The organism is Brevibacillus sp. SIMBA_040 (genome assembly GCF_046535075.1).
Classification (GTDB): domain Bacteria; phylum Bacillota; class Bacilli; order Brevibacillales; family Brevibacillaceae; genus Brevibacillus.
This window is the reverse complement of sequence record NZ_JAWRXI010000022.1, coordinates 1-57,671: the sequence shown is the minus strand read 5'-3', so window position 1 is coordinate 57,671 and position 57,671 is coordinate 1. Positions and strand designations below refer to the sequence as shown.

49 protein-coding genes (1 of these 49 running past the window's edge) are annotated in these 57,671 nt (G+C 49.6%); 6 read left to right on the top strand and 43 right to left on the bottom strand.

Annotation, left to right across the window (positions count from 1 at the left end):
• From SB752_RS27245 to tpx, 17 genes are all read right to left on the bottom strand, one after another.
• Nucleotides 1–254: the beginning of a sodium:solute symporter family protein gene (locus tag SB752_RS27245; RefSeq protein ID WP_410718603.1), read on the bottom strand. It extends 1,222 nt beyond the left edge of the window; 254 of the gene's 1,476 nt are visible here — the first part of the coding sequence; its start codon is at nt 252–254; its stop codon lies beyond the left edge, outside the window.
• Nucleotides 251–451: a DUF3311 domain-containing protein gene (locus SB752_RS27240; protein ID WP_410718602.1), complete on the bottom strand. Its 201-nt coding sequence runs from the start codon at nt 449–451 to the stop codon at nt 251–253. The genes SB752_RS27245 and SB752_RS27240 overlap by 4 nt, the downstream gene beginning before the upstream one ends.
• Nucleotides 452–469: 18 nt before the next feature.
• Nucleotides 470–1,657, bottom strand: coding sequence for a M20 family metallopeptidase (locus tag SB752_RS27235; protein ID WP_410718601.1), 1,188 nt, complete (start codon nt 1,655–1,657; stop codon nt 470–472).
• 113 nt (nt 1,658–1,770) lie between these two features.
• A complete protein-coding gene (gene uraD, locus SB752_RS27230; RefSeq protein WP_410718600.1) occupies nt 1,771–2,385 on the bottom strand; it encodes a 2-oxo-4-hydroxy-4-carboxy-5-ureidoimidazoline decarboxylase in 615 nt (204 codons plus the stop codon).
• 130 nt (nt 2,386–2,515) lie between these two features.
• Complete coding sequence (locus SB752_RS27225) at nt 2,516–3,910, bottom strand: NCS1 family transporter (protein WP_410718599.1); 1,395 nt, start codon at nt 3,908–3,910, stop codon at nt 2,516–2,518.
• Nucleotides 3,911–4,138: 228 nt separating this feature from the next.
• Nucleotides 4,139–5,536, bottom strand: coding sequence for an allantoinase AllB (gene allB / locus SB752_RS27220; RefSeq protein ID WP_410718598.1), 1,398 nt, complete (start codon nt 5,534–5,536; stop codon nt 4,139–4,141).
• A 146-nt stretch (nt 5,537–5,682) separates the two neighbouring features.
• The gene (locus SB752_RS27215; protein ID WP_410718597.1) at nt 5,683–6,948 is read right to left on the bottom strand and encodes an ArgE/DapE family deacylase; all 1,266 of its coding nucleotides are present in this window, start codon (nt 6,946–6,948) and stop codon (nt 5,683–5,685) included.
• 36 nt (nt 6,949–6,984) lie between these two features.
• Nucleotides 6,985–8,223 (bottom strand): allantoate amidohydrolase, encoded by a 1,239-nt coding sequence (locus SB752_RS27210; protein ID WP_410718596.1) that lies wholly within the window; start codon nt 8,221–8,223, stop codon nt 6,985–6,987.
• Between the two features lie 164 nt (nt 8,224–8,387).
• Nucleotides 8,388–9,251, bottom strand: coding sequence for a class II fructose-1,6-bisphosphate aldolase (gene fba, locus SB752_RS27205; protein WP_410718595.1), 864 nt, complete (start codon nt 9,249–9,251; stop codon nt 8,388–8,390).
• Nucleotides 9,252–9,277: 26 nt separating this feature from the next.
• Nucleotides 9,278–10,072, bottom strand: coding sequence for an IclR family transcriptional regulator (locus SB752_RS27200; RefSeq protein ID WP_410718594.1), 795 nt, complete (start codon nt 10,070–10,072; stop codon nt 9,278–9,280).
• 69 nt (nt 10,073–10,141) lie between these two features.
• Nucleotides 10,142–11,053, bottom strand: coding sequence for a sugar phosphate isomerase/epimerase family protein (locus SB752_RS27195; RefSeq protein ID WP_410718593.1), 912 nt, complete (start codon nt 11,051–11,053; stop codon nt 10,142–10,144).
• 85 nt (nt 11,054–11,138) lie between these two features.
• Nucleotides 11,139–12,866: a thiamine pyrophosphate-binding protein gene (locus tag SB752_RS27190; RefSeq protein ID WP_410718592.1), complete on the bottom strand. Its 1,728-nt coding sequence runs from the start codon at nt 12,864–12,866 to the stop codon at nt 11,139–11,141.
• A gap of 28 nt (nt 12,867–12,894) precedes the next feature.
• Nucleotides 12,895–14,331: a four-carbon acid sugar kinase family protein gene (locus tag SB752_RS27185; RefSeq protein WP_410718591.1), complete on the bottom strand. Its 1,437-nt coding sequence runs from the start codon at nt 14,329–14,331 to the stop codon at nt 12,895–12,897.
• 14 nt (nt 14,332–14,345) lie between these two features.
• Complete coding sequence (locus SB752_RS27180; protein ID WP_410718590.1) at nt 14,346–15,290, bottom strand: transketolase family protein; 945 nt, start codon at nt 15,288–15,290, stop codon at nt 14,346–14,348.
• Entirely contained in the window at nt 15,291–16,115 is an 825-nt protein-coding gene (locus SB752_RS27175; protein ID WP_410718589.1) for a transketolase, read from the bottom strand. It abuts the gene before it with no gap.
• 148 nt (nt 16,116–16,263) lie between these two features.
• Nucleotides 16,264–16,641, bottom strand: coding sequence for a RidA family protein (locus SB752_RS27170; protein WP_410718588.1), 378 nt, complete (start codon nt 16,639–16,641; stop codon nt 16,264–16,266).
• Between the two features lie 112 nt (nt 16,642–16,753).
• The gene (gene tpx, locus SB752_RS27165) at nt 16,754–17,251 is read right to left on the bottom strand and encodes a thiol peroxidase (RefSeq protein WP_410718587.1); all 498 of its coding nucleotides are present in this window, start codon (nt 17,249–17,251) and stop codon (nt 16,754–16,756) included.
• A 251-nt stretch (nt 17,252–17,502) separates the two neighbouring features.
• Here tpx and aceB point away from each other — a divergent pair, with 251 nt between their 5' ends.
• Entirely contained in the window at nt 17,503–19,113 is a 1,611-nt protein-coding gene (aceB, locus tag SB752_RS27160) for a malate synthase A (RefSeq protein WP_410718586.1), read from the top strand.
• 52 nt (nt 19,114–19,165) lie between these two features.
• Here the strand turns inward: aceB and SB752_RS27155 are convergent, their stop codons facing one another.
• The 7 genes from SB752_RS27155 to SB752_RS27125 all read right to left on the bottom strand — a co-directional run bounded on the left by SB752_RS27155 (nt 19,166) and on the right by SB752_RS27125 (nt 25,533).
• Nucleotides 19,166–19,897, bottom strand: coding sequence for an IclR family transcriptional regulator (locus SB752_RS27155; protein ID WP_410718585.1), 732 nt, complete (start codon nt 19,895–19,897; stop codon nt 19,166–19,168).
• 25 nt (nt 19,898–19,922) lie between these two features.
• Nucleotides 19,923–20,609: an amino acid ABC transporter permease gene (locus SB752_RS27150; protein ID WP_410718584.1), complete on the bottom strand. Its 687-nt coding sequence runs from the start codon at nt 20,607–20,609 to the stop codon at nt 19,923–19,925.
• 122 nt (nt 20,610–20,731) lie between these two features.
• Nucleotides 20,732–21,544: an ABC transporter substrate-binding protein gene (locus SB752_RS27145; protein WP_410718583.1), complete on the bottom strand. Its 813-nt coding sequence runs from the start codon at nt 21,542–21,544 to the stop codon at nt 20,732–20,734.
• Between the two features lie 35 nt (nt 21,545–21,579).
• A complete protein-coding gene (locus tag SB752_RS27140; protein ID WP_410718582.1) occupies nt 21,580–22,302 on the bottom strand; it encodes an amino acid ABC transporter ATP-binding protein in 723 nt (240 codons plus the stop codon).
• Nucleotides 22,303–22,828: 526 nt separating this feature from the next.
• Complete coding sequence (locus SB752_RS27135) at nt 22,829–23,881, bottom strand: aromatic acid exporter family protein (RefSeq protein WP_410718581.1); 1,053 nt, start codon at nt 23,879–23,881, stop codon at nt 22,829–22,831.
• The gene (locus SB752_RS27130; RefSeq protein ID WP_410718580.1) at nt 23,865–24,278 is read right to left on the bottom strand and encodes a zinc ribbon domain-containing protein; all 414 of its coding nucleotides are present in this window, start codon (nt 24,276–24,278) and stop codon (nt 23,865–23,867) included. Before SB752_RS27130 ends, SB752_RS27135 begins: the two co-directional genes overlap by 17 nt.
• A gap of 94 nt (nt 24,279–24,372) precedes the next feature.
• Complete coding sequence (locus SB752_RS27125; protein ID WP_410718579.1) at nt 24,373–25,533, bottom strand: MFS transporter; 1,161 nt, start codon at nt 25,531–25,533, stop codon at nt 24,373–24,375.
• Nucleotides 25,534–25,544: 11 nt separating this feature from the next.
• On the opposite strand from SB752_RS27125, the gene SB752_RS27120 reads away from it, so the two are divergent.
• On the top strand, nt 25,545–26,309 hold the full coding sequence (locus SB752_RS27120; protein WP_410718578.1) for a LysR family transcriptional regulator substrate-binding protein: 765 nt from the start codon (nt 25,545–25,547) through the stop codon (nt 26,307–26,309).
• 68 nt (nt 26,310–26,377) lie between these two features.
• On the opposite strand, the gene SB752_RS27115 is transcribed toward SB752_RS27120, so the two are convergent.
• From SB752_RS27115 to SB752_RS27065, 11 genes are all read right to left on the bottom strand, one after another.
• Complete coding sequence (locus tag SB752_RS27115) at nt 26,378–28,627, bottom strand: YcdB/YcdC domain-containing protein (RefSeq protein WP_410718577.1); 2,250 nt, start codon at nt 28,625–28,627, stop codon at nt 26,378–26,380.
• A 129-nt stretch (nt 28,628–28,756) separates the two neighbouring features.
• Complete coding sequence (gene hemQ / locus SB752_RS27110; protein ID WP_410718576.1) at nt 28,757–29,509, bottom strand: hydrogen peroxide-dependent heme synthase; 753 nt, start codon at nt 29,507–29,509, stop codon at nt 28,757–28,759.
• Between the two features lie 125 nt (nt 29,510–29,634).
• Nucleotides 29,635–30,393: a glucosamine-6-phosphate deaminase gene (gene nagB, locus SB752_RS27105; RefSeq protein WP_410718575.1), complete on the bottom strand. Its 759-nt coding sequence runs from the start codon at nt 30,391–30,393 to the stop codon at nt 29,635–29,637.
• A 15-nt stretch (nt 30,394–30,408) separates the two neighbouring features.
• Entirely contained in the window at nt 30,409–31,302 is an 894-nt protein-coding gene (locus SB752_RS27100; protein ID WP_410718574.1) for a MurR/RpiR family transcriptional regulator, read from the bottom strand.
• 141 nt (nt 31,303–31,443) lie between these two features.
• Nucleotides 31,444–37,998 carry a carboxypeptidase regulatory-like domain-containing protein gene (locus tag SB752_RS27095; protein ID WP_410718573.1) on the bottom strand — a complete coding sequence of 2,185 codons (6,555 nt, stop codon included), beginning with the start codon at nt 37,996–37,998 and terminating at the stop codon, nt 31,444–31,446.
• A gap of 159 nt (nt 37,999–38,157) precedes the next feature.
• A complete protein-coding gene (locus tag SB752_RS27090; protein ID WP_410718572.1) occupies nt 38,158–38,514 on the bottom strand; it encodes a YisL family protein in 357 nt (118 codons plus the stop codon).
• 419 nt (nt 38,515–38,933) lie between these two features.
• Nucleotides 38,934–39,938: a proline racemase family protein gene (locus SB752_RS27085; protein ID WP_410718571.1), complete on the bottom strand. Its 1,005-nt coding sequence runs from the start codon at nt 39,936–39,938 to the stop codon at nt 38,934–38,936.
• Between the two features lie 32 nt (nt 39,939–39,970).
• Nucleotides 39,971–41,410, bottom strand: a complete 1,440-nt coding sequence (locus SB752_RS27080) for an aldehyde dehydrogenase family protein (protein ID WP_410718570.1) — start codon at nt 41,408–41,410, stop codon at nt 39,971–39,973.
• Nucleotides 41,411–41,425: 15 nt separating this feature from the next.
• Nucleotides 41,426–42,310 (bottom strand): dihydrodipicolinate synthase family protein, encoded by an 885-nt coding sequence (locus SB752_RS27075; protein WP_410718569.1) that lies wholly within the window; start codon nt 42,308–42,310, stop codon nt 41,426–41,428.
• Between the two features lie 42 nt (nt 42,311–42,352).
• Entirely contained in the window at nt 42,353–43,378 is a 1,026-nt protein-coding gene (locus SB752_RS27070; protein WP_410718568.1) for a 4-hydroxyproline epimerase, read from the bottom strand.
• A complete protein-coding gene (locus SB752_RS27065; RefSeq protein ID WP_410718567.1) occupies nt 43,375–44,574 on the bottom strand; it encodes an NAD(P)/FAD-dependent oxidoreductase in 1,200 nt (399 codons plus the stop codon). The genes SB752_RS27070 and SB752_RS27065 overlap by 4 nt, the downstream gene beginning before the upstream one ends.
• Before the next feature lie 177 nt (nt 44,575–44,751).
• On the opposite strand from SB752_RS27065, the gene SB752_RS27060 reads away from it, so the two are divergent.
• A complete protein-coding gene (locus tag SB752_RS27060; protein WP_410718566.1) occupies nt 44,752–46,461 on the top strand; it encodes a sigma-54 interaction domain-containing protein in 1,710 nt (569 codons plus the stop codon).
• Nucleotides 46,462–46,690: 229 nt separating this feature from the next.
• Here the strand turns inward: SB752_RS27060 and SB752_RS27055 are convergent, their stop codons facing one another.
• From SB752_RS27055 to SB752_RS27025, 7 genes are all read right to left on the bottom strand, one after another.
• Nucleotides 46,691–47,407 (bottom strand): ABC transporter ATP-binding protein, encoded by a 717-nt coding sequence (locus tag SB752_RS27055; RefSeq protein WP_410718565.1) that lies wholly within the window; start codon nt 47,405–47,407, stop codon nt 46,691–46,693.
• On the bottom strand, nt 47,404–48,177 hold the full coding sequence (locus SB752_RS27050) for an ABC transporter ATP-binding protein (protein WP_410718564.1): 774 nt from the start codon (nt 48,175–48,177) through the stop codon (nt 47,404–47,406). Before SB752_RS27050 ends, SB752_RS27055 begins: the two co-directional genes overlap by 4 nt.
• The gene (locus SB752_RS27045; RefSeq protein WP_410718563.1) at nt 48,143–49,147 is read right to left on the bottom strand and encodes a branched-chain amino acid ABC transporter permease; all 1,005 of its coding nucleotides are present in this window, start codon (nt 49,145–49,147) and stop codon (nt 48,143–48,145) included. Before SB752_RS27045 ends, SB752_RS27050 begins: the two co-directional genes overlap by 35 nt.
• Nucleotides 49,148–49,150: 3 nt before the next feature.
• A complete protein-coding gene (locus SB752_RS27040) occupies nt 49,151–50,053 on the bottom strand; it encodes a branched-chain amino acid ABC transporter permease (RefSeq protein ID WP_410718562.1) in 903 nt (300 codons plus the stop codon).
• A gap of 43 nt (nt 50,054–50,096) precedes the next feature.
• A complete protein-coding gene (locus SB752_RS27035; RefSeq protein WP_410718561.1) occupies nt 50,097–51,242 on the bottom strand; it encodes a branched-chain amino acid ABC transporter substrate-binding protein in 1,146 nt (381 codons plus the stop codon).
• 21 nt (nt 51,243–51,263) lie between these two features.
• Nucleotides 51,264–52,928, bottom strand: a complete 1,665-nt coding sequence (locus SB752_RS27030) for a peptide ABC transporter substrate-binding protein (RefSeq protein ID WP_410718560.1) — start codon at nt 52,926–52,928, stop codon at nt 51,264–51,266.
• A gap of 232 nt (nt 52,929–53,160) precedes the next feature.
• Nucleotides 53,161–54,234, bottom strand: coding sequence for a M24 family metallopeptidase (locus SB752_RS27025; protein ID WP_410718643.1), 1,074 nt, complete (start codon nt 54,232–54,234; stop codon nt 53,161–53,163).
• A gap of 180 nt (nt 54,235–54,414) precedes the next feature.
• On the opposite strand from SB752_RS27025, the gene SB752_RS27020 reads away from it, so the two are divergent.
• From SB752_RS27020 to SB752_RS27010, 3 genes are read left to right on the top strand one after another with little or no spacing between them, the layout of a single operon-like run.
• Nucleotides 54,415–54,687 carry a (2Fe-2S)-binding protein gene (locus SB752_RS27020; RefSeq protein WP_410718559.1) on the top strand — a complete coding sequence of 91 codons (273 nt, stop codon included), beginning with the start codon at nt 54,415–54,417 and terminating at the stop codon, nt 54,685–54,687.
• A complete protein-coding gene (locus tag SB752_RS27015) occupies nt 54,684–55,022 on the top strand; it encodes a (2Fe-2S)-binding protein (protein WP_410718558.1) in 339 nt (112 codons plus the stop codon). The genes SB752_RS27020 and SB752_RS27015 overlap by 4 nt, the downstream gene beginning before the upstream one ends.
• Nucleotides 55,015–56,220: an NAD(P)/FAD-dependent oxidoreductase gene (locus SB752_RS27010; protein ID WP_410718557.1), complete on the top strand. Its 1,206-nt coding sequence runs from the start codon at nt 55,015–55,017 to the stop codon at nt 56,218–56,220. Before SB752_RS27015 ends, SB752_RS27010 begins: the two co-directional genes overlap by 8 nt.
• A gap of 42 nt (nt 56,221–56,262) precedes the next feature.
• Here the strand turns inward: SB752_RS27010 and SB752_RS27005 are convergent, their stop codons facing one another.
• The gene (locus SB752_RS27005; RefSeq protein ID WP_410718556.1) at nt 56,263–57,027 is read right to left on the bottom strand and encodes a DUF2161 domain-containing phosphodiesterase; all 765 of its coding nucleotides are present in this window, start codon (nt 57,025–57,027) and stop codon (nt 56,263–56,265) included.
• Between the last annotated feature and the right edge of the window lie 644 nt (nt 57,028–57,671).

Sequence of the window (57,671 nt, the reverse complement as noted above, 5' to 3'; positions counted from 1 at the left end):
ATATAGGCCAGGCAACCGTACCCCAGAATATAAAACGCGGGACCGCCCTTTCCATAAGCCCAACCGCTACCGCCGAGGAAGGTGAATGTGGTGTAAATCTCGCCAGCCATGAGCAGGAAGATGAAAATGGTACCGAAACCACGCCCCCCCACTGTCCACTGCTCCAGGCTCATGTCTTTGCCTTTGCGTGCCAAGATGCCCAGAAGAAGAGAAAATACAAGAAAACCGAATATTATGAATAAAGCTGAGTTCATTTTACCTCGTCCTCCTTATTCACCGGGTCCAGCTTGTAGATAATGCCCATGATGATCGATGTCAGCACTACCCACAAGACGATCCAAAACAGAATGAACGGCAGCCCAGCAACAAATGGTGTAACCTTATTGACAAATCCAATACAGCCCAGTATGCCGATAAACGGCAAAATCGCCAACAAATGAATTAGCTTCATAGACATCGCCCCCCAATTTTACTTTCTTTCCATCACGATCTTTCTCGCTGCATTGACAAACATCTTCAGGCCCACTTCCAGTGCATCTTCGTCCACTGTAAAGCGCGGATGGTGATGCGGATACGTAATGCCTTTTTCCTTGTTTCCAGCAGACACGAAGAAGAAGCATCCCGGCGCCTTTTGCTGGAAGGCAGAAAAGTCTTCGCCACCCATGATTGGACGCATGTGCTCCACCCACTCTTTTCCAAGAGTCTCCACCACTACTTCTTCTATTAATTTCGTTACTCCGGCGTCATTAATCACCGGATGGTTGCCAAACTCGTATTTGAATTCGTAAGAAGCACCATGTGCCTCTGTAATCCCTTTAATCACGCGCTCCATCAGGCCCGGAACAGCTGCATGCAGGTCCTTGTCAAAGCTGCGAACCGTACCGCAAATCTCCACGGCATCTGGAATAACGTTGTGTGTGGTACCTCCAATAAACTGCGTAACAGAGAGAACCAGATTGTCCAGCGGATCGGCATTGCGGGATACGATGTGCTGCAGGTTGGTTACCACTTGAGCTGCAATGGCGATGCTGTCAATGGTTTCATGCGGCAATGCGGCATGTCCACCTTTTCCATTTATAGTGATCCAAAAGGTATCAGATGCCGCCATCATCGGTCCGGAGCAAATCCCGACCGTACCAAATTCCATCGTCGACCACAAATGTGTACCAATTACGATATCGACGCCATCCATCACCCCTGCTTGGACCATCTCCTCAGCACCGCCAGGGATTACCTCTTCCGCGTGCTGAAACAAAAAGCGCACTTCCCCTTTGATTTGATCTTTCTTGCCGGACAGAAGCTTCGCGGCACCAAGCAACATGGCCGTATGTCCATCGTGGCCACATGCGTGCATGACGCCAGGATTTTTCGAGACGAACTCAAACGTGTTCTCTTCCGTGATTGGAAGGGCATCCATGTCAGCTCGCATGGCTAACACTGTACCAGGCTCGGAACCGATCAGACGCGCCATAATACTGTTCTCGGTCGGTCGACTTACTGCCAAATTACCGAAAGAGACGAGCGTTTCGTATACAAACTGGGCTGTCTTTTCTTCATGGAAGGAAAGCTCTGGATTTTGGTGTAGATAGCGTCTCCACGAGATTACCTGATCCTTCAACTCTTCTGCTTCTTTATTAAGTGTTTCTGTAGCTGTCATTTCGTTCTCCCTCCTTTTACTTGCCCGGGGATATCTTCCTCACACCCGGGTCATCTCGAGAAGTCTAACCCAAGAATCTCCCACTCCAAGGTGTTAGCTGGTCTGTTCAACGTTTACTTTTTAAGGGTGTCTTCTAAACGGAAGCCGGATATTTTATAAACCTGTTCTAATGCATCGCTCAGCTCTTGTTCCTTTGTATTTGTGATGCGCTCTTTCATAACCGCTCGAATCGAATCTTTATTATGTCCTTTTACAGCGATGATGAAAGGAAACCCAAATTTCTCGGTATACTCTTTGTTCATTGCCAGAAAATCCTTATACTCCTCCTCATTTAATTGATCGAGGCCAGCCCCTTTTTGTTCGCTTACGGAAGCATCCGCCATTTTCACTCTCGCTCCGAGGTCAGGATAAGCACGAAGCAACCCGAGCTTCTCTTCTTCGGACGCACTCTCTACAGCCTGCTTCATGTGAGAGAGCAGCTCCTCCTTGGATGCAAATGGGCGTTTGTTATATACCTTTTCCGAAATCCACGGGGAATGCTCATATATCCAACCGATAGCTTCTACAAAAATGGCCTTTTCCATTTGATTGACATCATCCATGGTGATCTCGCCTTTTACCGGTGCATTCGCTGGCTGCGGCTGCGTTGACTGGGAGCTGCTTGAACAGCCTGTCACGAGCAACGAGCAAACCATGAGTAACAATAGACCAACCATTGCCTTTTTCATGAACGGATCCCCCCACTCCTGTTTCTCTCTTTCTCAAACGCTGCTTCAAATGAAAAGCCGTGCTGATACCAAGCCTTTTAGGCGACATAAGCGTCTCGGGTCTCTTCCTCTGAGAGTTGCTTGCGCTGCTTTACTCGAAGATCGTGCCTTTTTTGAACTTCGAATTCCGGAAGGCGAATTTGGTCAGAAGAATATAGGCAATCCCCGCCACAACAAAACCAACAATCCACGCCAGCTCCACTTTTACGATTGCTGCTGTGGCACCGATAAACATTGCGAGCATAGCGTTTGGATTATACCCCGCAAAGAGACCGTCTTCCTTGTACAATTCCGCGATGTTTACTTTTTGCCTCCGTAAGATGTAGTATTCAACGAGAAGTATGGAGACGATCGGGCCTAAAAAGGCAGAGTAAATCAGAATGAACAGGTTCAGACCTTCTGCAGAAGAATCCTGCACCAGCACCCACGGGAATGAGCAGAGCGCGAGCAAGCCCGTGATGATTACCGCTGGTTTGAATTTGACCTTGGTCAGCAGCGTAATGACATAGGCTGGCGGAATGATGTTGGCAACCATGTTCACTGCTACTACACCCAACACGATAAATGCGGATACAAAAATAGTAATGTATGAGTTATCAACCACGAGTGCAAAAGCCTTGACCGGATTGGAAATGCCCGTTGCAGAAGCTAGCATGCCCCCGATGGTGAGGGTAAAGCCGTACGCGATTAAGATCGGCAGGAAGTACAAGAATCCGCGCTTTGAGTCACTAATGCCCGTTTTCAGCTCTCGGGAATAGTCTGCGGCACTCAAAAAGATAGCTGCGTAATTCCCCATAAATACCATAATGAATCCAAAGAACGGCAAACCCCAAGTCCCTTCGGTATGAACCCATTTTTCTGCAATCACAGCGCTATGAGATGTGAGCAGAACACCGAATACGTATAGGAGGGCGAGCATAATCACGACGGACGTAAGCGCTTCCACCCATTTGATTGCGTGAAATCCGTACAGTGACAACCCGATTTGCACTAGCTGGAGGACGACGAAGCAAATCGCGACGCTATCAAAGGCTCCACCCGTTACAATCTTTGCGATTTCGTTTAGCGCCGTGCCCCCTATCCAGCTCTGAAAGCCGTACCAGACAATCGCTGGTATACCACGCATCAGTGAGGAGATGACGGAGCCTTTTAGCCCAAATGACATCCTGAGCTGTACAACATAAGGAATTCCCGTTCTGTATCCAAGCCGGTCATTTAAAGCGAAAATGATAGAAATGATCCCGATCGCGATGATCGCAGCTGCCATGGTTTGCACGACGTTCAGCGTAGCAATCCCCGCGACAATCAAGCTGGCTCCGAGTGTCATGTTTCCTAGATTCACGCCATCGCCAATCCACATAAAAATGTAATCGAGTGGCCGTACGGTTCGGACATCGTCTTTTTTCGGAGTTAACGATTCATCCACACCCGTATCCTGTTGGATCTGCGTTTCGGTCGTCAATAAGCTTTCCACATTGGTTGACATTGTTCGCCCAGCTCCTTTTTAATATCGTTACCTTTTGATTGAGAGATTTCAATAGATGACGTTTCGCCTGTTCCTTAATAAGAAACGATGTTTCTGATGAAATTTCGCATTTTGACAGGACGAGATGGCGTGTTTGCTCTGCTTTTTCAACGCCAGATAGTTACGAATGACTAGGTGATGGTAACCCGGGAAGAGTCCCGGGCTTTTCAATCGAAAAGGGCCTGTTACTCATTGTGCTTGGGCGAAGTTGTTTTGAGAAGTTTTGGGATGGGAGAGGAACTGTCCGATCGGTTCACTGACAATCCCTTGTGGAAGATCAAAGACTAGATGACCTCGTACAAATGTTTTTGTGACGCGGCAGTTGATGGTTCTACCTGTGTAGGGGCTTTGTTTATGACGATAATACAAGTCTTCTTCTGCTACGGTATACGACTGATTTGGATCTACGAGAATGATATCTGCATCTTTCAAGATCGCAATTTCACCCTTTGACTTCAGCTGAAACCGTTCTGCCGGCTTCGTCGCAATCATCCGAACAAATTCTGTGACGGGGACATTGCGCTTTTTCACAGCTTCATCAAACATAAGGTCAACGTTGTTCTGGCAGCCGGAAATGCCACCCCATACTTCGAAAATATTGTTTGTATCACTGTGCTTCATCGCTGGTGGGCACGGAGAATGGTCCGAGGTGAGCATATCGATCTTGCCTTGCTTCAATGCTTCCCACAGTTTTTCTTGTTCTCTCTCATCGCGCAAAGGCGGAGAACATTTTGCGAGTGGGCCGATCGCTTCAAACTGGCTGGTCGTAATCGTGAAGTAATGCGGGCATGATTCGAGGGTTACATCCTGACCTTCCTTTCGTGCCGAAATGATGACCTCCACGGCTTCTGCACTGCTAATATGGACGAAATGCAGTTTGCAACCTGTCTCTCTCCCCAATTGCAGGGCCCGCTTGACGGCCTCTACTTCGGAGATGATCGGGCGTGATTCTACGTAATCGGTGGCTGTCAGCTTTCCCTGCTTGATCTTTTCTTCCGCGAGGCGATCCGTGATTTGGGGATTCTCTGCATGGATCGATAACACATGACCGAGCTGGGCTATTTTTTTCATTCCGGCATACAGCGTGTAGTCATCCACGTTTTTGAAGTCATCCGGCAAGTCTGTGCCGCAGGATGCCATGAAGCATTTGTAGGCGACGACCCCTTCGTCGGACAGCTCCTGCAGGTTATCCAAATTTCCTGGAACCAATCCGCCGTAAAAGTAATAGTCAACGTAGTTTTTTCCTTCTGCCACCCTCTTTTTTGCTTCCAATGCTTGCTTGGTGGTCGTGGCGGGCAGTGCATTGAGCGGCATATCCACATACGAGGTGGTCCCGCCTGCTGCGAGTGCTTTGGTCCCGGTAACAAAGCCTTCCCACTCGGTTCGTCCCGGCTCACAAATGTGCACATGTGTGTCAATCATTCCAGGCATCACGTATTGTCCTGTGGCATCCACTACCTCGATCGCAGCCGCCTCCAAGCTTTCACCAATGGCAGAAATTTTGCCATCTCGCACGGCGATGTCCACCTTTTTGACTTCATCGCGAAAAACGACATTGCCACCTTTTATAATGAGATCATAAACCATTCGACCTTACCTCCCCTAGTTTTCTGTATTTTCTTTGCAAGCGCTGCCAATTAACCCTTGCACTATAGAAAATGAGACCGCTTGACCTTTGCCATATCGATGTATGCGCGATTCGGTCAAGCGGTACAAAATACTCGTGGATGAATTTACTTGTTGTTCAGCAAATCGTAGAGCGTGAGAGCGACAATTTTCGTTGCTTTGACCAGATCGTCAATCCTCACATGCTCATCTGCGCGATGTCCGTTTGCCTCTAGCAAGGTGCGTGGACCTGCTCCAAACATGACGGTCGGAATCCCGGCTTCTGCGAAAAGTCTGGCATCTGCATAGAGTGGCACACCGTGAACGGTAAGCTCTCCGTCCATGATTTCCTTCCAGTTTGCTCCGAGTGTTTGAATGAGTGCCGTATCCTCTGGAACCGGACCAAAGCTCTTTGCCAAAAGGATACGCTCAACCGCCGTTTCGATGCCGATATATTCGCTCGCTGTTTGTTCTACCAGGCGGCGCAGCTCTGCTTCGACTTGCTCCCCATCTTCTTCCGGGATGAGTCTGCGGTCGATCCGAATCGTGCATTCATCTGGTACTACGTTTGTATTGATTCCACCCGAAATCAGACCGACAACCATATTTGGCGTGCCGATTCCCGGAACCTTGGAATAGACTCCGCGCAAGGTTCTGCGATACTCGTACAAGGCAGCAAGAACGCCCGTCATCGCTTCGATGGCATCATAGCCTGTCTCCGGTGCTGCTGCGTGCGCCGATTTTCCTTTGAGCTTGATTTCCAGATGGAGGCAGCCATTATGTGCATTGACAATCGAGTGTGTGAAGCCCGCTGCAATCGCCATGTCCGGTGTGATATGGCCTTTTTCCAGCAGCCACTTCGGTCCGATGATGCCGCCTACCTCCTCGTCGAAGGTAAATGCGAGCGAAACTTTACCGGACAACTGTTCAGCCACCTGCCGAAGCGCCATCACCGCAAATGTATAGGTGGCAATATCGGACTTGGATACCGCTGCTCCGCGTCCATAAATTTTGCCGTCGACAATCTGCCCGCCATAAGGATCATACGTCCAGCCAAGCCCCGGAGCGACGACGTCCCCGTGTGAATTGAGGGCGATCGTAGGTCCTGCTCCATTCCCAAAGCTCGTGGTGGAGACAACATTGGCCACTCGTATCATGCCATTGGCTTTTACGGCTTCTGGCTCTACCTCCAACAGCGAAACATCTTCAAAGCGGAAGTCCGAAAGACGTTTTTCGATGTGGGTCGCGATGTTGTAGCAGTCTCCAGGTGGATTATCCGATGGAATCGCTACCAATTCCTGCAGGAATGAAATCAGATGGTCCGTATGTGCTTCTATCCATTGGAGTACTTCCTGTTTCGATGAATTCAGCGTACCTTGATTTGTAGTGCTCATGTTACGGCCACTCCTTCGTCTTCATATTTCAAGCCTTCACGTCGTCAGCTTGAGTACTACATTCAGTAAAACCGATGCTCCTGCTCCCATGTCCTCTACTGTCACAAATTCGTCTGGATGATGACTCACACCGTCCTTGCAACGAACAAAGATCATCCCGATATCGGTGATCGAAGCCACTGCCATCGCATCATGCCCGGCACCGCTGACGATTTGGATCGGCTTCATCCCGTTCTCCTCTAGCACCGATTCAATGACAGTGATAAACCGTTTTGAACAAGCGACAGCCGGTGAATCCATGATGGCGGAGAACTCTCCAACCAACCCGCGACGCTCTAAAATTCGTTTGCATTCCGCTAAGATGTCAGCAAGTGCCGTCTTTTTGGTTTGATCGTCTATATGGCGAATGTCCAGCGTCCCCTCGACTATCCCTGGAATGACGTTGCTCGCTCCAGGTGCAACCGACAGCTTCCCAATCGTTACCACAAGATTCTGATATTTACCGGCGATTCTCTCCATAGCAAGAATCATTTCACTTGTGCCTACCAGAGCGTCTTTTCGCATCGGGATCGGTACGGTACCTGCATGACCGGCTTTGCCTTCTACACGGAAGTGATATCGCGACGCCCCTGCAATCCCGGACACAGCCCCGCAGGCTTGCATCTCCTGTTCCAGAACCGGCCCTTGCTCGATATGCAGCTCGATGTATCCTAGGACTGTACCCGGATCACGAGCCGCCAGCCGATAGAAGGAGGGCTCCAGCCCCAGCTCTTGCATGGCGGCTGCTACGGTAATTCCTTGCTCATCCTTTGCCTGCAGATCCTCTTCTCGCAAGTCACCCGATACCGCTTTGCTTCCCAGCAGTGTCGTATGAAACCGGGTCCCTTCTTCGTCGCAAAAGCCGATAACCTCGATGGGATAGTGCGGCCTAAACTGATGCTCATGCAGCGTCTGGACTACCTCAATGCCTGAAATGACGCCGAGAATCCCGTCATACTTGCCCGCTTCTACGACCGAATCGAGATGAGAACCAATCAATAGTGCTGGTGCGTCTGGCTGTGTTCCTTCGTACCTGCCGATGAGATTGCCTAGCTCATCCCGGCGAACGGTCATCCCCGCTTCTCTCATCCACTGACTGACGAGCTCATACGCCATCTCGCTTTCTTTGGTGAATGAAAGGCGCGTCACTCCTCGCGTGGTCGTACTGCATGCTGCCAGTTTTTCAATGCGCTGGGCTATTCTCTGTGCGCTCACATGTTGTTGCATCACTTGCATCTGCTCTCCTCCTTTCCCTATCAGTCAGAGAAATCAACCCTTGCCCCAATTACTGAATCCATCGTTGTATACAATTCATACGGTGATTGTATACACTAGCATATACCTACTGAAACTATAGTTTGAATTTATAAAATTTTCAATATCTTTGTTTCTTCTTTTTTCTACACTTGATGCGCGGAGCCAAACGCACGCATTTTTTGCTTCACACCAGCTTTGATGGCATCCCTTGCCTGACTTGTGTACTTTTGCACCTCATAAAGATTCGCCTCTTTCGCAAGCGTCTTCCTCAGCGCTTCCGTGTACACCATCTGATTTTCTGTATTTACATTGATTTTGCAAATGCCAAGTGAGATCGCTCTTCGGATATCGTCGGTCGGTATGCCCGTGCCACCATGCAGAGCACATGGAACACCTGTCAAACGTACGATGTCTGCCAAAAGATCAAACTGAAGCTGGGGCTCTCCCTTGTATAGCCCATGTACAGAGCCGAGTGCTGGTGCCAGACAATCCACCTGCGTTTCAAGCATGAAATGCTCGCAGTCTTTTGCCGCAGCAAACGTCCCCAACGATTCCTCTACCACGATGCCATCCTCGTCCCCCGTAATCCGCCCGATTTCTGCTTCCACAGACACGCCAAGTGCATGAGCAACTGCAACCACTTTGTTCGTGATCGCGATATTCTCAGACAGGGGCAAATGGGACCCATCGATCATCACAGAGGAAAAGCCGGCATGGATCGCCCTGACACATGCTTCAAAAGAAGAACTGTGATCCAGATGAAGCGCAACGGGAACCGTCACCTCATACTCCTTTATCAGCTCTCTGACGCTTGCGGAAATGAGTGCATACCCGCCCAAATGGCGCACTGCCGTTTCCGTGATGCCGAGTATGACAGGCGAGCTTTCTTCCTTTGCCGCGAGCAAAAAGGCTTGCGCAAATTCCAGACTGTTTACATTAAATTGACCAACTGCATACTGCCCTCTTCTGGCTGTTTGCAGCATGCTTTTCATCGAAACGATTGACATGAATACACGTCTCCCTCTTCCTCACCCTAGCGGAGACCGCTAACATGAACGGTTCTGCCCACGTATCCCAGCCTGTTCGAAATCTGTCTGCTCACCTCAATGATGCTCGCCTTGACTTCCTCGATCCGCTCACTGGTCATTCTCATCGTCGGTCCTGATATGCTCACAGACGCTGCAATTTTTCCGGTATGATCAAAAATCGGAGCAGCCATACAGGTGATACCCATTTCATTTTCTTCCAAATCGAGAGCATATCCCCTGGCTTTGATTTCAGCCAGCTGCTTTAGCAGCACATTTTTATCCGTGATCGTATGAGGCGTATGTGGCTTCATCCCATGCCTGTCGATGACATACGCTACATCTGAGGCAGGTAAATGAGCCAGTATCATTTTTCCCACTGACGTGCAGTGCATGGGTGCCCTGGAGCCAACCTTGGAGTGCATGCGGAGAGTTTCATTGCCCTCCAGCTTTTCAATGTAAACCACTTCTCCCCGATCATATACGACCAAATGAATCACTTCATTCGTCTGCTGCTCCAGCTTTTTCAAGGAAGCTCGGGCTTCTCTACGCAGATCGATCGAGTCGAGCAGGATGGAGCTAAGCTCTAGGACCTTGTAGCCTAATTTGTATTTTTCCGTCTCGGCATCCTGCTCGACCAATCCGTGCCGAACCAAGGTAGATACCATGCGATAGACGGACGATTTGTTCAAGGAAATGCTGTTGGACAATTCGGTAATGCCATAGCCTTCTTTTCTTTTGCTAATCTGCTCAAATAGCTGCAAAGCACGATCAACCGATTGCACGATGTTATCCTGTGCCATGAATAAGCTCCTCTCCACTACAGTGATCAAATCTGGCAGGATGGAAGCGGACCTTATTTGGGGGGATTTTTATAGCTTGCTCCACGCTTTTCTGAGTGTACGCTTGGACTGAGCGATGACAATATCGGACGATTCCGGGCCGACGGGTCTGACTTCAAAAGCCACTACATTGTCCGAGCCTTCGCCGATATAGCCAATCTCCAGCAATATCTTCAAATATTCCACCAATTCATCCACATCATTTTCAGAACCTGGATAGCCAAAGCGCGGGTGTACATCGCCGTAGGCAGGATCAGCCTTGTCTTTTATATAGCAATTGCCGATGTGCGCATGGTTGATGTAATCACGAGCTGTGTACAGTGCATCACGCGACGTTTCACGCTGCATGGGCAAATGGCTCAGGTCGAGCATCAAGCCAAAATTGGCATCTGTTTTGCGTACTTCCTTGGCTACTTCTACTGCCAAGCGATTCGGTCCGACCAAGCATTTTTTATCAGTAGCGTCGTCGAACGTCTCCAATGAGACAGCCAGATTTCCTTTTGCACTCGCATACTGGCAAATTTCTTTCAACGAATCAATTAAAAGTGCCACTGCCTTCTCTTCGTTTTGGTCGGGCTTTGGACCACTCAGCAAGCCGAGCTTCCCGGCATTCAGCTCATACGCTTGATCAATCGCGCCTTTAATCAAATTAATTGCAAAGCGTCTTTTCTCTTCATCGAACGAATTCAAGTCCGCTTTATTTCCGAGCAAAATCGGCTGTGCACCGAAGCCTGTTGTGATTCTGCCCGATTCCAGCATCTGCGCGACTTGCTTTCGCTGCTCAATGTCGTTGATACGTGTAATTTCAATCGATGAAAAGAAATCGTCCGTAATGATTTTATTGACCGTCTCTACGATTGGCCCATCTCCGCCGATTGTTTGCGGGTACGCCATGAAATGAACGATCCCTACCTGCATGTAGTGCTGTAGATCTGTTTTCATCCTTCACCGCAGCTCCTTTCCTGATATCTTTCTCCTCCCAGGACGAGAGGAGAAAGATTCGTGCTTGATCTTATGCGAAACGGATTTAGTTGACGCTATAATCCACTGTCGACAATCTGCCATTTGGCGAGAAGCCACATTCTGCCGCAGGATCTACGATTACTTCGATCAGATACGGCTTGCCTAGCTCTACCGCACGGGCCAGGGCAGGCTTGATCTCTCTCCAGTCAGTAACCAGCTCGCCGCGTACGCCCATTCCTTCTGCTGTTTTGACGAAGTCGATGCCACGTTCTCCGTTATCGCAAAGCTCGTTTGTATAGATCAGGTCGGTGGAAATACGGCGCTCATCATACCACCAGTTTTGCTGCTGACGAATCAAGCCGAGCAAGGAGTTGTTCATGACAAACACGATGATCGGGATATTGAACTTGGCGGCTGTAGCCAAATCCTGCAAGGACATCCCCAAGCTGCCGTCGCCGACGATATTCACGCTTTGACGTTCTGGGAAAGCCAGTTTTGCTGCCATTGCCGCTCCAAGTCCCCAGCCCATCGTACCCGCTCCGCCTGTGATGAGATAGGAGCGTGGGACATACGTTTCAAACAATTGGCACGACCAGATTTGACTGATCCCGCAGTCATGGGAAACGAAGGCATCGCGGTCCAAAAATTCGCGAAGCTCACGCAAAGCACGCTGTGGCTTGATCAGGTCGTTGTCAAAATCCGTTTTGCGGGCCAGTCGATTACGCTCTTCTGTTAGATCGAGCGGCTTGATTTCCAATGCCGCAGCAGCTACGTCCTTTGTCAAATCCTTGATTGTAGCAGCAAGCTTCACCATGTACGATTTTACGTCAGCAACAACCGCTACCTCTGTCTCCAGATATTTTCCAATTTGCTTTTTATCGAGATTGACGTGGACGATTTTCGTATTTTGCTTGAATTCTTCGAAGTTCCCGATGCTTCGGTCACCGAAACGTCCACCCAGATTGATCACGAGGTCAGATTCCAAAACCGTTTTATTCCCGAGCGGGGTGTTGAGCATCGTACCCATCCGTCCCGCAAACAACGGGTGATCATTCGGGAACGTATCAATCCCCATCACAGATGTAACTACGGGAATTTGCAAGGTTTCTGCCAGCTCTTTCAATTCTGCTGTCGCATTGGCCAGATTTACACCGCCACCAGAGATCAGCACTGGCTTTTTGGCTTCTTTTAACAGCTCGATCGTTTTGGCGATGTCTTCATCCGTTGCTTGTGGCAATTGCTCCTGTACACTGACGAATGCATCCAGATCGACTTCGACTTCTGTTTTTTGCACATCTACACAAAGGTCTACCAGGACGGGACCCTTTTTCCCGGTCGTTGCCGTCTCCCATGCTTCATGGAACCGTTGCAGCGCAGTAGCCGCATCATTCATCAAATATACTTCCTTGCAGACTGGGCGGGCGATTTCAGTGATAGGCACCTCCTGGAAGGATTGCGTCCCGATCAAGTGCGTCGCCACTTGACCCGTAAAAGCAATCATCGGTACCGAATCCATGTAGGAACCGTAAAGACCAGTGATAAAATTGGTTCCGCCAGGACCGGATGTAGCAGCACAAACGCCCACCTTTCCAGTCGCTCTGGAGTACGAATCCGCCATGAAAGCTGCTGTTTGCTCATGTCGCACCACATACGATTCGATATCTGTCAATTCACGAAGTGCATCATATAAAGGAAGGATCGCTACACCGGGAACTCCGTATATGTGCTCGACCCCTTTTTTCTTCAAATAAAGCGCAATTGCTTCCGCTACCGTCATTTTTTGCGTTGCCATGATCATGCCCCTCTTTCTTCAATCGTTCTTAGTTTTTGATCTTGCCGATGATCTCTGCCAAGGTGAATCGATTGCCTACATTGCCTGGGAAGACAATGTAGGGCGTATGCGGCAGATGTGCTTCCGGTCCAGTCAGCCAGACGGGGATTCCGGATGCCGCCTGCCCCAGCACCTTTGCTTTTTTGATCGCCAGTCCTTGTGTAGCGATATCGCTGGAGGTAATGCCTCCTTTGGCCACGATAAATTTTGGTGTAACACTCAAGCTGCTGACGACTTCCGCCAAACTGCTTGATATCGTTTGGCTAATCGTTAAATTGTCTGCTTTATCTTCTGCCGTAACGATTTGTCTGCTCGTATACATGACCGTATCCTGCCCGCCCGCTATTGCTTTTTCCGCGAGATTTCGCACCCTTTTCAATTCCTGCTTTCTCGAAGCTTCATCTAATAGTTCAGCCACACTGATCTCGATGGTTTGCACTTGGAACTGGGCAATGACCTCCTGAAGTTGCTCGGTCGTCTTTTGGGTGTGTGAGCCGACGACGATCAGTCCGCCGTGATGTGTTCCAGCAGTGGCTGTCATTTCTCGGGCAGTCAGGAATGGCCGATCCTCAATCCCCGCAAACGACTTGACGAAGGAAGCAGCTGTGCGAAACAAAAACCTTTTTCCCATTTCCAGCGCCCTCAGTAATGCCACCGACAAAATATCGAGATCCTCATATGATGCTGCATTGACGATAATCGGTGTATTCCCTTGCGCAGCGAGCAGGATGGAATGTACGCGTACGACACCACCTAAGCGGATGTCCGCAAGTGTAATTGTCCGTATTTGCTCTACAGCATCAGCCCCGCCCTTTTCGATCACCCAGCTGGGGAGATGCGCATTCGAAAAGCCAAAGACAACATCCTTGGCAAATTCGGTTTCATGAACAGGCACGAGGGTCTCGCCATCCTGTAAATAGTGCGTGTCGTTGATCGTGTACCGCCCGCCCTCCATAAAAGCGGGAATGATCAGATGACCGTCAAGCTCCCATCCTGCTTCGCGCGATAATTCATTTTGCAGCACTTCTATTTCCAACGGATAATGCCCACGCAGCGTAGAATCCCCACGGCTGACCACAGAAAACTCGATTGTGAGTTCCCGGGCAACCTCTACCAGATTGTGCATGATCTCGCGATTAATCGCGGCTGCCTTTTCAGGTTGATAGCTTCTCGTATTCGTCAAAATGTAGAGAACATGACGGCCTTCCGCCAAACCTTGGCGAATCCATTCCTTGCTCCAGTCCGTAATCACGTATACATCGTGTACGGTTTGTACTCCGGTTGGATCATCATCGAGAACAATCAATTTATGGCCGGTTTGCTTCCATCTATCCTGGATTTGTTGACGCAGACCGTGTTCCTGTCTGACTGGCGGGAGGTCGCTGCGCATGTCTTCAACCGTTATGGGAGTGGATGGTGGATTCATAGAGACATCCCCCCTTACAATTTCACTCTGTCTAAAAGCTCTTCGACCGTTTCCACAATGTTGGCTGCCCGTAATCCGAAGAAATCAAGCAGCTCATCCATTTTTCCAGAAACACCGAAGCGATCCTTGGTCCCGACACGGCGCAGTGGTGTTGGCTGATGCTCAGCGAGTACCTCCGCAACAGCGCTGCCCAGTCCCCCGACAATCGAATGCTCCTCGATGGTTACGACCTTGCCTGTTTTGGCTGCGGATTGTACGATCGCCTCTACATCGATCGGCTTAATCGTATGCACGTGAATGACCTCCGCGCTAACCCCCTGCGCCTTCAGCTGCTCCGCCGCTTTCAACACTTCGCTGAGCATCATGCCCGTACTAATGAGAGAAACATCCGAGCCTTCAAGGTAGCGTATGGCCTTTCCAATTTGGAACGGTTCCTCGGGCTTTGTGACGATCGGCACAGGCAGCTTGCCTACGCGCAAATAGACAGGACCCTCATAATGAAAAGCGGCTTCGACTGCCTTTTCCATTTCTACCGAATCGGCTGGTACCAGTACGGTCATCCGCGGCAAGGAGCGCATCAGTGAAATATCCTCCAACGGAAGATGAGTTGCTCCCTCCTGTGCGGCAGAGGTTCCCGCATTATGTCCCACAATTTTGGCGTTATTATTGGCGTAGCAGACTGAGATTCTCATTTGGTCGTAAGCGCGGCCCGTTAAAAAGTTGGCATAGGCATTCGCAAAAGGTATTTTTCCAGCAACCGCAAACCCTGCTGCTGTTCCTACCAAATCACATTCCGAAATACCGATATTGAAAAAACGCTCTGGAAATTTATCTTTAAACAAATTGGTCATATTCGATTTCGCACAATCCGCATCCAGAACGACCAGCTCTTTGTGCTTTTCGCCTAAACGGATCAGAGCGGCACTGTATCCTTCACGAGGTGCTTTTAGCTGCGTCATTTATACCAACTCCTTCAAAGCGAATTCCAATTCCTCATTGCTTGGCGCCAAACCGTGCCACTTATGTGTATTTTCCATAAAGGAAATCCCTTTGCCCTTGATCGTATGAGCCAAAATCGCCGTTGGCTTGCCTTTGACCTCTTTGGCTTGGCGCAAAGCATCGTCCACCTGATCCAGATGATGTCCATCGATTTCGATCACGTGCCAGCCAAAAGACTTCCATTTTCCAACCAGATCGCCGACACCTTTTACATTGTCCACATAATCGTCCAGCTGAATCTTGTTCCAGTCGATGATGGCACAAACGTTGTCCAGCTTGTAATGAGGCGTGGTCATCGCTGCTTCCCATACTTGCCCTTCCTGCAGTTCTCCGTCACCGATCATGACGTAAGAGCGGCGATTGCTGCCATCCAGCTTCGCTGCCAAAGCAACTCCATTGGCAACAGACAATCCTTGACCGAGTGAGCCCGAGGAAATATCGACTCCCGGACAATGCTCGCTGCACGGATGCCCATGCAAGCGTCCATCCACATCGCGGAAGGTCATCAGCTCTTCTACCGGAAAAAACCCTTTCTCAGCCAGTACAGAATAATAAACTGGCGTGCAATGACCCTTTGACAAGAAGAAGCAATCCCGGTCAGCCCATTGCGGATTTTTTGGATCGACATTCATGTGCTCAAAAAACAGTACGGTCAGAAGTTCAGTTGCTGACAACGAACCTCCAGGATGTCCACTCCCCGCATGATTGGTCATTTTGACAATGTGCCTGCGAATGGTTTTCGATAATTCCTGATAGTGCGCCAGCTTTTCACGACTTAAAGCCATAGCGGCTCCCTCCCTCTTCGAACCTTCCTTTGTGTTCTGTGCAAGCAAATCCATTGTTTCTAATTAAGAAATAGCGTTTCATATTATAAGCAAAAATTTTTGTTTCTTAATAGGAAACTATGTTTCGTTTATTGATTAAAAAAAATATCTACTCGCGAACAGCTGCTACTAGCTCCATTTCCACCCAAGCGTCTTTAGGCAAACGAGCGACTTCCACTGTAGAACGAGCCGGAAGATGCGTCTGAAAATAACTGCCGTAAATATCATTGAGCTTTGCAAAATCATTCATGTCTTTTAAGAAGACGGTCGTTTTCACCACATGCTGCAAGCTGGTACCTGCCGCTTCAAGAACGGCTTGCAGGTTGGCAAATACCTGATGCAATTGTTCCTCGAATGTTCCCTCCACAAAGGTTCCATCTGGTCTGAACGGAAGTGTCCCGGAAGTATAGACCAGATTGCCAATCTTCACCGCTTGTGAATAAGGGAGATTCGGCTGCGGTGCTTTCGGCGTGCGAATCATCTCCATCTCGAACGAGTCCTCCCTCCACTTTTTTGTTCCTTATTAAGAAACATCGTTTCTGATTTAAAAAGATTGTATCAACTCCGCCAGTGCTTTTCAAGATCAAAAAATTAAATTTTCAGTATTTTACTGCCGCTTGTATCGCTGCTTCATAATCAGGATGTTCGGTTACTTCTGATACATATTCAGCATGAACCACTTTATTATTCTTGTCGATCACAAAAATTGCCCGTGTGAGCAAACGAAGCTCCTCGATAAGAACCCCATATGCTTTTCCAAACGATAGATCACGATAATCCGACAAAGTCTGCACCTGATCGATACCTGCTGAGCCGCACCACCGCTTTTGGGCAAATGGTAAATCAACGCTGATCGTTAAAACGGTAACATCTTTCAGGTTCGCCGCCTCTTCATTAAACCGGCGCGTCTGCTGGTCGCACACAGGCGTGTCAACGGAAGGAACAACACTGATGATGCGAACGGTGCCTTTGGAATCTTCCAGGGTAACCGAAGATAGATCATGATCCAGTACGGTAAAGCTTGGTGCTTGCTGCCCTACCTTTACTTCCTGTCCTACAAGTGTGACTGGATTGCCTTTGAAACGTACGTGAGCCATATTTACAAGCCTCCTTTATCCAGATGTTGTTTCTTATTAAGAAATATCGTTTCTTAATTGAACTCACCTCATTTATAACACATCCTTCTTGTCCTTCACAACCATTTTGTAACAAAGCCAACATGTCGAGAAGATAAATAATTGATTTTTCTGAATGTAATTGCTACTATGTAATACAAGAAACGTTATTTCTCATTAAGGAACAAGTGGCGGCCTATTCTTATGCCCCACCCAAAGGAGACGGAGAAACCGTGAGCAACCATACCAAAAGGCAGGTCGAAGGCATTGAAGTAACTGGTCCAGTCACCCCAGAAATAGCAGAGATTCTCTCACCCGATGCCCTTTCATTTCTCGTCAAATTGTCCAGAGCATTTTCTGATACACGCGAAGATTTGCTCCAAAGAAGATTGGAAAGACAAGCCGAATTTGACGCAGGGAAAAAGCCTGATTTTCTCCCGGAGACAGAGCACATCCGCAATGGCGATTGGACGATTTTGTCTGTCCCTCAAGATTTGCAGGATCGACGGGTAGAGATTACAGGGCCTTCCGGAGATCGCAAAATGGTCATCAATGCATTGAATTCCGGAGCAAAAGCTTTTATGGCTGATTTCGAGGACGCGAATTCTCCTACATGGACAAACACCATTCATGGGCAAATCAATATGCGCGATGCGATTAATCGAACGATCGACTACGTCAGCCCGGAAGGCAAAAAATATGCTCTACATGACGAGGTCGCTACGCTGATCGTTCGTCCGCGTGGCTGGCATTTGGATGAAAAGCATGTGCTTGTTGACGGGAAGCCCATCTCGGGAAGTCTGTTTGATTTCGGGCTCTACTTTTTCCATAATGCTAAAAATCTATTGGCAAAAGGCTCTGGTCCTTACTTTTACTTGCCGAAATTGGAAAGCCATCTGGAAGCACGTCTGTGGAATGATGTGTTTGTTCTGGCGCAGGACGAATTGGGGATTCCTCAAGGGACGATCAAAGCGACCGTTCTTGTGGAAACGATCTTGGCGACATTTGAAATGGATGAAATTTTGTACGAGCTGAGGGACCATATTGTCGGGATGAATTGTGGACGCTGGGACTACATCTTCAGCTATATTAAAAAGTTTCGCAATCATCCGGAGGTCATACTCCCTGACCGCTCTATGGTGACGATGTCGGTTCCGTTTATGGAAGCGTACACCTTGCTGACTATCCAAACATGTCACCGACGAAAAGCCCATGCGATCGGCGGAATGGCTGCCCAAATTCCGATTAAAAATGATGCTGTCGCCAATGAAGAAGCACTGCAAAAGGTCAAAGCAGATAAACAGCGGGAAGCACAAAACGGACATGACGGCTCGTGGGTGGCGCATCCTGGTCTCGTGCCGATTGTAAAACAAGTATTCGATGAGATCATGCCTACACCGAATCAAGTGGCGAAACAAATCGAAAATTTGAACGTATCTGCAGCAGACTTGCGTCGGGTGCCCGAAGGCGTCATCACCGAAAACGGTCTGCGCACGAATATTAGCGTGAGCATTCAATATATCGAGGCTTGGCTAAGAGGTTCGGGTGCGGTACCTATCTTTCACTTGATGGAGGATGCTGCAACCGCAGAGATTTCCAGAGCACAAATATGGCAGTGGATTCGCCATCAAAAAGGGGTTCTTGCGGACGGTAGAAACGTGACGCTGGGCCTGGTACAGCAGCTCGGCGTCGAAGAGCTGGACAAGATTAAAAACACCATTGGCGAGGAAGCTTTCGCCGCTGGAAAATTTGCCGTGGCTTACGAAATTTTTAGCAGCCTCATCACGAATGATCAGTTTGAAGATTTCCTGACTGTTCCGGGGTATGCTTATTTGGAAGAATAGCTGCTCTCCCATACAAAAACCTCCATTCTCTTTTGCCGAATGGAGGTTTTGTTTAGGTGCCGCCGATTCTTGCAGAAATCATCGCTGCCTTTTGCTTTACTTTTTCAATGAAGAAAGACAATCGCTCATCTGGAACCCGAAAGCTGGGAGCATTAATCGAAATAGCCCCCACTAGCTGATTTCCATATCCGATGATCGGGGCTGCGACAGCCATCGTCCCCTCTGTCTTCTCCGCGTAACTGATAGCATAGCCGTTCTGCTTGGCCTGCCCCAGTTGCTCGATGAACGTCTGATGAGAAGCTGGCGGCAGCTGAGTGCTGACTATTTTCATCATCTCTGGCGTCTTCCAATGTGCGAGAATCATTTTACTGGGGGCACCGATTGTGAGAGGAATCCGTTCCCCCAAATTCTCGTCAATGCGTATTTTCAATGGACTTTCTACTTTTTCGATTGGAATGGAATCGCCGCCTGCCGGAATGTTGAGGAAAATGCTCTCCTCTACCTCTACCGCCAGCTCCTCCATGTAAGGCCTCGCCACAGCGCGCAAATTCAGCTTTTCATGCAGCAGAAATCCGATTTCCATCCACGTATAACCGGCCTTGTAATGCTTGGTGACTGGTTCCTGCTCCACCAATCCGTAGTGGATCATCGATTCGAGAAAACGGTGGAGCGTACTGATGGGCAGGCCGGTTGCGTCAACTAGCTCCGATATGGGCCAAGCAGGTTTCTCATCTGAAATCAGTACCCGAATGATTTTCATCGTCCGCTCGATAGATTGAACCATAGTCTCCCGCCTCTACCAAAATGCTTTAAGCAGACACGCTGTTATCATTTGTCGTCTGCTTTTTTGTTTTTTTCCCATTCGACAGCTTGCCTTCCAGTCTGTTCACGAAGTACGTGAAGATCATAATCAGGATCAAGTAATACAAACCAACGACCATGTATGTGTCCAATTGGCGATAGTTGGACGCCGCTTCGCTAAGCGCTGTCCCCCACAAATCCTGCATCCCTACATAGGCTACGAGTGAGGAGTCCTTCAAACCGATGATAAACTGGTTACCCAAGGCAGGAATCGCACGGCGAAATGCTTGCGGTAGAACAATTCGGCGCATTGCCAGCGGATAGGACATTCCCAAGGAACGAGATGCCTCCATCTGCCCACGATCAATCGATTGGATCGCACCGCGGAAAATTTCTGCAATATAAGCACCGTTGTGAACTGCTAGTGCAAGTGCCCCTGCCCAAAAGTTAGAGAGTGTGATCAGATTAGAAATCCCGAAATACAAAATCGCAATTTGTACGATCAACGGAGTACCGCGAATAACCGTAATGTATGTGTGTGCGAAGTAGTTTAACGGCTTGGAGTTTGAGATACGGAAAAAGGCAATGATCAGACCAACGATACAGCCAAGCACGAGAGCAACTGCTGTCAGCTGGAGCGTGAGCCACGCCGCTTTTAGAAAAAGAGGATAGCTGGAAACCAAAATATCAACCACGTAAGATCACTCCTCGCATGAAGTAAAACCATCACTATACCTCTACGAGGCCTGCTCAGGGGTGAGCGACCGCGTCTGTTGGAAAAAGGGGGGCGTCCTGTCCGGACACCCCGCAACCTTGCTTACTGTTTTTGCAAAATGTCGCGACCAAACCATTTTTCGCTGATTTTTGCATAGGTACCGTCTTTTACAATTTCATCCAACGCTTTGTTGATGCGCTCTACTGCTTCTTTGTCATCCTTTCTCACAGCAATCGCTTGCTCGTCAAAGCTCAGTGGCTCACCTACGTCTTTTACTTTTCCAGCGCCTTCTTTAATAAAGCGCAAGCCTACTACCTGGTCAGTAATCACCGCATCGAGACGGCCTGTTGGCAAATCGAGCAATGCCGTGATGTCACTGTCGTACTGTGTGATTTTATCTTCATCGGTCAGCTTTTTCGCCCAATCCAAATAGTTGGATGCTTTTACAACACCGATTTTTTTGCCTTTCAAATCCTCTTTGGATTTGATCGTTGTATTGTCCTCTTGCACAAAAATCTGGGAGCCGGAGCGATAGTATGGGTTCGTGAAGGAAACTGCTTTTTGACGATCCTCTGTCACCGTCAAGCTACCGATGATGGAATCGTATTTATTGGAATTCAAGCCTTGGATAATGGTTTCAAATGGGTTGGTGATCGGTACTGCGGTCATGCCCATTTTTTCTGCCAGGGCTTGTCCGATTTCTACGTCAAAGCCTGTAAGCGTACCATTTTCTTTAAAGCTAAACGGCTTGTACACTCCGCTCATCGCGTAGGTAAATTCTTTCTTCCCGCCAGCTGCTCCAGATCCTCCAGCCGCAGGTGCGCTGCTGCTATCGGAACCACATGCGGACAGCAGTAGAGATCCCAGTAGTACAGTAGAGAGTAGTGCCCCAGACCACATAGAACGTTTTTTCATTTGAAATTCCCCCATTTTTTTCTGTTGGTTTTTATTTAGCGAATGCTTCCCAAAAATTGCTTTGTCCGCTCGTTTTGCGGGTTTTCAAAGAAGGTTTTGGGTGGCCCTTGCTCCAAAATAACGCCGTTGTCCATGAACACCGCCCGATCGGCAACCTCACGCGCAAAGCCCATTTCGTGAGTCACAACGATCATGGTCATCCCTTCCTGAGCAAGCTGCTTCATTACTTGCAGCACCTCTCCAACTAGCTCGGGGTCGAGCGCGGAGGTAGGCTCATCGAACAACAATATTTTTGGTTTCATCGCAAGCGCTCTGGCTATCGCTACCCGTTGCTTTTGTCCGCCAGAGAGCATATCCGGATAAACATCTGCTTTGTCCTGCAAATTTACTTTTTTCAATAATTCGAGCCCGAGCGCTTTCGCTTCTGCCGGATTCATCTTTTTGACGTGAATCGGGGCCTCGATGACGTTTTCCAATGCCGTTTTATGCGGGAACAGGTTGAAATGCTGAAAGACCATGCCCACCTCTTCGCGGAAGTGGTTCAAGTTTGTCTTGTTCGGGTCAATCTGTTTGCCACCTACCCAAATCTCACCTTCGTTGTATACTTCCAGAAAATTCAAACATCTAAGCAGTGTACTTTTCCCGGAACCGCTCGCCCCGAGCAGTACCACCACTTCTTGTTCTTTTACTTCAAGTGTCACACCTTTTAGCACGGTTAAAGACCCAAAAGATTTCACAAGCTGTTTAACCTGAATCATCCTGCTATCCCCCTATCTCTTCGCCACGGGATGACTTGCTGTTTTTCCAATAGTCGGAAAAGTTTTCTGATTTAAATTATAATTACATTTTTTCAGATATGCAAGAAAGTTTTTATTTATTCGTTCATTAAAAATATGCTGATCGGAAATAAGTTTGGAATTACGGGGGAAAAAACAGGGGATGGTCGGGCTATTGGCGAGGAGAAGAAACCGGAGAAAACGCTCCAGCTTCTTGGAACACTAGCTGGGAAGATTCACTGGACGTCTCCATGAAAAAAGCGAATTGGTCGGTGTTCCAAAGATCTGACGCTTATTTCTCCGGTTTCCTCTCACCAGCTTTTCCTGTTCCTATCGGCTGTTTTGGAGAGTTCCTTTGTAGATTCAAAAAAGCTGACAAAGAGTTATTATGCAGTTTTGGATGCTGTATGCACCTCTTTCTTGTCTGCAAAACAAAGAGAGCAACAAAAAGCGACCTTTCGGCATAGCGCCATGGTCGCTTTTTCATAACGTGCATGTGCAGCTTTTCCTAGCTCTTGGCTGTCTTCGGCTGCTTTTTCCCTGTTTTTTCATCGCTGCTTTTGCCCAGCTCATGCTTGATAAACAAATAGCGCTCGATCTCTCTCAGCAAATAAAACAAGGACGCCCTTGTTTCAAACTCTTCACGTGTACGCGGCAGGTCTGTTTCCTTGATCTCCTTGCGCATGTCCCGTAGCTGATCGATAAAGCGGTAGGCCGTATTGCCAGGATGCACGGAATCACTGATCCGTTCGAGAAAATCAGCCATGTGATGCCCTTGCGGAACCTGCGTATTGAGCGAGGACACAATCGGCATCATCCGCTCCAAAAGCTCAAACTGTTTTTCACGCATGATAAAGTACTGGTAGTACGAATCATCGCGGCGCCCCAAGCGATTGTCGACATCACGCGATGCCAGACGGATTGCTTTTTCCAAAAGCCCGGGAGCCTCGATCATTTCCCTCCCGTCCCAGTCACTTTCACCGTGGCGCAAATAATAGCAAAACTCCCGCAAAATTTTTATAAACAGCTTTTCCACTTGTCCCTGCATGGCTTGCAGCTCTTTATCCAGACTGGGCATGTACAAATTTACGACCAACGCGACACCGACACCTACGACAAGTAGCGCCACTTCGTTTGCGATCAGCGCTGCATCCATTCTTTGCGTCGAATACAAATGCATAAGCACAACGATGCTGGTGACGAAGCCTTCCTGAATTTTAAAGCGCACAGCCAGCGGCATGAAAATCAGGATTTCGATCAAAATGGCGAGAGGCGTAAAGCCAAGGACCAGGAACAAGGCTATCCCGATTGCCAATCCCAAAAAGCTTGCCAATATCCGATTCCACGCGGTTCGAAACGATTGCTTAACCGTCACCTGAATGCACAGGATCGTAATAATACCAGCTGAGGCAGGGAACATCAGGTCCAGCTGCTGGGCTAGTAGGATCGAAATCGCTGTTCCGATCGCTGTTTTTAGTGTTCGATAACCAATTTTAAGCTTGAGCCAATTCAGTCGTGTTCCCCTCCATGCTACTAAAGCGGATTTACAATGTTTTGCCACAGCTCGGGCAATATTGATACTCCGTTTTTACTCGCTCTCCGCAGTATGGACAAAAAGCCTTCTGTCCAGTAGTTTCGTCTGTCTGTTGATTCACACCCGCTGATTGTTGTCCGAATCTACGGTTTAGGGGATCGCCTTCTTCATTGGATTCCGTAATATCAAACAAGGACATTCTTTCCTTGGAGGTCGCGTTCTTGTAATGGTAAATCGTCTGGAAAATGCCAATTGCCACAAAGATAATTCCAAACAACGGAAAAATCGTTCCGACAAACGGAAATGGAGCATCTCTCGTTATGGCAAACGCCATGATCGTCCAAAAAATCCCGAACACGACCATGCCCAGGCTTCCAGCAGCCCCCATCGCAGACGGTCCGCGACCCGGTTTGATACTTTTCATCCGAAGCACCTCCTCTTTCCTAAATCTTACCCTAAAAATGATTGGGTCACAAACAGAAGCTCCCGTCCATAAGACTTTTCCTGCCCCTTTTGCGTCACGCTGCCACATCCATTTTTTGCGTCTTTTTTACGGAGACGGCAAAAAACTGAACAACCATAGCTACCAAGTTTATCACGATCAGTCCAATGACAGCGACTAAAAAGTTTCCTGCTGCATCATGAATCCAGCCGAGCATGATCGGACCTGTTGCACTCATGACATAACTGACAGCCTGAATCATTGCGGACCAGGACGCTGCTTCTGCTACACCGCTAGTTGCATCCATGGGGAGCAGCAAATTGAGTGAGAAAATAATTGCCGCGCCTACACCCAAAAAACCAGAAGCAAGCAATGGTTGAAACGCAAAATATATCATGACAAATCCTATTAGCTCCACGCAGGAAAAAAGCAGCAGCAAAAATAGGCGTGACGGGTACCGTTTGATCAGGAAAGGAAGCAGCAAATTGGCAGGGATTTGTACAACTGCCAAAATGGTTAAGGCGTTTCCTGCATAAGCCTTGCTGTAACCGAGGCTTTGTATGATCGGAGGCAGCCAGGCTGTAATGGAAAAAAAGATGATACCTGACAGGCCAAATGACAAAATAAACAGCCACGCCTTTGGATTTCTCCACGGAAGAGCTGCCGTTTGCTGCACTGAAGCTCTGCTCTCTGATCGTCCGCCCCGACGCATAACGAAATGCCACCAAACCGGAACTGCCACGACTACCAAAACGGACCAAATTGCAAGGGCTGCCCGCCACGAATGCATCCCGCTTTGCAAGGGTGCCGCTAAACCAGAAGCAAGGGCTGCGCCCATCGTCATGGCCGCCGAATACACGCTAATCATCCGGGCCACCTGATCAGGAAAGCGTTGCTTGATAAAGCCAGAAAGCAGCGGTCCCATCACAGCAATGCCTAAGCCAGTCAAAAAGGCAGTACAAAGTAAAAAGGCTGTCGAGCTCGTAAACAGACGCATAAACGTACCCAAGCCGATCAGCATCAACGCTCCAAACATTACGTTTTCGATTCCGTATCGACCACCAAATTTAGCGGCAATCGGCGAAAAAACACCCATACACAAAACCGGAATTGCGGTAAGCAAGCTGGCGACTGACCCACTGATTCCCAGGCTGCTCCTGATCATCTCGAGCAGCGGAGAAATGGAATTGATCGCCGGACGTATGTTAAGCGAAGCCAAGAACAGAGCAATTACCATGAGGGCTGCTCTTGCAAGAATTGGGCACTCTGTTATTTGATCGTATGGGTAAACGTATCGCGCTGACCGAAGCAGGCATGATCCTGCTCAAGCATTGCCGAGACATGTTTCAAAATCTCGAAAATGCCTTCCACGAGATTGAGAATCTGCGCAGCTATCGGGGAGGTACGGTATCTGTCGGTGTGTTACCGGCAGAGCTCGACTACCGCCTAACCCCCTTGTTTATCGATTTTTACCAGCGCTTTCCGAGCATCCGCTTGAGCCTGTCTGCCTCTACAATCGAAATTACAAAGCAGGTGCTTGAGAATGAAGTCGACGTAGGGATTACACTCCTCATGGCTCCGGACAGTCGTCTCGTGAGTATCCCGCTTTATCGTGAAGAGTACGTATTGGTAGTATCCGCAAGGCATGAGCTGGCTCACTATGATTCTGTAGCCTTGACCCAATTGCAAGACCTGCCCATGATCATTTACCCGAAGCAATTTCTTAGCCGAAGACTATTGGATGACCACTGCCAGCAGCATGGCCTTCACCTTAATACAGTCATAGAAACGACAACAGGACCCTCGCTATTCGGGTTTGTAAAGGAAAATATCGGAGCTACCCTCCAGCCTCTTCCCTTGTCCAAATCCATTCATGACCCGGGTCTGCGAATTGTTCCCGTCAATGATCACCCACCTACCCGGGAAATCGGAATGGTTTATCGCGCCGATAAATATCTTTCTTTTGCCGTCCAAAAATTCATAGAAACGATGGAAGAAAAGCTCAAGCTGTAGACAAAGAAAGGGGCGACCTGTCAAAAGTCATACACTCCGACTTTTGAGGCCGCCCTTCGTATCAAGCTCTATTTCTTTTGCGTTTGTTCATATAAAGTTTGAACCAGCTGTGCTACCTCTGCTCGCGTCAGTGACTCGTTCGGGCTAAAGGCAGTTGGTGATTTACCCGCCAAGATTCCTTGTGCGTTCACCAGCGCTACTGCCGGAACCTGTTTTTTCTGCAAGTCCGTGTAAGGCGTGACGAATATGTCTGTCTTCTCTAACAGGCTTCCGTAGCCAAGCAAACGAGCAAGCATTTCTGCTGCTTCTATCCGCGTAATGGCGCGATCAGGGTTGAACGTCTTGCCTTCCTTGGCGATGATGCGGTATTGAATTGCTTTTTGAATCGCTGGATAGTAGGTGTTCTTCGTATCTACATCGGTAAACTGATAAGTCTGATCCTCTTGGTCCTCATAAAACATGCCTAAGTTCCGGAATTCATAACGATTTGTCAATCGCGTCAAAATTTGGGCCATTTCCCCGCGTGTCAATTCTTTGTCCGGCTCCAGCTTTCCATCCTTGGCCGTAAGTAGGTCCATACGTACTGCGAATTCCAGCGCTGCTTTTTGTGGATGCTCGCCAATGTCTTGCGGTTGCCGATTTTTTTCTGCCTCTGCATAGCTAACCCACTGTCCTAACACCGCGTCCACTACACCATCATCTCCTACGTAGCGATAGACGAGGAGTGGCTCCTTTGGCTGGGAGGGGAACACATAGCCGCTAAATTGTGGTTGGTAATAAGTAAGCATGAACTCTTTTTGCTTTTGCATGATTTGGTTGGCTTTCGTATGGTCGACGGTTGCTTTGGTTGATTTTTCAGTGGCGTTTACAGGCAATTCGTCCCAAGCAGCTCTCAGTCCTTCTGCTTCCCCTGTCTCAGGATCAACGATAACCTCTGTATACATGCTTTGAATTTCGACCCCATCCTTTAACCAACCAAAACGGACACCGTACGATTCTCCACTCTCTATCAGCTGCTTCTGCTCTTCTGCCGATGGTGACGGCAAGAGGTACATTTCTCCCAATCGGTCAGCATAGAGCATTTTCACGAGCTGGATCGCGCTTGCCTCTGCCTTGCTCCATGGTACAACGGTTGTGAATTTGCGCCCCCGCTCCCTAAATCGAGCCCCTTCTCTTGCTTCGTATCCCTTCAATTCACCACGGTCACCGATCGTGAGCTCCACGCGCTCCTCCGAATCCGTCTTCCCTTGGAGTGGAGTAAAGGAAAAATCCCAGTTCTGTCTTCGAATGCCATCCCCACTTGAGCTGGAGCCACTGCCATAGCTTCCTTCAAAGCGATAGCTGCCCGGGAACTTTTTGATGATTTGCTCAGCAATCTTTTGCGCCTCTTCTTTGGTAATGATGCGCTCTTCTCCTTTATTCTTTGCAACAGCAGTTCCGAGTGGCTGGATCTTTCTTTCCACAGCCTCGGTGCCTACCGCATTAATGACCTTGCCGCTTATCGCATCTACAAACTGCGGATCATTTTCATCAAAACGATATATCAGCATATACGGATCAGAGCCCGGCTCTCCTCTTCTTAGAACACTTGCCTGATTCGCGAATACGAGAGAAGGCTTCGCCTGCTCAGCTAAAAGCTTTTGTCCTTCTTCAGCAGAAATCACCGGTGTAGACGCAGGAAGCTTGCCTTCGTACCATTCCCGTGAGAAGGACATGAGTTGTCCATCTTCACCGATCGTAATTTGAAAACCGTTCTCCAGAAAAGGAATCTCGTTTTCGATCCGGGTAAAAGATAGGTGATGTGTGGGTTGCAGCTGATTAAAATAGGGGTACAGCGGTCCGTATTCATTTGGCTTGGACAATTTTTGTCGCTCTTCCGAAGTAGTGACCCGTTGCAAAAACTCCTCCGCTATTTTTTGCGCCTGTTCTTCTGACAGCTTGTTTTGCGATGCTCCAGCAATAGCACCGTCCCGATAGTTGGAATATTGCAGTAATTTACCGGAAACAGCATCGATTGTAACCATGATTCGGTTCGACTTTGTGTCTTCCCAAGCGAGTCGCCAAGACGACGTCCCGCTAAATGGATCGCGTTTGGCATCCAGAAAGCTAGCTCGCTCCAGTTTATAATCTGCAGGGATGGTGACCCATTTCTTGGCTGCCTGGATCGCTTCCTCCTGTGAGATGCTTTTGTCTTGTTGCTGCGCTGCATACGTGACCTGTGCTCCTCCACTCATACCAATCGTGGTGAGTACGGATGTCAGCAAAATGGAGGTAGACACTCCCATCGCCACTCCCCATGATTGTTTCCGTTTTATCACGGTAAAAACCACTCCCTTCGATTTACACGCTCGACCCATTTTACCATTAATATGGAAATTAAGGCAAAAAAAGATCTGCTTTCAGGCCAATGTCTCGCCTGGCAGATCTTTTTTCCTTGCTCTCGAATCTTATACTTCCAGCTTTTTGGCCAGCGTTTCCACGTTCAGCACGTTACCCACGAGGAAGTTGCCGAATTCGCCGAAGCGCGCACTTACTTCATCAAAGCGCATTTCGTACACGATGTGCTTGAATTCCAGCGGATCGTTGGCAAACAGTGTGACGCCCCATTCCCAATCGTCGAAGCCCACAGAGCCACCGATGATTTGCTTCACGCGACCAGCATAGGAGCGGCCGATCAAACCGTGGGAGCGCATCATTTCCTGACGCTCCTGCATGCTCAGCATGTACCAGTTGTCTTGCAGATCACGCTTTTTGTTCATCGGATAGAAGCAAATGTGCTCCCATTTTGGCAAGATTGGATAGAGACGGTCACGCACATGTGGGTTCGCCTTTGGATCTTCACCAGGGTTATGTACATAGTTGCTCAGCTCAACTACAGACACATAGGAATACGGTGCTTCTGTATAAGCAGCAAAGCGTGTTTTATTAAATGCCGTTTTGATCTCATCCAGCTCTTGCATAGTCTCTCGCAAAAACATGAAGACCAGATCAGCCTTGTGTCCCAAAATGGAGTACACAGCGGTGCTTCCTTGTCCTTCTGCTTCATTCGCATCCCAAGTACGGATCAAAGCATTCAGCTCGTCCAACGCTTCTTGACGCTCCTGTGCAGAAGCTGCTTTCCACTTTTCCCAATTGATGGTGCGGAAATTATGATACGTATACCAACCTTCTAATGTAAGCAACGCTTCGTTCGTGCTCATTTGAAAATCAGCTCCTTTGAAAAATCTGGTTATCCTGTCTTCACCATTCCCAGTATAGCATAAGCAACTACGGTATATTCGGAACAGATTGGTGAACAACAAAAGAAACAAGCGGCGCCATACGGCTACCGCTTGTCTTCGCTACTTGCTGCTGCAACTGTTAATTGACTTGCTGCTGCCTCATCTACAATCACCGTCACATCTGGATGAAGCTGAAGCAAGGAAGCCGGCACATCCGCTGTCGCCTCACCCTCTAGCATCAGTCGTACTGCCTCTGCTTTTGCCTCACCACTCGCGAGAAGAACGACTTTTTTGGCACGGAGAATCGTCTTGATCCCCATCGAAACTGCTTGTGTAGGCACTTCCTCTATGCTGGCAAAATAGCGGGCGTTTGCTTCGATCGTGCTCTCGGTCAGCTGCACCACTCTTGTCGTCGAATCCACAGAAGAGCCAGGCTCATTGAAGCCGATATGCCCATTGTTGCCAATCCCCAGCACTTGAATGTCTACTCCGCCTGCCTGACGAATGGCTTCTTCATAGCGCTCGCATGCTTGCTCAAGGTCAGGAGCATCCCCCGCCGGGACGTGCGTTTTATCTACAGGCAGGTTGATATGATCGAACAAGTTTTCCTGCATATACGCGCGGTAGCTTTGTGGATGCTCGGCAGATAGCCCGACATATTCATCAAGATTAAAGCTGCTCGCCTGCGAGAAATCGATGCCTTCCTCCTGGTGCATCTTGATCAGCTCCCGGTACATACCCACAGGCGTACCACCTGTAGCCAAGCCTAATACTGCTTTCGGGTTGCTTTTTACCTCATAGGCGACCAGTTCTGCCGCCTTTTTGCCGAGCTCCCGATAATCCCCTACGATAACGAGCTTCAACTCATCTCACCTCAGTTAATATTTTCTCTCCATTACGGCCTTTGCTGTTCGTTCCTTGTACAGAAGCGCTTTTTCCTTGTTGCGCATGGCCAGTGTCGTGCAGATGACATCCAGCACATGGAGCTGTGCAATTTTTGCCGCCAGTGAGCCGCCCTGTAGCGGTCCTTCCTGTGCCGCAGTGAGCAGAGTAATATCCGCCACATTCGTAATCGGCGAGCGACGGTAGTGCGTCATGCAAACGGTGGTAGCACCTGCCTGTTTGGCTACTTTAAGCGAATCAATCGTATCCTTGGTGCTTCCCGATACGGACACGCCGATCGCTACATCCCCGGGGCCAAGTGTCGCTGCTGCCATCGCCTGCAAATGAGACTCACTCATAGCGTCTACCCGAAGACCGATCCGCATAAACGCGTATTTGGCATCCTGCGCCGTTACTGCCGAAGTGCCCACTCCGTAAAAATGAATCGTGCCCGCTTTTTGCAAAAGCTCCACACAGCGCTCGATTTGCTCCATGTCAAGCAAGGCGGACGTATTGCTTATCGCCTGTTGATTGGTTACCGTTACTTTTTGGGCAATGATGTCCGGGGTATCGTGTTCGCCTACTTCTCCGTGCAGGTTTTTGGCTGGTGTAACCAGCTCCTGCGCGAGCGCCAGCTTGAACTCCTGATATCCGCGAAATCCAATCTTCCGGCAAAACCTGAGCACAGTCGTCTCGCCAACTCCTGCCTTTTCCGCCAAATCAATAACGGACGAGTAGATGACGCTGTCTGTATGCTGCAAGACGATACTAGCGACTTTTTGCTCCGATTTGGTAAACGATGGCATAAGACTCTGTATTTGCAATAGCGTATTTGCCTTAAGAATGGTTGCTGTCCCCAGAATGGACAGCTCCTCTTGGTGTCCTGTCATATTCTCCCCCTTGGGTAGAAAAGACTGATATAATCTGTTTTCAGTACACGAAACAAAAAAGCTGTATTTCTACAGCTATTATATCAAAAAAGGAGCATTCCGCCATTGTTTTTATTTAAAGTGGAATACTCCTCCAAAATATTAAAATGGCGTGAACAAAACGTTGGCACATCGTCTGATACTCAGGCAACCTGTTCGCACTGCAGGATTTAGTACCAGATCGAGAGTTATGATCTCCCCTACCCCTACTGTGACAGTTCCCATCCCCTCGCCAATTCCCAATGCTCTTGCCACAACCAGATAATTGCCTGGCTCCAGATTGGCTGCCACGTAGCGTCCCAGATTGTCAGATTGGACAGTCGCTAAGATTCTCACAGGCTGATTCAATGACTGTACGTACACAAGAGCTCCAGCAACCGGAAGTCCCGTCAATCCTGAACGGACTGTTCCTTGGATTCGGCCAGTCTGGGAGAGCCGTATGATGATTCCGGTGGTTTGGTTCGGGTTTACGACCAGCTCTACTTGACCAGTGCCAATCCCGGGTATCGTCCCTACCGCGGTATACGTGCCTGGCGCTACGTTTACGAATCGGAAGGTCCCATCCGGCTGCGCCAAAATATTCTGCAAGCGCACTTGGTCTGCATTAAATAACGATAATTGAATGTTGTTGCCCACTGCTTGCGTACCATCCGGCAGCAGAACGATTCCGGAAATATCTCCGACGATCGGCAAAAGACCGATTGACGCTGTTGCCGTCTGTCCCCCGATTACTGAAACAGTGCTGTACTGGGTACCGAAGCCATTCGCACTCGCCACAACATTGTACAACCCTTGGACCAGACCGGTTACCAGAAAATTTCCTGCCTGATCTGTTACCGTATTGGCAATAAACATGCCATTCGAAAAGATTTGCACGGAAACAGCTGCTCCCGAGATCGGAAGTCCTGTCAGCTGATTGGTCACCTGTCCTGAAATATAGCCGGGCAGTGCCCCCATCGTCAGAATGACTCCGCTTATCGTCTGCCCTGCTGTAACAGTAATGCTCTGCATCGCATTGGCGTAGCTTTCCTGACTCGCGCTGATGATGTACGTTCCAGGCGGGAGATTGCCTACAGAAAAATTACCCAGATCATCCGTAACCGCACTCCCAAACAAAGTACCGTGAGCATCCTTCACCTGGACAATCGCATTAGACACGACTGCACCGCCTGCTGCCTGAACCTGCCCCGTGATAGTAGCCGGGAACGGTGACAGCCCCACATCAATAGCCGTTGTCTGTCCCGAAAAGATCGTCGCTCCGACGGGTGAGGTGGCGTAGCCCTGCGCACTGATCGTCAGTGTATACGTCAGGGGAGCCAAGCCATCAATGACAAATTGACCAAGTCCGTCCGTAATCGCCCTGGCCAACAAATTGTTTGTCGAAGGGAAAAAGATGAGTACTTCCGCACCTACCAGAGGCGTCCCATCCAAACTATCCCTGACGGTACCCTGCAAGACACCCGGGTTCGGATCAAGAGGGATGTCGACTGTAGCCGTTCCACCGGCAGCTACACCAAAAGAGACATTACTCCGTTGATAGTTTTCATTTCGAGCCAATATCGTATAGGTCCCTGCCACAAAGCCATAGATCAGGTACATGCCTTGCGCGTCGGTCTGGGTAGAAAAAAGAATCGTATTGTTATTGTCCAGCAGACGGACGAGTGTGTTTGCAAGAGGCGTTGCCAGCATGGCGTCGCTGATTTGGCCCGTCACACCCGCCGGCAAGCTCGGCAAGGAGAAGTCGAGACCTGTCAGTGAGCCCTGTACAACCGGAACAGTCGACGATTCAGCAGCATACCCCGCAGCATTGGCAATCAGTGTATAGCTGCCTGCCGAAAGACCGCTTTCCACGTATTGCCCTTGTGCATCAGCGAGCAGAATAGCCAGGATCGTCCCCGACGGACTCCCTTGGCGAACGGTAATGGTAGCGCCTGCTATCGGCATGCCCGAATCTTGTTCTCGAACAATTCCCGCTATGGCGCCAGGCAATCCCTGAAGCGCAAAGCTTAATGTAGAAGCACCACCAGCCTGTATAATTGCCCCGGCAGCTTCGCTCGCATAACCAGAAGCATGTACATTTACGGTGTATCCTCCCTGGGCCAGCCTATTTATGAAATAGCTTCCCGTGGCGTCCGTCAAAACTGTGGCAACAGGTGCTCGTGTACTATCGTAGACGATGACGGTGGCTCCAATGATCGGCAAGCCTGTTTCAAGATCAATAACAGTCCCTGACAAGCTGCCGGGACTCGGGATAAGCGCCTGCTGGAAATTCGCTGTTTGCCCTCCTGACAAAATGACGGACTGCGATGCGGATGAGAAATTCAGGGCGGTTACCGTCACGTTTACCACGCCCGGAGGAAGTTTTTCAGCGAGAAAAACACCTTGATCATCAGTAAGAAGCATAGAAAGCAGTATACCTTGCGCGTCTGTTATCAACACACTGCTTCCAGGAACGCCAAGGCCTGTCACCTGATTCGTCACTTGACCAGAGATAGCTGCAGGCAAATCAGCCAACGTAACTGTCGTCGTTGCCGTCGCCCCCGCTGTTACCGTAATACCGATATTACTTACTCCGTAGCCGGGCGCAGATGCGAGGATGGTGTATCCCCCCGGAGCGACATTTGAAAAGAAAAACCCGCCCAATTCATTCGCAAGCAAGCTTTGAATGACCGTTTGATTGCTATCGACCAGCTTGACGCTGATATCGCCCCCGGTAACAGGCAGTCCGTTGCTGTTCATAACACTGCCAGAAATTGTCGCGGGCAGTAACAGGAGGGCAACGCTGGCTCCTGTCGTCTGTTGACTAGCTACATTGACCCCGACAGTCTGAGCGGAATAGGTAGGAGCGCTGACCGTGACGTTATATGCTCCCGGGGCAAGATTTCCAACCAGATAGTTGCCACCCGAATCTGTACTTGCGGAAGCGACTACATTTCCGTCCAAGGCAGAACGAATCAGCACAACAGCTCCTGAGATCGGCGTTCCCGGACTTGCCGCATCCGTCACCTGACCACTTATTCCTCCCGCATCTGCTGAGAGGGTAAAATCTATCCCCGTTTTGACTTCCCCTGGCCCAAACGTGACACCAATCGTTCCGGCGACAAACCCGGGGGCATTCGCTGATAAGATGAAGGAGCCGACAGGCAGATTTCCAATCGTATAGACTCCAGATGAGTCAGTCGCTCCAAAGCCCCGTGTCGTCTCATTCAAGTCCATGATGCGAACAACGGCATTAACAATCGGCTGCATGCTCGCGTCACGCACCGTTCCCGAAATGCTGGCCGGATTAGGCTCGAGTGTCATAGTAACGCTGGCGGTCTGTCCTGCCACTACGATAGCTCCGGTGGACTTCACAGCGTAACCGGGTGCGGATGCAGTCAAGACATAGGAGCCTGGAGGCAATCCGTCAAATGAAAATGCCCCGTTCCCATCGGCAATGACTGAGCCAATCAACAAGTTGTTGATGTCGAACAACTGGATAGAAGTACCTGCAACTACAGGGCCTATCGTACCACTGATCACTCCGAATGCTTGGGAAAGCTGCTGCTGGACAGGAGTTGCCGCATTTGGCAGTACGATAGCCCCCGCTTGATTCGACTGGAAGCCAGTCGCTGAAGCTGTGACGATGTATTGTCCCCCGGCCAGCCCCATAACCGTGAAACTCCCTTGACTGTCGCTGATGACTGATTTGATGACGAAACCGTTGGCATCAAGCACATTGATTTGTGCCCCGGCAATCGGTTGCAGGGTTCCGGCTGCGACTACCTGCCCATAAATCTCACCCGGACTTGCAAACAGCAATAGGGAGGCAGGCGTGTTTGTATTTGCGACGACGGTTGCCGTGGCGCTGTTCGTTTGATAGTTAGCAGCATTTGCCGTAATTGTGTATACCCCAGGTGAAAGGCCTGAAATCTGATAATTTCCGGCGAGATCGCTAAACGCCTGGGCGACGATTGCTCCGGCACCGTTCAATACACTGACCTCTACGGAAGCACCCGTGATTGGCAGTCCTGTTGTCGCATCGAGAATTGTCCCCGACAAACTCCCCGGCAAATCAGCAAGCTGCGTATTCACCGTGGTTACGGCAAGTGGACTGACGAATGCTCCTGTTAAGCTCGTTGCTTTATCTGGAGCCGACACGATCACTACGTAGTTTTTTGGTAGCAGGTCAAAAACTGCATACTGTCCGTTACCATCTGTCAGTACCGTTGTCACTACTGGACCCGCGGCTGTGTTGTCTCTTACGGTAACGACCGCACCTTGAATCGGCTGGTTCACACTGTCTGTTACCTGACCTGCTATAGTACCTGGTGAAGCTTGCAGCGTGAAATTCAGCAGAGATATCTGCTGAGGCATGATGATTGTCCCGAGCACAGAAGTCGAATAGTTCGGCGCCGATGCGGCAACCCTGTAAGAACCCGGTGCCAAGTGAGGAAAAGAAAAAGTCCCTGCACTATCCGTTATCGCCTGCGCTACAGGCACGGTCCCCTTTGATACGATGACAGCTGCCCCGATAAGCGGATTCCCTGACGTGTCTGTGACACTCCCGTTCAGACCTCCCGCCAGTTTATCCAACGAAAGATTAACTTGGGTAATCGTCGCTGGCGCAATATCAAACCCGATTGTTTTCCCGGCATACCCCTCTGCCGAAACCGCAAGTACATAAGTTTCCGGTCCAAGCAAGGACAACGAATAGTCCCCGTTCGCATCCGTTGTCGTCTCTGCAACAGGAAGACCTTCGCGAGTCAAGACCTTGATACTTGCACCCGGGATGTCGTCTCCTGTTTGCGCATCCGAAATCGTTCCGCTCACGGTGCCAAATGCTGCCGTCAAACTGAAGTTCAAAACTTTGACATCTCCTGGCTGCAGACTGGTACCTGCCAGCTGTGTGGAATAACCTGCCGCGCTGACCCGGATCTGGTAGACGCCTTGGGCCAGCTTGTTCAACACATACGTCCCAGCCCCGTCTGTCGCGGTTTCCGTCAGGAGAATGCCTGCCTGATTCAATACTTCCACGAGTGCACCTGCGATTGGTATGTTGCCGGGATCAGTCACCTGACCCGAGAGCTGAGCCAGAGCCGTTTGTAAAACGACATTTTGTGTTGTGGTCTGGGCACGAATCACACTGATTGCAGCCGTGGCAGACTGGTACGTGTCCGCGCTCACAGCAATTGTGTAAGCGCCTGGCACGACATTCACGAATTGATAGGCTCCCCCTGCCCCGATAACCGTTTGACTAACGGTGACACCTGACGTGTTGATGAGTTTTACAAGTGCACCTGCAATCGGAGACAGGGCAGCATCCGTAACAGTCCCTGTCACTTGCCCTGGACTTTGCGGTAGCAAAATATCCGCACGCGTTGTCTGTCCAGCTAATACCGTAACAAATTGTATTTTCGGATCATAAGTGGACGCAGTGACTGAGACTGAATAGACACCAGGTGCCAATCCCGTAAAGGAATAAGCCCCATCTATGTTTGTAGTTGTCGTACCGATCAGGACCGGAGTCAAATCATACAGCTCTACCTGTGCACCTGCAACCGGCAAATTCGTGGATTGGTCAAGAACAACTCCGGCAATGCTTCCTGCTGGGCTCACCGTGATATCCAAGGTATCCGAGACCGGGGCAAGCGTTCCTCCCGAGTAGCTATCCACCCCTGAAGCTGTCGCGGTATTCAATCGCCGGGTTCCGCTCGGTGAAGTCGTAAATACCCCGCTTACCGTAAAGGACAAGTTCGCTGTCGATCCCGCAGGCAGATTACCTATTGTCCAGCTGAGGATTTTGGTCAGCGGATTGTAGCTCACAATGCCACTACTCACCGTATTCACCGTAAAAGCAGTAACCTGATCAAGCTGGAGCAAGTCTAGAACCGTGACCACATTCGCCTGACTTTTTCCTGTATTTTCAACCGCAATCGTACCTGACCACTGCGCTACCTGTCCGGTAATGACACTGCCAGGTCCAGTGGTCAGCTGCTTGTCGAGCGCTAGACTGGCCCGAACATCTCCCGTCGACACCATACTGACATTGCTCAATGAATTGATAAAGCTGAACCCTTCGCTGGTCCGTAGAGAATCCTTGTTGTAGTTATTATCATTGGTAGACGTAAACGGCAGAAATCGTAGAGAAGTAAGGGAGGTAACGGATAGCGTGGAAAAAAACGCAGCAGCGGGAACGACGCAATCAATGAAGTAATCGGGATTGCCACTAAAATTGGAACCGTCATTGGTGAGCCGTACGCGTGCCGTATCAAAATTGATAATCGGCAATTGCCAGTTCGGTGCTCCACTGCCGTTTGTTCCCTCAGCCTGATCTGTCCACGAATTGAATTCCACGATTGTGTTTTGAATCAAGGCAATGCGATTACGCAGCCCTTGCACACCCAGCATCCATTGATACGTGCCCGCTACTCCGTTTGTATTAATCAAAAATCCCCAGGCAAAATTTTGGAAACCGTTTTTTTGCGAATTTCGTGGATCTTCATTGACCCGTAATCGAAAGTATAAATAGGTTCCGTCATACGCCAAATACGCTCCAGGAAAAGTAGCGTTTCCCACCAAATCAACAGAACCCGGACTTTCGTCATTAGGAACGTCTCCGTATGGGCTCCCCCCTAATGTAAAGGGGACAAACTGATTATCAGACGGATAGGCCATTTATGGTCACCTCTCGTCTCTAACATATGTGCTCGTAGAGGTGTAGCACTGTGTCATCGTCCAATTTGGGCTTTTCAGCGCGTGTCCATCATAGAAAAAAGGCTTTCGCCTGCAAGAATACCTTGCCTACGAAAGCCTTTCTGCTTTGCTTAGCTAGCCTTACACAAACACTCGGTAGCCGAGTAAAATCACGAGCACCATAACCACGAGCGCGCCGATGAAAAATCCGATACTGCCTTCGTTTCTGCGTGCACGACCCAAAGACATTTCCATCAGACCGAATAGGACGATGGCGAGTACCCCTTTTACATAGTAGTAGAAATCGCTCGTATGATACTGGAAAAGCAGCCAGGCACCCGAAACAAGAATGATTACGATCATGAGTCTGAGCAACATATGTACGATTTTTCCTGCTTTTGCTTTTCCCAAACGATACAAGATATAGCCCACGATCAACAGGACAAACGCGACTTCCCAGCCCCCGACATGCGCTTCCTTCAACGCGTTGTACGGCATAATCTCAACCCCTTTTTTCCTTATTCATACCCTATCCAAGCCATTATAACAGAAGTGTCGGAAAAAAGCAGACGTGCAAATACGTGGCAGTATTGTGACAGGGAACCTCATTGTCCGGCGATTGGTTAGGAGAGAAAAAAGGAGAAAAGGCTCCAGATTCTTGGGCCTCCTCCTGTAGGTCATTCCTGCACGGTTCCATTCCAAAAGTGAAACCGCGTCCAAAAGTAGACATTCCCACGTAGAGATTCAGAGTTGGACGCTAAGTTCGTGTTTCACTTTTTCCATTGTACCTCGGCGGGCGTCCCAAAGACCTTCGCTTTTCTCCTTTTTTCTCTCACCAGCCTCTAGTGGTTCTCCTGTCTTTCTTTTTAAAACAAGAAAAGACCGCACGTTGCGAGCAGTCTTTTCACTCTAGCATTCTATCGAAGCAAAAATCCTTCTGACAGCGGATCAGTTGGATCAACGACGAATTGATGCAAGCCTGTGATGAATGCTTTTCCCTCTATGCTTGGAACGATAGCTGGGTACTCGCCTACTTGTGTCGTCTCCATTACCGTGCCGATAAATTGGCTGCCTACAATTCCTTCGTGGACGAATTTCTCTCCTATCGCGAGCTTTCCTCTTGCATATAAGGTAGCGAGGCGAGCAGCGGTTCCTGTGCCGCATGGAGAGCGATCGATTTGTTTATCAGCAAAGATCGTGACGTTGCGCAAATCGGAGCCTTGTTTTCTCGGCTCATCCGATATAATGACGCCATAGATTCCAACAAGCTCTGGCTCCAATGGATGTACGACCAGCAGCTTTGCCTCGATCTGTTCCTTGATGCGGGCTCCCCACTCCTGTAGCGCTGGCAGCTGCTCGATCTCTACCTGCACGCCTATATCCTCAGCATGCACGACCGCGTAAAAGGCTCCGCCAAAAGCGATGTCGACATGAAAGGTTTTTTCTTCCCATTCAATATGGACATCCTTGGCAAAAACAAAGGACGGTACATTTTCAAACGAGACAGATTTGACTTGGGTTCCTTGTGCGTTTGCACGAGCAATGATTCGTCCAGCCGGACTGTCAATGACGATATTCTCGCCAGGCTCTGGTGGCTGCATGATCCCGGTCTCGATCGCAGCAGTGACCACCGCGATAATTCCGTGCCCACACATCGTGCTATAGCCTTCGTTGTGCATAAAAAGCACTCCGAATGCAGCATCCGGGCTAACCGGAGCCGTCATGACGCAGCCGTACATCCCATGATGTCCCCGCGGCTCATACATGAGCACGCGCCTGATGGTATCGAGGCTCTCACGAAAATAGCGTCGCTTCTCCAAAATTGTCTCGCCCTTCAGCGGCGGGATTCCCCCTGTAATAATCCGCAGCGGCTCCCCACCAGTATGAGCGTCAATGGTCGTATATAACTGATTGATCTGCATCGTATCCTCACCTCTACAGGGTTGTCCCTAGCCTACCAGGCGTATTTGATGGCGCAGGTCTTGATCTCGCTGTAGAAATCAAGAGCCGCCTGACCTTGCTCCCGGGTATGGGAGCTGGACAGCTTCATCCCACCAAACGGAGCTTGGTATTCCACGCCTGCCGTTTCCTGATTGACGCGAACCATTCCAGCCTGCGCGAGATCGAGGAAACGATGTGCACTGGCCAAATCACGCGTAAACAGCGAGGCGCTAAGTCCATATACGGTCTGATTGCACAGCTCGATCGCTTGATCAAAGTTGTCAGCAGCAAGCATGACAGCAAGCGGTCCAAATACTTCCTCCTGAACGAGGGCATGGTCCGCTGCCACTCCTTCGACAATGATCGGGCGGATGAAGTAGCCCTGATCGGCTGCATCTACAGCTGGACTTTCAGCCACAAGACGTGCTTGCTCGCTTGCGAGTGAAACGTATTTGTTTACCGTTTCATATTGCGCCGCTGAAGCAACTGGCCCCAGGTATGCTGCAGAATCACTGGCTTCGCCAACCCGGCACGAAGCCATCGCTGTCTGCAATCGCTCCACCAGAGGCTGATAGATTGCCTTCTCCACGATAATCCGGCTCGTTGCCGTGCATTTTTGTCCCGCTGAACGAAAAGCTCCACTCAACAGAATCGGTACGGTTTTATCCAAGTCAGCATCTGCCAAAACGACTGCGGCATTTTTTCCGCCCATTTCGGTCTGATACTTGATATTGCGTCCCGCACAAGCCACTGCGATTTGTTTACCCGTTTCCGATGATCCTGTAAAGCTGACTGCATCGATATCCGCCTCTTCTGTCAGGACGTTTCCAATCTCGCGCCCTTTTCCGATCACGAGATTCAGTACCCCAGCAGGCAGCTTCGTCTCAGCGAAAATCTCTGCCAATCGCGTCGCTGTAAGCGAGCCGTTTTCAGCAGGCTTCCAAATGACGGAGTTGCCGCAAATAAGAGCCGGAGCGATTTTCCAGATCGGGATTGCAACGGGAAAATTCCATGGTGTGATGACCGCGACGACTCCTAGCGGTACACGGCGGCTATATTGCAAAACATTCGTATCCGCTGACGGAATCAAATTTCCGTTGGAGCGCATCCCTTCTCCCGCGTAGTAGCGCAGCAAATTGACTCCGCGCATGACCTCCCCGCGCATTTCGCCTATTTGTTTTCCCATTTCCCGGCTAGCCAGACTAGTCAGATCATCTGCATACTTTTCCAATGCTGAGGCCATCTGAAATAATATTTCGCCACGCGTTGCACCCGTCTGCTCTGCCCACGACTTTTGCGCTGATCTTGCCGCCTGCTGTGCAGCGAGTACGTGGGAGCGGTCGGATAGCCGTAGCACTCCCACCTCCTCTGTGAGACGCGACGGGTTTTTGACCGTCACTTCCTTGCCAGCGGGTGTAATCCACTCGCCGCCGATCCAGTTATTGCTTTGCATCCTCGCCTGACCTCCTTATCGACTGCTTGTGGCACCAACTGCAAAGTCAAACGCCTTTTTAATATCCGCATAGTATGCTTCTGACAGTGGGAGACGTGGCGGTCTTGTTGGTCCAACCGGGAAATTCGCCAGCTCCATCATGTATTTGATCGACTGAACAAGCTGTGGACTCGCATCGAAGTGGAACAATGGCAGAAGTCTGCGGTACAGCGCTTGTGCTTCCTTCAGATTGCCTTCTCTTGCCAGACGGAACAGCTCCACGCCTTCTTTTGGCAGTGCATTCGGTACGCCGGAAATCCAGCCGGTAGCTCCAACCAAAGCACCTTCCATTGCCAAGTCGTCTACGCCGACCATGACCTCCAGATCAGAAAGAGCGAGGATATCCTGTATGCGGCGTACATCTCCTGTGAACTCTTTGACCGCTACGATATTTTCCATTTTGGACAACCGAGCCAAAATGTCTGGTGTCAAATCAATCTTGTAGTCATGCGGATTGTTATAGGCAATAATCGGCAAACCTACTGTATTCAGCGCTTCATAGTGAGCAAATACTTCATTTTCGAGTGGCTTGTAGTTGATTGGCGGCAGAGCCATGACTCCCGCTGCTCCTGCGTCCTTGGAAAATTGGACCCACTCAACCGCCTGACGGGTAGAAGGAGCCGCAGAACCGACTACAACAGGCACGCGACCTTTTGCCGCTGCGATTACAGTGTTAATTACCTTGGCCCGCTCTTCTCCTGTCATCGTTGCGTATTCACCGAGCGAACCCGACGGAACCAAGCCATCGATCCCTTCTTGAATCAGCCATTCGCACAGCTCGGTAAGACGCTTGTAATCTACCTCGTGATCCTCTGTAAAAGGGGTAACCAGTGCTACGTAAACGCCATCAAATCGTCCCATTGTTCTTTCTCCTCTCGTTCTCTTCCTATTTTGGGATAAATCTTAATGATCGGTTGCCTCCGGGATGAGCAGGAAGCCATTTGCCAGCTCGTCTTCGGGATTGTAAATAATCGTATGCTTGCCCATAAGCCACGCAGAGCCAGCAATCCGCGTCACCACAGCAGTCAAGCCGCCTTCTTTAGTCTCCTCCAGCACCTTTCCTGTAAAGAGTGAGCCGACGATGCTCTCGTGAACAAACGGTTCATTCAAGCCGATTTCTCCTTTTGCATACAGGGTCGCAAGCTTGGCAGAGGTTCCGGTTCCACATGGCGAACGATCGATACCCCCAGGAGGGACGACGACTGTATTTTTCACATGAGCATCTGCATGATTGGGAGCCGTATAAAACTCCACATGGGTCAGCCCACGAATGAACGGCTTTTCCGGGTGAACGACCTCTACTTCTTGATTGATTGCCTTGCGGATGCGAACAGCCGTATCAATGATCGCAGAAGCATTGGACGGGATTAGCTCCAGTCCCAGCTTGCATGCATCCGTAATGGCGTAAAAATTACCTCCGTAGGCGATATCGCAGGTGACTCGCCCCAAGCCCTCCACCTCTACACTTACATCCTGCTTGTAAAGAAATGCCGGGATGTTGGTAAACGATACCTCGCCTGCCTTGCCAGCTTCTACCTGTACCTCGACCTCTACCAGCCCTGCTGGCGTATCGAGCTTCAGCTTCGTCACAGGCTCTATCACAGGAACCAGTCCCGTCTCGATCAGTGCCGTACACAGACCGATCGTATCGTGCCCACACATTGGCAAATAACCGCCTGTTTCAATGTAGATGACACCTACGTCTGCATCCGGATGGCACGGCTCCACGATCAGAGCACCTGACATGACATCGTGTCCGCGCGGTTCGTACATGAGGAGCGTGCGAATCCAGTCGTACTCCGCTTTCATATGGAGCATCTTTTCTGCCATCGTCGCCCCTTCCAGCTTGGGTAAACCGCTAATCACCGTGCGGGTGGGATTCCCTCCGGTATGTGTATCGACCGTAGAAAACACCCTGCTTGCTTTCATGGATGCAACACCCCTTTTTTCGTAAAGCGGTCATGTCTGAGTGGCGAGAGTGGGATAATAGTTTCACTTGCTTCCGTCAGCATTTCCGCCATCACTTTGCCTGTAATAGCTGCCAGGCTAATTCCATCTCCCTCATGCCCCGCCGCAATAAAATAGCCCGGAATCTCCTCTACACGAGAAATAATCGGCAGATGATCCTCTGTCCATGGTCTTAGTCCGCAATAAGTGCGAATGATGGCAAAGTCCGCAATCTTCGGATAAAAGCGCAGTGCTCTGCGGGCCATGCACCGTACGACATTCAGATCCACTCGTGTATCGAAGCCAACGAACTGCCGACTGGAGCCGATGAGAAAATTTTGGCTCTCTGTCGGTTCAAACACCAACGCCACACCGTACTTTTCCGTCTCCTCATCAACCTGGCGCTGACCTCCGAATTTGGATATCAAATAACCAAACTCCATCACCTTGCGTATCCCGACAGGCATCTGTCTGGAAGCGACGATCAGATGACCTTTTCGCGGTAGGATCGGAATATCCAGTCCGACCATCTGACCGATGTACGGTGCCCAGACGCCTGCAGCGTTCACCACCTGCTTGGCAGTCACTCTCCCGGCTCCCGTCTCCACCTGAAAAATGCCTGATGCCTGATCTCGCGTGACCGCTTTTACCTCGGAACGCTGCATGATCCGTGCGCCATGCTTTTTCGCCCCCTCAAACAGGGCAAACGTCAGCATGTACGGATTTACTGTAGAGTCAGTAGCGCATTCCAATCCCCCGAGAAGGTCGTCGGCAAAATAAGGCGACTCCTGCCTTATATCAGAGCGATCCAGCATCCGAAATGGCAGCCCTGCTTCCTTTTGCCGTCTCACCCATTTATTGGCAGCCTCCATCTCCGCTTCCGATTCACAGACGAGAATACTGCCGGGCGCTCGATACTCAAACGAGTGATCCAATTCACGACTCAGCTCATCAACAAGCATCTGACTTTTCAGCGACATCTGACTGTCGAAGCCCGGGTCCTTGTCGATCGCCAAAATGTTGCCGTCACAGCGCGAGGATGTACCCGATGCCAGCTCGCCCTTTTCCAGCACCACCACATCGAGACCTGCCTTTGCAGCGTAGTAGGCGATCGCTCCACCGATAATCCCTCCACCAATCACAGCTACCTCGGCATGGGTTTGGGTTTGTACAGTCATGGTTGATTCTCCTCAAAAACATAGTGTGGGTCTTCACGCTTTTCTTTTATTGCAAGCCATATGCCAACCAAATTTTTGCTTTCTCCCAGGCGAATTGTCTAAAATATTTTACAACTCTGATCACCAGTGTATAATTAATGAGAAAGTGTTTACTTTTTTATACATTCTTAAAAAGGGATGGTTGGGTTGAAACACAAACTGCCTGCTTTAACTGATTTCATACAGACGAACATGCTGATTTCCCGCTATCACGAGCATTTTTTTGTTCACACGGAAGCCGACATTCCTGTATTTCTCGAAGAAGCAGATGGCTGGCATGTCACCCGATCCTCGTATTTATCTGTAGACAAAAAAGTTGATCTCGCACTCCCTCCCTGGGAAAGAACCACTGTGATCCATGCTGATCTGCCTCTCTCCCAAGTCATCTCCTTACTTGATGATTATCCCTATCTCCTGATCGCAAAAGAGGCGCCAGAGCCTGTCGGTTATCTCGAGCGTTCCCGCGTCCTGCAAGCCGTTTTTGACTCCTACGAGGTTCTTGAAGCGTATTTTGAGACAATGATCAAGACGATGGATGCCTCCATTTCCGTCATTGATGAGCAGGCCCGCGTCATGGTCTGGACAGAAGGAGCCGAAAGCATTTTTTCCTTGAAGCAAAAAGACGTCATCGGCAAGCCGATCACCGATTTCTTCCCTCTGGAGATGCTCGAAACGATCCAATCCTTGAAAAGTGGACATTCCCTCTATCGCCATCAGCATCAGCCGAGAGAGGATCTCGTCGTTTTGATTAATACCAATCCCATTTTCCTGCATGACAAAATCATTGGCGCTGTCGCCGCCGAAACAGACATCACCAGTCAGGTCAGACTCAATCAGGAGCTGCTCAACGCCAACAAAAAGGTCAATCATTTGCAGCAGGAAATGGCCAAGCTGAGTCCGTCTGCCGATCCTTTTCAGCAAATCAAGGGAACCAGTCTCGCCATCCGGCAAATCAAATCGATGATCCAAAAGCTGAATGCCACCGAGGCTACAGTACTTATCCTGGGCGAAAGCGGTGTCGGCAAGGAGCTGTTTGCCAAAGCCGTGCATGATGTTCGTGAGGGTGCCAATGCGCCATTCGTCGCCATCAACTGTGGCGCGATCTCGCCGACCTTGTTTGAGAGTGAACTGTTTGGTTATGAAAAGGGAGCCTTCTCCGGGGCCGATCAAAAAGGGAAAAAAGGAATGATCGAGCTGGCACGTGGAGGCACACTCTTTCTGGATGAAGTCGGCGAAATGCCGCTCGATATGCAAGTGAAGCTCCTTCGCGTTTTACAGGAGAAAAAGTATTATCCGGTAGGTGGAACCAAGCAGATTGAGGCTGACTTTCGAGTCGTGGCTGCGACCAATAAAAGTCTGGAGGACTTGGTGAAGGAAGGGAAATTTCGCGAGGATCTGTTCTACCGTCTCAATGTCGTGACGCTAAAGATTCCTCCGCTTCGCCAGCGCATTGAGGATACGATTGAGCTGGCGCACTTTTTTCTTTATGAATTTTCGCTCCGCTACAACCGACCTGTCCATGCGATCTCACAAAACGTCATGCAAAACCTGCTCCAGTATGACTGGCCGGGCAACATTCGCGAGCTGCGAAATGCGATAGAAAGACTGGTCGTATTTGCAACAGATGGAGTTATGAAAGAAGAGGACCTGCCGTATTCGCTGCAAGGGCAGCCCAAAGCGTCTCCGATCGAATTGCCGAATGACCTGATTTCCTTGCAAGAAGAGCTGGAGGCACATGAGCGCCGCGTCATTTTGCGGGCCATTGAGCTGGAAAACGGCAACAAGCAGGCGGCCGCCAAGCGATTGGGCATATCCCGTGCTACGCTGTACAACAAATTAAACAAGTAAGCACACAAACCTCGTACAGGGGAAAATAAGGGCTGTCGATTATTTCTCGACAGCCTGACAGCTCGGCTAGGGACACGGTTTCCTTTCTTTCCGAGAGAAAAACAAGAGAAGGCGACGACGTACAAAGCGGTAATCACATCCGCTTTTCGGGGGTAGGACCTCAGACAAAATACGGACCAATTCCATGGTTGATTCCTCCTTTGTCGTTTGACAGCAGCCTTCTTGTCTCTTACGCTCCGAGATAAGCCTTGACGATGGATTCGTCCCCGCGCAGTACCTCTGCCGTGTTTTCCATGACGATTCGCCCAGTTTCGAGGACGTAGCCGCGGTGCGCAAGCCGAAGTGCTGCCTTGGCATTTTGCTCGATCAAAAGGATCGTCGTGCCTTGCTTGTTAATTTCTCTGATGATGTGCATAATCTCCTGCACAATAATTGGAGCGAGTCCCATGGATGGCTCATCGAGCATCAGCAATTTAGGGTGTGCCATCAAGCCCCGGCAAATCGCCAGCATCTGCTGCTCCCCGCCACTGAGTGTACCTCCCAGTTGTGTGCTCCGCTCCTTCAAGCGTGGAAACAAGGAAAATGCTTGTTCAATCCCGGCCGCAATCACATCCTTCTTTTTCTTTTGCGTAAATCCGCCCAGCTCCAGATTTTCACGAACAGTCAAGCCCGCGAAAATACGTCGTCCTTCTGGGACATGAATGATTCCTTCCTCAACGATCTGGTGAGGGGGCATGCCGACGATGCTTGTTCCGTTCAGTAAAATATCACCTTTGCCTGGACGGACAAGCCCGGAAATCGTTTTGAGTGTCGTACTCTTCCCTGCTCCATTGCTCCCTAAAAGGGCCACGATCTCCCCTTGCCTCACTTCCAGGCTGATTCCTTTCAACGCTTCGATTTTTCCATAGAACGAATGAACGTTGTCGATCATCAAAAGCGTACTCACATCGCCTCCTCCTCCTTTCCCAGATAGGCCTCTACAACGCGAGGATGATTCAGGACTTCGGCAGGAGCTCCCTCGGCAATTTTTTGACCATAATCGAGGACAATCACATTTTCAGAGATTTTATGAATCAAGCCCATATCATGCTCAATAATGAGAACCGTCAGCTCGTACTGCTGGCGGATACGCTTAATTAATTCAATCAGCTTCTCTTTTTCCTCATAGTTCAACCCTGCTGCCGGCTCATCCAGAAGCAGAACACGTGGTTTTGTTGCCAATGCCCTCGCGATTTCCAGATATCGCTGCGCACCGTACGGCAAGTTTTTGGCGATGCGGTAACGAAAAGTATCCATTCCGACAAAATCTAGGCAATCACGCGCCACTTCTTCTATGAGCTTCTCTTCCTTTTTCTGTGCAGGTGTGCGCCACAGAGCTCCCCAGACTGTCTGATTCGTCCGGCTGTGCATGCCTGACTTCACATTGTCCAGCACGGTCAAATTGGGAAACAGGCGCAGGTTTTGAAAGGTGCGTGCCAAGCCTCGCTGCGTGATTTGGCTTGGCTTTTTCCCGACAAGATTTTCATTACCGAGCATGATTTGACCCGCTGTTGGGCGATAAAATCCGGTAATCATGTTAAAAACGGACGTTTTCCCTGCTCCATTCGGTCCGATGATGCTCGTAATCGAGCCAGCAGGAATTTCGAAGGACAGATCATGGACAGCCGTGAGCCCGCCAAATTTAAGCGTTACATTTTTCACTGTCAAGCTGGACATCTCTGTCACTCCCTTCTGTCCTCACCGTATCAGCTTCATGCGCCGAATCCTTACCCGTCTCGTAGCGTGCAGGCCACAAGCCTTGTGGACGAAAGAGCATCATCGCTACCAAAGCCACACCAAAAATCAGATAGCGCCAGTCTTCTACTGACCTCAGCAGCTCCGGCAGCGCGATGACCAGTACCGCCCCGAGTACCACACCCGGGATGCTACCCAAGCCACCGAGTACAACCGCGAGCAAGATCATAATCGATTGGGTGAAGCTAAAGCTGAGCGGGGCAATCGCACTCATTTTTACAGCAAATACGGAGCCTCCCAAGCTACCGATGACGGCACCGATCGAATAGGCCAGCAGCTTCATCTTGATCCGATTGATTCCCATCGCCTCTGCTGCATCCTCGTCCTCGCGAATGTACATCCAGGCTCTGCCGATGCGAGAGGAACCGAGCCGCTTCACCGCAAGAACAGCCAGAATGGCAATGATCAGGATCAGATAGTAAAAGTCCATTTGACCTGCCAGCATATAGCTGCCGATAGAAGGGCGAGGAATCCCGTAAATGCCCGAGGCAGAGCCCGTGATATCGAGATTGATCGCCAAAATGCGGATAATTTCACCAAAGCCCAATGTCACAATCGCCAAATAATCACTACGCAGGCGAAGCGTCGGTGCTCCGATAATGACGCCAACCACTGCCGCGATCGTCATTGAGACGGGAAGCGTCAGCCAGAACGACCATTGATATACGGTCATCAAAATACCTGTCGTATACGCTCCGACCGCAAAAAAAGCGGCATAGCCCAAATCGAGTAGTCCAGCGAAGCCGACGACCACATTCAAGCCTTGAGCCAGGACGATATAAAACAAAGCAAGTGTCGCTACATCCAGCCAATAATTATTGGATAAAAACGGTAATACACAAGCGACGATGAGCAACAGGACGATGGAGAGCTTTTTTCCGAGTGGGTTCATCCGCTACATCCTCTCCGTTACTTTTTCGCCCATGATGCCCGTTGGCTTCAGCACCAGGATCAAAATCAGGAGGGAAAAGGCAACAACATCCTTCCACGAGCCACCAAAAAGGAATGTTCCTGCCGTCTCCATCATGCCAAGCAACAGGCCACCCAGCATCGCGCCAGGTATACTGCCGATACCTCCAAGGACGGCAGCCGTAAACGCTTTGAGCCCGATAATAAAGCCCATCATAAAATTGACCGTTCCGTAATACGCGCCTGCCATTGTCCCGGCTCCCGCTGCCAGCGAGGCCCCGATAAAAAAGGTCAGGGCGATCACCTTGTGTACGTTGATGCCCATTAAATGGCACGCTGTCTGATCGTGTGCGATTGCTCTCATCGCTTTCCCGTAGAGCGTTCGACTAATGAACAGGTGCAAGCCCAGCATCAACAGGGCAGAGATGATAACCAGTCCGATTTGTGTATACGTAATGTGCGCTCCGAGTACCTCCCACCCATCATGAGATAGCTGGAGCGGATACACCTGATATTGCGCTCCCCAAAACAGCATGGAGCCATTTTCCAGAAAAAGGGATACACCTATCGCGGTAATCAGGATGGATAGGCGCGGGGCGAGCAGAAGTGGCCGATAAGCCACCCGCTCGATCCCCATTCCGATCGCACCCACAATCACCATCGTTAGAAACAGCACAACAACAATTCCCATCAAGCCAGCACCTGAACCATTTCTGCTCACAACACTAAGCAGCGTATATCCGACAAATGCACCGAGCATGTATAAATCACCGTGTGCAAAATTAAGCAGCTTGATAATCCCAAAAACCATCGTGTACCCCAAGGCAATCAAGCTGTAAAAAGCACCGATCACCAACCCGTCAGCAAGGGTCTGGACCAATATATCCATGCATCCACCTCTTTCCTCGTTTCATGGACAAAGCGCTCCGCTGCTACTTCGCCAGCGTAAACTTGCCACCCGCCACTTTTAATACGGCAAAGTTGGAGGTGTCCAAGGTGTTTTGTGCATTAAAGGAAATGGTTTGGCCCAATGCTTTGAAGGCTTTCGTCTCTTTGATCGCTTTCTTGATCGCATCGCGGTCTGTAGAATTCGCTCTCTTTATCGCATCCGCCAGCAGGTTGACAGCATTGTAGCTGAGCGCAGAAAACGGTCCTGGAGCCAGATTGTTGTAAGTCGCTTTGTACTCCGTGGTGAAGGCTTCGGCGCCCTCGATAAACTCAGCGGTCGGAGTAGCCGTAATCAGCAGCCCTTCTGCGTTCTCTGCGCCCGCGATTTTAATGACATCCTCGCTAAAGGAACCATCGCCTACGAAGAAGAGACCAGAGACGCCTTTTTGCTTGAACTGCTTGACCATTAGACCTCCTGCCGCATAATAGCCGGTGAAATAAGTCGCATCGGGTCCAATACCTTTGAGCTTGGTGACCAATGCACTGAAATCTTTTTCCTCGGGGTTAATGGCTTCATAGGCGACGACCGTTCCTCCTGATTTCTCGACCGCTGCCTTGGCAAAATCAGCAAGGTCTTTGGCATAGGCAGAATTGTCGTGAACAAGAGCTACCTTTTTCGCCTGATTCGCTGCCATGTAGTCAGCCGCCGTCTGTGCCTGGTCAGGGGTCAGTCCATTAATTAAAAACAGGGTGTCATAGCCTTGGGCAGGCAATTTGGCTGAATTCGCTGCAGGGACAATCATCGGGATATTGGCATTTTTAAAGACACCAGATGAGGGCAGTGTAGCTCCGGAGCAGTAGCCACCGACTACGGCAACTACGTTTTGGGAAACCAGCTTGTTGGCAGCAGTTGTGGCCATTTGTGGATCGCAGCCGTCATCCGCCACTTCAATCTTCAGTTTTTTACCGAGAACACCGCCAGCATCATTCACTTTTTTGACAGCCATCTCAATCGCATTTTGCATATCTTTTCCATCGGTCGCATTGTTCCCCGTTACTGGCAGGAGCACCCCGACCAGAATCTCATCTCCGCCAGCGGAGCCTGGAGACTGTCCTTGATTTGCACATCCCGCTACAGCCAGTGAGAGTGTTAACATCGTTGCAACAATCGCACTTCCCCATTTTTTCATAGCCCTTCCCCCGTTCGCCTATTATTCAATCGATGCCCATTTCCAGTCGATCGCACCCAAACCGTCCTGGAAGACTCCTTTTACCTTGTCATTTTTCACCCATGTATGCGTGTAGAAATAGATTGGCATGATTGGCATCTCGTCCATCATGATTTGTTCGGCTTCACGCAGGATTGCCTTCCGCTTCTCTGGATCACCCTCTGTAGCTGACTGATTCAACAGCTCCTTGAACTTCGGATTCTCCCAGCGCGTATCGTTGTTTCCTCCGTTTTTCTCTTTGAACAGCTCCAGGAAGTTGATCGGATCGTTGAAGTCACCGGACCAGCCCAGACGGCCTACCTGATAGTTGCCTTCGTGCATAGTTTCGAGGTATACCTTCCATTCCTGATTTTCCAGCTTCACTTCTACGCCCAGGTTTTTGCGCCATTGATCCTGGATTGCCTCAGCGATTTTTTTATGTCCTTCGGAAGTGTTATACACAAGTGTCACTGCTGGAAGCTTGGTAATCCCCAGCTCGCTCATGCCTTCTTCCAGCATCTTTTTAGCCGTTTCTTGGTCATTGTCTTTGAAGTAGCCATCCGGATTGAGTGCCATCGTGGGGGGAACAGCTGCCATAGCAGGCTGTTGATTTGCTTGAAGTACGTTATCGATCAGGATTTGGCGATTGATCGAGTAGGCAAACGCTTTACGTATTTTCACATTATTGAACGGGGGTTTCTCTGTGTTGAATTTATACCAATACGTCGCACCAACTGGCTTTACTTGCAGCTTTCCACTGTCTTTTAAGGCAGGCATAGCGTCCGTAGGCAAAGAGCTCATCGGAGATCCTGCCCAATCGATCTCTCCATTTTCAAACATGGACAGCTCTGTGTTCTCGTCCTCTACCATTGAGAACTCGATTTTGTCTAGCTTGACATTATCCTTGTCCCAGTAATTCCCATTTTTCACCAAAACCATTTTGCTCTTATGTTCCCAAACTTCCATCTTGTACGGTCCGTTCCCCAGATGAGTTTTGGCGTCTCCTGCCCAATTTGGAGTAGATTCAACTACCTTTTTATTTACCGGGAAATAAGTTTGGAAGGCCGTCAACTCCAAGAAAAACGGAGTGGGATTCTCAAGCTCTACCTTTAATGTCTTGTCATCCACTGCCTTTACGCCGATATCGTCCAGCTTTGCTTCACTCTTATTGGCTTTTTCCGCATTTTTGATGTAATAGAGCTGGTAGGCGTAGTTGGACGCTGTCTTAGGGTCGAGTGCACGTTTCCATGCGTATTCAAAATCATGGGCCGTAACTGGTTCACCATTGCTCCACTTGGAATCTCGCAGTGTGAATGTATACGTTTTCAAGTCGCTGGAAACGTCGATTTTTTCGGCAACAGCTTCCTCTGGCTTACCAGATGGTCCGATACGTGTCAGACCGTCAAAAACAGCCTTTGTAATCGCCGCCGAGGTTGTGTCTTCTGCCAAGCCCGGATCGCCTGAAGGTGGCTCGGAGTGAAGATTCCAGCGCAATACTTGTGGTTCCTTTGGCTTTTCTGCTGGAGTAGGCTGTGTCTCTGACTGTGCTTGCGTTTGGCCTTGCTGTGACGGATCTGCTGGTTTGGCTGCTGGCTGCCCCCCACATCCTGCAAGCGCCGCTCCCAGAACGGCTACACTGCTGATTAGGGCAAAAATATTTCGTTTCAAACGATCAACCCCTCATTCTCTAAAATGACTTAATTTTTACAAAATACTGAAAATGCAAGAGGTGTGCCAAATGGAAAAAGGAGGGATCATACTATTTCATACCGCTATTTGTATCGTTTTTTAGACAATTATGGTTTTAAGTGTTTCAAATATTAGACAGTGCATACTTTACCCTAAAAAAGAAAAAGCCCTTGACCACTTTCATGATCAAGGACTTCTCAACTATTTTGCTTTACAGGATAATCAAGTCGCGCACTGCACTAGTCAGTACACGATTCCCTTCTTCTGTTACGACGATATCGTCCTCGATGCGCACACCACCTACATCCGGAATGTAAATCCCTGGCTCAACCGTCAAGACCATGCCTTCTTGAATGATCAGTTCGCAGCCTGTGGACATGAACGGCTCTTCGTGGATATCCAGGCCTACTCCGTGACCCATTCCGTGACCGAATCGCTCTCCAAAGCCTTGCTGGGTGATGTAAACTCTGGCAAACGCATCTGCTTCTTTGCCACTGATACCGGGGCGAATCCCTGCTACTGCCTGATTGCGCGCTTCCAAAACGATACCGTAAATCGCTTTTAATTGCTCGGAAGGCTCTCCTACTGCTACGGTGCGCGTAATGTCTGAACGATAGCCTTGGTACAGAGCACCGTAATCCATCGTTACCATATCCCCGGTCTCGATCAGTTTATCGCTTGCTACCCCATGTGGCAGGGCAGAACGATGACCAGAAGCAATAATGATATCAAAGGCAGAGCCGGATGCCCCCTGCTTTCGCATGAATATTTCCAATTCATTAGACACATCCAGCTCGCTGATACCTGGACGCAAAAACGAAGTAATATGCGTAAACGCTGCGTCTGCGATTTCAGCAGCGGTCTGGATCTTGGCGAGCTCGTCAGCAGTCTTGATCATCCGCAAGCCTTCTACTACTCCTGATGTAGGAACGAGCTCGATTTTTTCCTTTGCTACGTTTGTATAGCTGCGGTGCAGAGCATACGTTACATTCGCTTCCTCAAAGGCTAGTGTCTTGATCCCCATGTCATCAGCAAGGCGAACTACCTCTGCATAAACAGATTCCTTTGTCGGCAAATGGACGATCTCAAAATCTGTTGCCTGTGCAGCTGCTTGAACGGTGTAACGAAAATCAGTCAACAGCTTTGCTTGATCACTGGAGATGAGCAAGACGCCATATGTACCCGTAAAATTGCTTAAATAACGGCGGTTTTGCGCATTCGTAATCAGTATGCCGTCCACTCCCAGTGATGTGAATTGTTGGCGGAGGCGATTCACTTTCTCCATCATCGTCATTCCTTTCGCTTGCTTTTTATACTCCAAAAGAAAATCTAGCAATACCTATGCCATTAATCGTACTCGCCTCATCCAACTGCTGCAATTCTTTTCGAGGCGAAGCAGCAGCTTGAGATGCTGGCACGACATTTGCATTTTTCATGGTACGTAAACAAAAAGGAGGGCTTCCACATGGACTCGCATCAGTTAATTGTCTGCCGCTGTGAAGAAGTAACTCTAGCCGACCTGCTGGAGACCGCCCAAGCCTATCAATGTACGGCGCGTGAATTAAAATTAAGAACCCGCGCCGGAATGGGCTGCTGCGGTGGACGTACATGCCGTACATTGGTTGATCTGATCACCCAGCAAACAACTGGCCAAGTGCCATCCCATACTGTACCACTTGGATATCAGCCACCAGTCCGTCCCATCTCGTTTACGACGCTCGGAGGTAGATCGTCATGAGCCAGCGCATTTTGAACCACCCCGTCCTTGGGTCCTTGCATCAGGGAAGTTCGGTGCATTTTACTTTTAATGAAACTAGCTATACCGCTTATGAGGGAGAGACAATTGCAGCTGCGCTGTTGGCTTCGGGTGTCCGTTCTCTGCGCGTACATGAAGAAAAGGGAACTCCCCGTGGTATCTACTGCAACATTGGTCATTGCTATGAGTGCCGTGTAACGGTGAACGGTGTTCCAACCGTGCGTGCATGTATGACCTTGGTCCAGAACGGAATGGAAGTAACGGCTGGAATCGTTTTGCCTACCCCTCTGAAAAAAGGAGGCGTAGGACATGATTGACGTACTCATCATTGGCGCAGGACCTGCTGGCTTATCAGCAGCAATTGCTTGCGCAAGACTTGGATTATCCGTTCGGGTGGTAGATGAATTTTATCGATCAGGAGGCCGGTTGCTAGGACAGCTGCATCAAGAGCCGAATGGTACTTGGTGGAATGGGATCGCCGAAGCAGTAAGACTAGATCAAGAGGCAAGGTCATTCGGCGTTGAGATAAGCTGCGGTATTTCTGTCTACAATGTGACTCGCACAGCAGACGGTTGGGTGGTTTCTACTCCAGAAGAAGAGATAGCAACCCCGTTGCTCCTCATTGCCACAGGTGCTTCGGAGACTGCTGTTCCTGTCCCTGGCTGGACGCTGCCTGGGAGCATGTCCATCGGGGCTGCACAAGTGATGACAAATGTCCAGCGCGTACGGGTCGGTCAGCGCGGAGTCGTCATCGGCGTGAATATTTTATCTGTTGCCATCGCCCGGGAGCTGCAGCTCGCAGGAATAATAGTGGATCGAATGATTTTGCCTCCGCACTCTGTCCTTACGGGAAATACAGGGCAGCCTGAAGCCGTTATGCGCTCTCTTTTGCGGGTCGCCCACTTGGCTCCCTCTCCGCTGATTCGCTTTGGGAGTCAGCTCATGAATAGCAGCTGGATGCAGCGTCTTGGCGTTTCCTTGTATCCGTCCAAAGGCTTTTCCATGTGGGGGATTCCGATCCAGCTCCGTACAGCCGCACTGGAGATTGTCGGCAACGAGCAGGTAGAAGGAGTCCGAATCGCCCGAATTACGCCAGACGGTCAGCCTATTGCCGGAACCGACGAGCTGATTCCTGCTGATTTTGTCTGTATCGCAGGAGGCTTAAGCCCACTTGCTGAATTGGCTGCTATTGCGGGTTGTCCATTTGCTTATGTGCCTTCTTTAGGCGGACATGTGCCGATTCACGATGAAAGAATGAGAACACCGCTTCCCGGGCTTTTTGTAGCGGGCAACATCACCGGAATTGAAAGCGCAAAGGTGGCGATGGCTCAAGGAACTGTAGCGGGACTATCCATCTCATCTACGCACGGAGCGCTGACAGACCAGAGTCTGCTTCAGGAAGCAATTCGCCAAGTCGAGTATGTGCGTCAAAACGCAACGATCCAATTTCATCCCGAAATCAGGGCTGGGCGGGCGATGGTTGGGCAAATGGCGACTGCATGTATGGAAAAATAGCGCTTGGCTAATCGATACAAAAAGGGGGGCTTGCGGCTGCTGTCAGCGCGTAAGCTCCCCCTCCTTTTGTATTTGCACATAATGCTCAACCATTTCTGGATAGGCTGCTATTTCGTTTTTTCCTGCATCGGTCACTGCATATACGCCTCGTTTCACCTTTTCAAACCATCCATAATAGTTTTTGGCTAGAATGGATAACGTTTTATCTCCGGTTCCCATTTGCCGCAGTAATTTCGGTGACATCGGTCCATTTTGTTGAAGTAGGCTGGCAATCTGGATGCAGCTTTGCTTGTAGGCTGTCATGATCTTTGTTTGATGGCTGCCTCCTACATTGTAATCCCCGTACCGTCCCTTTATTTCAGCTATGATTTTATTCCTGCTTCGATGATTTTGTCGCATACTTTTTTGCCGATCAAATGGACCTGGAGTTATTTTTACCTCCATGGTTGCTTTGTTTTTAGTAAAGGAGACAAGAATTAAACCGAGCTCCAATCGCCGAATCATATGCGCAATATCATGCCACTTTTTGGAGAACAAGCTGTACTTGGGCTTCGGGATTGCTACGTAAACCTGATCCGTTAATCGCTGTCTTTTCGTTGCCTGGATGAGTAGCTCCACACTCAGATTGAGCTTGCACTCGACGATTATGAGCTCCTCTTCTTTGATCGCTGCCACGTCACAATGCTTGACCTCCCCAAAAACCTCGTAGCCTTGTTTGACAAAATAGGTTCGAATGGGCTCGTACAAGTCTACTTCATAGCGCTTCTCTGCTTTTGTTTTTATTTTTGCTTTCTCTTTCGTTTTCATCACAAGCAAATCCCCTTGGACGCATTTAAATCAAAATTCCATCATTTGATGCCCGATTCCTTCAGTGGTGGGGAGAAAACAGGAGAAAACGCTCCAGGTACTTGGGCCTCTAGCGGGGGAGGGGGCACTGTCCGCTTACGGGGAAAAAACGAAACATGCCTTTAAGCGTCCACCTTTGAGAAGCTTCACGAAACAACCACTTTGGACGCGGTTTCGTTTTTTCCTCGGAGCTGGGCTCGGACACTCCCAGCTAGTATCCCAAGAAGCTAGAGCGTTTTCTCCTCTTTCCTCTCTCCACCAAAAGCAACGATCAAGTATTCCTTCATTCCTTCGCCTGAACCGTGAAAACCTCTATCGAGGCATTCTCAAGGAGAGCGACCGCGTTTTAGCGGAAAGTTTCACCGAAGTAATGCTAATAGCGGACGCTGAGGTACCTTGTCATGCGCTCCGGAATATATAAGCGTCACGCCTATGAATTCGTATACGTTCAGAAAAAAGAGCCAATCCATAGGATTGACTCTCGCTTATTCTCATTCCTTGAAAACTGGATCTGCATGATTGCTAAGAGTGTGGATAAGTCCTCGACCGATTAGTATTCGTCAGCTCCACGTGTTACCACGCTTCCACACCGAACCTATCAACCT

Coding starts and splice junctions, on each gene's coding strand:
- SB752_RS27215 (WP_410718597.1), bottom strand. CDS start 6,948: ATGAGCACTACAAATCAAGGTACGCTGAATTCATCGAAACAGGAAGTA.
- SB752_RS27140 (WP_410718582.1), bottom strand. CDS start 22,302: ATGATTCAGGTTAAACAGCTTGTGAAATCTTTTGGGTCTTTAACCGTG.
- SB752_RS27090 (WP_410718572.1), bottom strand. CDS start 38,514: ATGCCGTACAACGCGTTGAAGGAAGCGCATGTCGGGGGCTGGGAAGTC.
- fba (WP_410718595.1), bottom strand. CDS start 9,251: ATGTCAATCGTTTCGATGAAAAGCATGCTGCAAACAGCCAGAAGAGGG.
- SB752_RS27200 (WP_410718594.1), bottom strand. CDS start 10,072: ATGGCACAGGATAACATCGTGCAATCGGTTGATCGTGCTTTGCAGCTA.
- SB752_RS27065 (WP_410718567.1), bottom strand. CDS start 44,574: ATGACTGTACAAACCCAAACCCATGCCGAGGTAGCTGTGATTGGTGGA.
- SB752_RS27085 (WP_410718571.1), bottom strand. CDS start 39,938: ATGCAGATCAATCAGTTATATACGACCATTGACGCTCATACTGGTGGG.
- hemQ (WP_410718576.1), bottom strand. CDS start 29,509: ATGAGCACGAACGAAGCGTTGCTTACATTAGAAGGTTGGTATACGTAT.
- SB752_RS27190 (WP_410718592.1), bottom strand. CDS start 12,866: ATGGCAACGCAAAAAATGACGGTAGCGGAAGCAATTGCGCTTTATTTG.
- SB752_RS27240 (WP_410718602.1), bottom strand. CDS start 451: ATGAAGCTAATTCATTTGTTGGCGATTTTGCCGTTTATCGGCATACTG.
- SB752_RS27185 (WP_410718591.1), bottom strand. CDS start 14,331: ATGAATCCACCATCCACTCCCATAACGGTTGAAGACATGCGCAGCGAC.
- SB752_RS27060 (WP_410718566.1), top strand. CDS start 44,752: ATGGTTGGGTTGAAACACAAACTGCCTGCTTTAACTGATTTCATACAG.
- SB752_RS27025 (WP_410718643.1), bottom strand. CDS start 54,234: ATGGAGAAAGTGAATCGCCTCCGCCAACAATTCACATCACTGGGAGTG.
- SB752_RS27015 (WP_410718558.1), top strand. CDS start 54,684: ATGAGCCAGCGCATTTTGAACCACCCCGTCCTTGGGTCCTTGCATCAG.
- SB752_RS27170 (WP_410718588.1), bottom strand. CDS start 16,641: ATGGAGATGATTCGCACGCCGAAAGCACCGCAGCCGAATCTCCCTTAT.
- SB752_RS27130 (WP_410718580.1), bottom strand. CDS start 24,278: ATGAAAAGTATCAAACCGGGTCGCGGACCGTCTGCGATGGGGGCTGCT.
- SB752_RS27070 (WP_410718568.1), bottom strand. CDS start 43,378: ATGAAAGCAAGCAGGGTGTTTTCTACGGTCGATACACATACCGGAGGG.
- SB752_RS27195 (WP_410718593.1), bottom strand. CDS start 11,053: ATGAAAACAGATCTACAGCACTACATGCAGGTAGGGATCGTTCATTTC.
- SB752_RS27075 (WP_410718569.1), bottom strand. CDS start 42,310: ATGGGACGATTTGATGGCGTTTACGTAGCACTGGTTACCCCTTTTACA.
- SB752_RS27045 (WP_410718563.1), bottom strand. CDS start 49,147: ATGAACCCACTCGGAAAAAAGCTCTCCATCGTCCTGTTGCTCATCGTC.
- SB752_RS27180 (WP_410718590.1), bottom strand. CDS start 15,290: ATGACGCAGCTAAAAGCACCTCGTGAAGGATACAGTGCCGCTCTGATC.
- SB752_RS27005 (WP_410718556.1), bottom strand. CDS start 57,027: ATGAAAACGAAAGAGAAAGCAAAAATAAAAACAAAAGCAGAGAAGCGC.
- SB752_RS27175 (WP_410718589.1), bottom strand. CDS start 16,115: ATGGCTTTAAGTCGTGAAAAGCTGGCGCACTATCAGGAATTATCGAAA.
- allB (WP_410718598.1), bottom strand. CDS start 5,536: ATGGTTTATGATCTCATTATAAAAGGTGGCAATGTCGTTTTTCGCGAT.
- SB752_RS27010 (WP_410718557.1), top strand. CDS start 55,015: ATGATTGACGTACTCATCATTGGCGCAGGACCTGCTGGCTTATCAGCA.
- SB752_RS27155 (WP_410718585.1), bottom strand. CDS start 19,897: ATGGTTCAATCTATCGAGCGGACGATGAAAATCATTCGGGTACTGATT.
- SB752_RS27235 (WP_410718601.1), bottom strand. CDS start 1,657: ATGACAGCTACAGAAACACTTAATAAAGAAGCAGAAGAGTTGAAGGAT.
- SB752_RS27095 (WP_410718573.1), bottom strand. CDS start 37,998: ATGGCCTATCCGTCTGATAATCAGTTTGTCCCCTTTACATTAGGGGGG.
- SB752_RS27040 (WP_410718562.1), bottom strand. CDS start 50,053: ATGGATATATTGGTCCAGACCCTTGCTGACGGGTTGGTGATCGGTGCT.
- SB752_RS27035 (WP_410718561.1), bottom strand. CDS start 51,242: ATGAAAAAATGGGGAAGTGCGATTGTTGCAACGATGTTAACACTCTCA.
- SB752_RS27100 (WP_410718574.1), bottom strand. CDS start 31,302: ATGACAGGACACCAAGAGGAGCTGTCCATTCTGGGGACAGCAACCATT.
- SB752_RS27050 (WP_410718564.1), bottom strand. CDS start 48,177: ATGTCCAGCTTGACAGTGAAAAATGTAACGCTTAAATTTGGCGGGCTC.
- SB752_RS27125 (WP_410718579.1), bottom strand. CDS start 25,533: ATGGTAATTGCTCTGTTCTTGGCTTCGCTTAACATACGTCCGGCGATC.
- SB752_RS27210 (WP_410718596.1), bottom strand. CDS start 8,223: ATGCAAGTGATGCAACAACATGTGAGCGCACAGAGAATAGCCCAGCGC.
- SB752_RS27080 (WP_410718570.1), bottom strand. CDS start 41,410: ATGCAAAGCAATAACTGGATCGGCGGCGAGTGGATTACACCCGCTGGC.
- uraD (WP_410718600.1), bottom strand. CDS start 2,385: ATGAAAAAGGCAATGGTTGGTCTATTGTTACTCATGGTTTGCTCGTTG.
- SB752_RS27020 (WP_410718559.1), top strand. CDS start 54,415: ATGGACTCGCATCAGTTAATTGTCTGCCGCTGTGAAGAAGTAACTCTA.
- SB752_RS27145 (WP_410718583.1), bottom strand. CDS start 21,544: ATGAAAAAACGTTCTATGTGGTCTGGGGCACTACTCTCTACTGTACTA.
- tpx (WP_410718587.1), bottom strand. CDS start 17,251: ATGGCTCACGTACGTTTCAAAGGCAATCCAGTCACACTTGTAGGACAG.
- SB752_RS27225 (WP_410718599.1), bottom strand. CDS start 3,910: ATGTCAACCAATGTGGAAAGCTTATTGACGACCGAAACGCAGATCCAA.